Annotated in this window: 14 protein-coding genes and 4 pseudogenes (2 of these 18 running past the window's edge); 7 read left to right on the top strand and 11 right to left on the bottom strand. The window is 73.2% G+C overall.

Annotated features, from left to right (window positions below):
- The 7 genes and pseudogenes from OG299_RS41090 to OG299_RS41060 form a co-directional block, all read left to right on the top strand.
- Window positions 1-30 (top strand): annotated as a pseudogene (locus OG299_RS41090) (SDR family oxidoreductase); it begins 1,292 nt to the left of the window's first position.
- A 173-nt stretch (window positions 31-203) separates the two neighbouring features.
- Complete coding sequence (locus tag OG299_RS41085; protein WP_327364793.1) at window positions 204-1,409, top strand: cytochrome P450; 1,206 nt, start codon at window positions 204-206, stop codon at window positions 1,407-1,409.
- 35 nt (window positions 1,410-1,444) lie between these two features.
- Window positions 1,445-2,464 carry a 3-oxoacyl-ACP synthase III family protein gene (locus OG299_RS41080; RefSeq protein ID WP_327364792.1) on the top strand — a complete coding sequence of 340 codons (1,020 nt, stop codon included), beginning with the start codon at window positions 1,445-1,447 and terminating at the stop codon, window positions 2,462-2,464.
- A gap of 104 nt (window positions 2,465-2,568) precedes the next feature.
- A complete protein-coding gene (locus tag OG299_RS41075; protein ID WP_327364791.1) occupies window positions 2,569-4,077 on the top strand; it encodes an MFS transporter in 1,509 nt (502 codons plus the stop codon).
- Window positions 4,078-4,171: 94 nt separating this feature from the next.
- The gene (locus OG299_RS41070; RefSeq protein WP_327364790.1) at window positions 4,172-4,354 is read left to right on the top strand and encodes a DUF5302 domain-containing protein; all 183 of its coding nucleotides are present in this window, start codon (window positions 4,172-4,174) and stop codon (window positions 4,352-4,354) included.
- Between the two features lie 76 nt (window positions 4,355-4,430).
- A pseudogene (locus OG299_RS41065) lies at window positions 4,431-4,871 on the top strand (IS110 family transposase); the annotation flags it as partial.
- Between the two features lie 599 nt (window positions 4,872-5,470).
- Window positions 5,471-5,755, top strand: a pseudogene (locus OG299_RS41060) (NF041680 family putative transposase); the annotation flags it as partial.
- Window positions 5,756-5,881: 126 nt separating this feature from the next.
- On the opposite strand, the gene OG299_RS41055 reads toward OG299_RS41060, so the two are convergent.
- The 11 genes and pseudogenes from OG299_RS41055 to OG299_RS41005 form a co-directional block, all read right to left on the bottom strand.
- Entirely contained in the window at window positions 5,882-6,070 is a 189-nt protein-coding gene (locus tag OG299_RS41055; RefSeq protein WP_327364789.1) for an acyl-CoA carboxylase subunit epsilon, read from the bottom strand.
- A gap of 542 nt (window positions 6,071-6,612) precedes the next feature.
- Window positions 6,613-18,411, bottom strand: a pseudogene (locus OG299_RS41050) (SDR family NAD(P)-dependent oxidoreductase); the annotation flags it as partial.
- Between the two features lie 110 nt (window positions 18,412-18,521).
- Window positions 18,522-29,360, bottom strand: coding sequence for a type I polyketide synthase (locus OG299_RS41045; RefSeq protein ID WP_327364787.1), 10,839 nt, complete (start codon window positions 29,358-29,360; stop codon window positions 18,522-18,524).
- A gap of 125 nt (window positions 29,361-29,485) precedes the next feature.
- A complete protein-coding gene (locus OG299_RS41040) occupies window positions 29,486-41,152 on the bottom strand; it encodes an SDR family NAD(P)-dependent oxidoreductase (RefSeq protein WP_327364786.1) in 11,667 nt (3,888 codons plus the stop codon).
- Between the two features lie 145 nt (window positions 41,153-41,297).
- A complete protein-coding gene (locus OG299_RS41035; RefSeq protein WP_327364785.1) occupies window positions 41,298-42,926 on the bottom strand; it encodes a glycoside hydrolase family 1 protein in 1,629 nt (542 codons plus the stop codon).
- Window positions 42,927-43,131: 205 nt separating this feature from the next.
- On the bottom strand, window positions 43,132-44,313 hold the full coding sequence (locus OG299_RS41030; RefSeq protein WP_327364999.1) for a macrolide family glycosyltransferase: 1,182 nt from the start codon (window positions 44,311-44,313) through the stop codon (window positions 43,132-43,134).
- 133 nt (window positions 44,314-44,446) lie between these two features.
- Entirely contained in the window at window positions 44,447-44,959 is a 513-nt protein-coding gene (locus tag OG299_RS41025; RefSeq protein WP_327364784.1) for a DinB family protein, read from the bottom strand.
- A gap of 88 nt (window positions 44,960-45,047) precedes the next feature.
- Window positions 45,048-45,590, bottom strand: a complete 543-nt coding sequence (locus OG299_RS41020; protein WP_327364783.1) for an antibiotic biosynthesis monooxygenase family protein — start codon at window positions 45,588-45,590, stop codon at window positions 45,048-45,050.
- 7 nt (window positions 45,591-45,597) lie between these two features.
- On the bottom strand, window positions 45,598-46,890 hold the full coding sequence (locus tag OG299_RS41015) for a cytochrome P450 (RefSeq protein WP_327364782.1): 1,293 nt from the start codon (window positions 46,888-46,890) through the stop codon (window positions 45,598-45,600).
- A 14-nt stretch (window positions 46,891-46,904) separates the two neighbouring features.
- The gene (locus OG299_RS41010; RefSeq protein WP_327364781.1) at window positions 46,905-47,762 is read right to left on the bottom strand and encodes an alpha/beta hydrolase; all 858 of its coding nucleotides are present in this window, start codon (window positions 47,760-47,762) and stop codon (window positions 46,905-46,907) included.
- Window positions 47,755-57,671, bottom strand: partial view of a non-ribosomal peptide synthetase/type I polyketide synthase gene (locus tag OG299_RS41005; RefSeq protein WP_327364780.1) — the 3' portion only. 1,870 nt of this gene lie beyond the right edge of the window; 9,917 of the gene's 11,787 nt are visible here — the last part of the coding sequence; its start codon lies beyond the right edge, outside the window; the stop codon is at window positions 47,755-47,757. The genes OG299_RS41010 and OG299_RS41005 overlap by 8 nt, the downstream gene beginning before the upstream one ends.

Below are 57,671 nucleotides of genomic sequence, written 5' to 3'. Positions count from 1 at the left end.
GCGAGGCGCTCCAGGCCGCCGGGGAACTGACGGCCGAGGAGATGGACAAGGCGCTCGACGCCGTACTGGGGGGACTGTGACCGGGCCGGGCCGGGCGCGGCCCGGCGGCCCAGCGGCGCCGCTCGAGGTCGGCTCGAGCGCGTGTCCAGGGCTCGTCGCGAAGCTGGAGAGGCCTCCGAGATGCCAGAGAGATGGAGTAGGACGTGCCCAACACCCTGTGCCAGCCGGTCAAGCTGCCCACGGAGCGGCCGTCAGCCCTCGACCCACCCCTCGAACTGAGAGTGTTCCGGGACCGGGAGCCCGTCACCCCGATGCTGTTCCCGGACGGGCACAGGGGCTGGCTGGTCACCAGCCACTCCCTGGTGCGGTCCGTCCTCGCCGACCAGCGGTTCAGCGCACGGCAGGAACTGCACCATCACGCCGCCTTCGACCATCCGTTCGGCACGGAGAGGATCACACCCGCGGAGCCCGGCCAGTTCATCGGTATGGACGCACCGGAGCACACCCGCTACCGCAAGCCCCTCACCAAGCACTTCACGGCGCGACGGATCAGGGAACTGGCGCCCCGGATCGAGGAGATCGTCGAGCAGCGGCTGGACGCGCTGGAGGCCGCGGGGCGCGGAGCCGACCTCGTCGCCGAGTTCGCCATCCCGATCCCGACCCTGCTGATCTGCGAGATCCTCGGCGTGCCGTACGCCGAGCAGGACATGTTCCGTCACGACGTGGCCACCTTCTTCAGGCTGGACTCCACGCAGGAGGAGACCCACGGCGCGTACGCTGACATGGTCGCCTACCTCGGCGGGCTCGTGCCGCGCAAACGCGCGGAGCCCGGGGCGGACCTGATCAGCAGCCTGATCGAAGGGGGCGAGCTTTCCGACCAGGAGATCGCGACCGTGGCGCTGGTCGTACTGATCGCCGGCCACGAGACCACGGCGAGCATGCTCGGACTCGGCGTCTACACCCTGCTGAGCCATCCGGACCAGTGGGCCGGGCTGAGGGCCGACCCGGACCTCCTCGACGGCGCCGTCGAGGAACTGCTGCGGTACCTCCCGCTCTTCCGGGCGGGGCTGATGCGGACCGCGCTGACCGACGTGGACCTCGGCGGCCACCGGATCGCGGCCGGTGAGTGCCTCGTGCTCTCCCTGTCGGCCGCGAACCGCGATCCGCGGCGCTTCGACGCGGACCCGGAGCGGTTCGACACCGCGCGGAGGCCGGGCGGCCAACTGTCGTTCGGGCACGGTGTGCACCAGTGCCTCGGACACCATCTCGCACGGGTCGAGCTGCGGATCGCGTACGCCGGCCTGCTGCGCCGGTTCCCTCGCCTGCGGATGGCGGTTCCGGCCGAGGAGATACCCCTGTGCACCGACATGGCCATCTACGGCGTACACCGGCTGCCGGTCACCTGGTAGCCACGGCCCGGAGGGGCCCCAGACAAGGAGATCACATGAGTTTCGGCCTGATGTCACTCGGCTACGAACTCGGCGACGAGGTGCCGGTGCTGGACGTCGCCGCCGAGTACACCGAGGACATCGAGCGGGTCCGCACCTACGCGAGCCGCTACATGCACCGGTGCCCCGAAGGGGTTGGCCTGACGGACCTGTCGTACCAGGCCGTACGGAAGGCGCTGGACGCCGCCGGCACGGACGCCGGCGACATCGACCTGCTGGTCCTCGCGGTCACCGACATCACCGAGTACCTGTACTGGGACGCGGCGGCGAGCCTCCTGCACCGGCTCGGCGCCGACGGCGCGGAGGCGGTCCTGCTGACCCAGGCGTGCTCGTCGGGCGTCGCCGCGTTCGACCTGGTGGCCGGGAAGTTCGCCACCCATCCCGAGTACCGGACGGCCGTGGTGGTCGCGGCCAGCCGCGTCGCCGAGCCCTACTGGAACCGGCTGGAGACGGGGGCGGGCTGCTTCTCGGACGGTGCCGTCGCGGCGGTCGCCCGCCGCGGTCACGACCGGCTGCGCTGGCGCGCGAGCGACATCACCACGGACGGCACCTACGTCGACTTCTTCCGCCTCGACGTGGGAGGCGCGGCGGCCCCCTTCGGCACGCCCGGCGCGGCGGGCAGCGCACCGAGGGTACGGGGCATCGCCGAGGTGAAGGAGTACTTCGGCGACGACCACGAGAAGATCTCCGCGTTCGGCACCCACGCCCGCAACCAGTACCGGCTCGTCGTGGAACGCGCCTGCAAGCGCGCCGGTGTCGATTTCACCGACCTGGCCCGGCTCAACCTGCCCTTCGACAACCAGCCGGCCATGGCGGGACTCGTCGCGGCCCTGGACTTCCCCGCGGAGCGCACCAACCTGTCGCTCGCCGAGGACTACGGGCACCTCGGTGCCGCCGACCCCCTGTTCGCCCTCGCCCGGGACGTCGAGCAAGACGTCCTCCGGCAGGGCGACCACGTCGCCCTGGCCGCCGTCGGACGCGGCATGAGCTGGGCGAGCGCCGTCTTCGAGGTGTGAACCCGGCCTGCCGCCGCCCCCCGGGCGACGGCAGGGCGGCAGCGCCGCGCGGCAGGTCCGGCGGGACGGCCCCACCCCCCACCCTTCTCCCAGGAGCTGATCACGTGACAGACACAGCACAGTCCGGACGCGCGCGATGGGTCGCCCTGGGCGTACTTGGCACCGCCTCCTTCCTCGACGGCCTCGACGCCAACATCGTCACCGTCGCCCTGCCCAGCATCCAGCGGGACATGGAGATCGGCTTCGCCTCCGCTCAGTGGACCATGGCCGGCTACGCCCTCGCCTTCGCCATGTTCCTGATCACCGGCGGGCGACTCGGTGACATCTTCGGGGCCAAGCGGGTCTTCATGACCGGTGTCGCCCTGTTCACCGTGGCGTCCGCCCTGAGCGGTCTGGCCGTCTCCCCGGGCATGCTGGTCGCCGGCCGCTTCATGCAGGGGTTCATGGCCGCCCTCATGCTTCCCCAGGTCATGGCCGTCATCGTCCGGACCTTCGACCGCAAGGAGTGGGCCCTGGCCGCCGGTCTGGTGGGCGGTCTGCTCAGCCTCGGCAGCATCGGGGGACCGCTGCTGGGCGGTCTGCTCACCGACCTCGACCTGATGGGCCTCGGCTGGCGTACGGTGTTCTTCGTCAACGTCCCGATCGGGATTCTCGCGCTGATCCTCGGAGCCCGGTCGCTGCCCTCCTTCCGCGCCGACGAGCGCCCGCAGCTCGACATGCCCGGCGTGGTCCTGCTGACCGCGGCCTCCCTGGGCGTGATGTTCCCGCTCGTCCAGGGCCGCGAACAGGGCTGGCCCGCCTGGATGTTCGTGCTGATGGCCGCCTCGGTGCCACTGTTCCTCGCGTTCGTGGTCCACGAGCGCAGGAGGCAGGCGAAGAACGGATCCGCTCTCGTGGACCCGGCCCTGTTCCGCCACCGCTCCTTCTCCGCCGGCCTGGTCGTGACCCTGCTCGCGTTCACCGGCATCAGCTCGTTCTCCTTCGTGCTCACCTACCACCTCCAGTTCGGTCTGGGCTGGTCGGTGGGCGACACGGCACTCGCCATCGCGGCGTGGCCGCTGGGCATCGTCGCCACGTTCCAGCTCGGCTGGCGCTTCGGGGCCACCCGGGGACGCCTGTTCGTGGCGGCGGGCGCCCTCATCATGGCGCTGAGCTCCCTGGCCGCGATCGGCGTCGTGCACACCCAGGGCGCCGCACTGACCATGCCGTACGTGGCCGGCGCGGCCTTCCTCATGGGCCTGGGCATGGGGTTGAGCACGCCCATCCTCGCCACGGCCGTGCTCGGTGACCTGCCCCCCAAGGACGCGGGCGCCGGATCCGGCGTGGTCAACGCCGCCACACAGTTCGGTGCCGCGATCGGCATCGCGGTCGTCGGGGCCGTCCTCTTCGGGCTTGTGGGCCCGGACACCGCGGGGACGGCCGCGGCGCGAGCCGCCGACTTCAGCTCCGCCGTCTCCGTCACCCTCTGGTACAACGTCGCCGCCTTCCTGCTGACCGCCGCCCTCGCCCCGCTGCTGCCCCGCAGCAAGCCGGCGGACACGGAGGCCGGGCCCGCCGGGAAGGCCGAGCGGACGGACCTCACCGCCCGCGGTCTCGTGCCCGACCCGGCATAGGCCGAATTCCTTTCCCCCAACAAAAGGATGGCTCGCCAGTCCCGGACGTCCCTGTCAGGCTGGCCGTGCTGCACATCGCGTCCAGGAGGTACGTATGACCGATACGCCGCAGAGCAATGTCGAGGAGAACGACGCCCGCCGGAAATTCCGTGATGCCCTCGAGCGCAAGGGCAACGCCAGCCGGGCGCGGCAGGCGCACGAGGACGGCCGTCTGAGCGTCAAGGGCATGAGCGGCCCGGCCGGGCAGAAGCGGTACTTCCGGCGCAAGACCGGGTGACACGCGGCTTTCCCGCCGCGCAGACGGAAAAGGCTGCCGCGGACCTCCCCAGGAGGACCGCGGCAGCCTTTTCCGTATCTACTGCGGTGTCGACTGGGCTGAGAAGACGCACGACGTCGCCCTGGTCGACGACACTGGCCAGCTGCCGGCCAAGCGGCACATCACGGACGACGCCGGCGGATACAAGCTCTTGCTGGAACTGCTTGCTGAGTACGGCGACACCGACGAAGATCCGATCCCGATTGCGATCGAGACGTCCCGCGGCCTGCTCGTCGCCGTCCTGCGGACGGGCAATCGACGGATCTTCGCCATCAACCCGATGGCCGCCGCCCGATACCGTGACCGGCACGCAGTCTCCCGCAAGAAGTCCGACCCCGGTGACGCCTTGGTCCTGGCGAACATCCTCCGGACCGACATGCACGCCCACCGGCCGCTGCCGAGAGACAGCGACCTGGCCCGCGCCATCGCCGTTCTCGCGCGCGCTCAGCAGGACGCGACCTGGAAAACCGAACGGCTCACCGGGAGCCAAAGCCCACTACCGCCGCCGCCGCGACGAACACGGAGACTGGCACGCGGCCGCCCTGCGACACCTCTTCAACCGCATGATCGGCCAGCTCTACCACTGCCTGCAGCAGCACAAGCTGTTCGACGAACAGATGGCGTTCCCAGCACCACCTGAGCTCGCAGTCAGCGCGGCTTGACCGGTAGCAGCTCGCTCATCCAGCCTGGCAGCTCAGGGTCCTCACGCCAGGACGCGGCGGTCGAGATCAGGGCCGCCCATGACGCATCCGCGACGGGCCCGGGGCGACCCGCCGCGAGCTCGGCATGCAAACGACGGCACAGGTGAGACGTGACCTCGTACAAGGCTCCGTTGACCTCCGCAACACGCGCCAGATCGGACCCTGGGGCGTGGGGCGGCGCTCCGTCGAGGCGGATGGTCGGAGCCGCGGCAGCATATGTCCGTCCATGGATGAAGTCCCGCACAGTGGCTACCTGGGACCACGTCGGCAAGGGGTGCTGGGGAGAGTCCGACTCGCTCACGCCGCGAGGCTACCCCGAGGCCATTGTTCGAGGACGCGGTCCGACTGATTTGACGGCGGAGGAACGTGAGGTGTCTGGCTGGTCATCGCCGCCCACACCCAACTCCGCCTCCCCCGCAAGACCGCCCCCGATCTCCGCCACCCCTGGGAACGGCCCGTCTCCCACGGTCGGCTGACCCCGGCCCGCGTCCGCCAGGGATTCAGGAACCTCCGCCCGAACCCGGCCTGCCCGGCCCAGACACCGAAACCATCCCGGCCAGGACCTGGCCGCCCTCCCGGCCCCAAGAACCGACACCCTGCCAACCGCCACGACGTCGGCAAGACCGTCAAACGGCCCGAGAGCATCAAAGAACGCACACGGGCCGGGAGACCAACCACAAACGAAAAAGCGGCTCCCGGAGTGACGGCGGTCGATAAAACAGGAACGCAGAGTGGTGCCGCGTAGCGGTGCCTGCCGGAATCACCGGCGTTCACCCTGGTGAACATCTCAAGAGGCCCAGGCGCCCGGCGCGCGGAACGGCTGAAAGGACAGGGACGGCAGCTTGCGGGCCCGCGCGGTGACGGGTGCAGGCCGCTGGGCCTCGTGGCGCTTGCCCAGGCGGGCCGTGAGGAGGACGGCGAGCGCGGCGATCTCCTCGGCGGTGGGGTTGCCCCTGGAAATACGGACCGAGGCCATGGCGAGGGTCAGCGAGGTGCCTCGACGGCAGCCGCGCCCATGCGGTCCGCGCCGGCCTCGCCCGCCACTCCGCGCGTTCGCTCCGCCCGGCCCGCGTCCGCGGGCGGGGCGGCCGGGGTGCTCCCACGCGGGGGTGACACGCACCGCAGCAGCGGTCAGCAGCGGACGTTCAGTCGATATTGAGGGATTGCCAAAAAGGCCGTCGTGGCCCATTCCAGAAGAATGGGCTACGGCGGCCTTCGGGGGATGAATCGAGTCGGATCAGCCGGTCTTCCTGCGGAAATACCGCTTCCGGCCAGCCAAACCGCTCATTTCCTTCACCTTCATGCGACCCTCTTCGGCGAGCGCCACCCACCGGCGCCGGGACCCGGCCGTGGGGGGCGCGGCCGTGGCGTCGGCCACGGGCTCCGGCGAGGAGGACGATGACACATGATCAACTCCTGGGAACGGGGGTCATGGGGGATTTTCAGAGGGGTCGTCGGTCGGGTTCGCGGCAGGGACCGCGGTGGGGGAGGGACCCGGGGGCCGCCGGGCCCTGGGGGTCAGATGCCGCCGAGTACGGCGTCCAGGGCCGCGTCCATCTCGTCGTCGGTCAGTTCCTGGGCGGTCTGCAAGGCGTCGGCCGGGGCCTCGGCCTTGGCGGCGGCGGGTGCGGCGAGTTCCAGCAGCCGGTCCAGCAGGCCGCTCTGGCGCAGCCGTTCGACGCCGATCCGGGTCACGGCCCACTGGGCGGCCCGGGCCGGGTCCTGCGGCGGGGTGTCGGCGGCGGCCTGCGGTGCGCCGTCGAAGGAGAGCCTGCCGAGCAGGTACCCGGCGATGGCGCGTGGCGTGGGGTAGTCGAAGGCGAGCGTGCCGGGCACGGCCACCTGCGTGTACTTGGTGATGCGGTTGCCCAGTTCGACGGCCATCAGGGAGTCCCAGCCCAGTTCGCGCATCGGCTTGTCGAGCGGGACTCCGCCGGACAGGCCGAGGACCGCGGTGACCTCCTGCTGGACGAACTTGCTCAGCTCCGTCTCGCGTTCCGCGGTGGACAGGCCGGCCAGTCGCTCCCGGAAGGCGGAGCCGGCCGCGGCGGACTCCTTGGCCTTCCTGGGCTGCGTACGGACCAGGGCCCGCAGCAGCGCGGGGGCGAAGTCGCCGCCGAGCCGCGTGGTGTCGAGCTTGAGCGGCACCAGGTGCGGTTCGGGGCGGGCCAGGGCGGTGTCGAACAGGGCGAGGCCCTCGGCCGCGGTCAGGGGCTGGGCGCCCTGGCGGCGCATCCGGGCGAGTTCCGCCTCGCCGAGCTGGGCGGTCAGGCCGGAGCCGCCCTGGGCCCACAGGCCCCAGGCGAGGCTGGTGGCGGGCAGGCCGCGGCGCAGGCGGTGGGTGGCGAGCGCGTCCAGGAAGGCGTTGGCGGCGCCGTAGTTGGACTGGCCCGGCGATCCGAGGGTGCCGGCGACCGAGGAGAACAGGACGAAGGCGGCCAGGTCCAGCTCGCGGGTCAGTTCGTGCAGGTGCCAGGCGCCGGCCAGCTTGGGGGCGAGGACCCGGGTGAACCGCTCGGGCGTCTGGTTGCGCACGACGCCGTCGTCGATGACCGCCGCCAGGTGCACCACGCCGGTCAGCGGGCGTTCCCGGGCGGCCTCGGCCAGCAGGGCGGCGACCGCGTCGCGGTCCGAGACGTCGCAGGCCACGATGCGCACGCTGGCCGCGCCGGTCTCTTCGAGGTCGGCCACGAGCTCGTCCGCCCCGGGCGCCGCCATGCCCTGCCGGGAGGTCAGGACGAGGTGGCGCACACCGTGTTCGGCTACGAGGTGCCCGGCCAGGTTGCGGCCGAGCTCGCCGGTGCCTCCGGTGAGCAGGACCACGCCCTGCGGGTCGAGCGCCCGGCCGACGGTGAGGACCAGCTTGCCGGTGTGGCGGCCCTGCGCCATGTAGCGGAAGGCCGCGGGGGCCTCCCGTACGTCGTACGCGAGGTACGGGAGCGGGGTGATGACCCGGTCGGTGAGCAGGGCGGACAGCTCGGTGAGCATCCGGTGCAGGTGGCGGGGGTCCAGCGACATCAGGTCGAAGGCGCTGTAGGCGACGCCGGGGTGGGCGGCGGCGACCTCGTCCGCGTCGCGGATGTCGGTCTTGCCCATCTCCAGGAAGCGCCCGCCGCGCGGCAGCAGGCGCAGCGAGGCGTCGGTGAACTCGCCGGCGAGGGAGTTCAGCACGGCGTCGAAGCCGGCTCCGCCGGTGGCCGTCAGCCACCGCTCCTCGAACGTGGTGTCGCGGGAGGAGGCGATGCGCTCGTCGGGCAGTCCGAGGGCGCGCAGCGCGTCCCACTTGCCGTGGCTGGCGGTGCCGTACACCTCGGCGCCCAGGTGGCGGGCGAGCTGGACGGCGGCCATGCCGACGCCGCCGGCCGCCGCGTGGACGAGGAGCTTCTCGCCCGGGAGCAGCGCCCCGAGGTCGGTGAGGGCGTAGTGGGCGGTGAGGAACGCGAGCGGGATCGTCGCGCCCTCTTCAAAGGTGAGGGTGTCGGGCAGTTTCGCCATCAGGTGGCCGTCGCCGCGCACTTCGGTGCCGAAGGCGCCGAGCGCGAGGCCCATGGCCCGGTCGCCCGGGCGCAGGTGGGTGACGGCGGATCCGGTCTCCAGGACCGTGCCCGCGAACTCCAGGCCCAGCTTGGGCGTGGCGACCATGCCGAGCGTGTTGAGGACGTCGCGGAAGTTCATGCCCGCGGCGCGGACCGCGACGCGGACCTCGTCGGGGCCGAGCGGGCCGCCGTCCGGGACGGGGACCAGCTCGAGGCTGTCGATGCTGCCCTTCTCCCGGATGTCGAGGTGCCAGGGGCCGGCCTCGGCGGGCGGGGTGAGGGCCGCGCCGCCCTGGGCCGCCCCGGTGCGCGTGCCGTGCGCGGTGCGCACGAGGCGGGGGGCGAGCAGGGTGGCGCCGCGCAGGGCCAGTTCGGGCTCGTCGGCGGCGGCGAGGGCGGCGGTGAGGGCCGCCGGGTCGGGGGCGGCGGTGTCCAGGTCGAGCAGGCGCAGGGTGCGGTCGGGGACCTCGCCGCGCACGGCCCGTACGAGGCCCCACAGGGGGGCGTGGGCGAGTGCGGCGGCGGTGTCCTCGGGGCGGGCCGCGACGGCGTCCCGGGTGATCCAGACCAGCTCGGCCGCCGCGTACTCCTCGGTGAGCAGGTGCTGTACGAGGTCCAGGGCGGCCAGGGTGGCGGCCTGGGCCCCCTCGGCGGTATCGCCCGTGACAGCGCCGGTGGCGTCGACGACGATACGGTCCGGGACCGGCGCGCCGGCGGGCAGCGGCTCGGGGCCGGCGGCCCAGGCGGCGCCGAGGGCTTCGGCGAGGGCTCCGGTGCCGCCGATCACCAGGGTGGTGGCCGGGGCGGCGCCGGCGGGCTCGGCGACCGGCTGGAACTCGACGCGGTAGAGGTGGTCGGCGTCGGAGGGCCGGGTGACCCGCAGCTGGTCGGCGGAGGCCCGGCGGACCTGGAGCACGCCCGACAGGACGGGTTCGCCGGAGGGGTCGGTGACCAGGACGGCGGCGCCGAATCCGGCGGCCGCGGCCTCGGGGTCCGCGCCGCCCGCCTCCGGGGCGACACGGACGCGCAGTTCGGTGCTGTCGGTGGCGTACAGGGTCACGTCGGTCCAGGCGAAGGGCAGCAGCACGGTGCCCTCGGGCTGCTCGCCGGGGGTGACGCCGGCCAGGACGTGCAGGGCGGCGTCGAGGAGGGCGGGGTGCACGCCGTGGCCCTCGATGGTCGGGCGCAGCGGCTCGGGCAGGACGACCCGGCCGTAGGCGGTGCCGTCGCGGCGGGAGAGTTCGGTCAGGCCGCGGAAGGCCGGGCCGTACTCGAGGCCGTCGCCGCCGAGCTGCTCGTGGAAGCCGTCGAGACCGATGGCCTCGGCTCCCGGAACCGGCCACGCGGCGAGGTCGGCGAGCCCGTCCGGAGCGTCCCGGGCGGGGTCGTCGGCAAGTTCGCCGGAGGCGTGCAGGGTCCAGGAGGACGGGTCGGCGGAGGTCTCCGGCTGGCTGTGGACGGCGATCTTGCGCCGGCCGTCCTCATCCGGGGTGTCCACCTTCACCTGGAGGCGCAGCGCCTCTCCGGCGGTGAGGACGAGCGGCTGGGCCAGGGTGAGTTCGGCGACCCGTGCGGAGCCGGCGGCCCGGGCAGCGGCCAGGGCGAGGTCGAGCAGGCCGGTGCCGGGCACGAGGACGCTGCCGAAGACGGCGTGGTCGGCGAGCCAGGGGTGGTCGGCGAGCGAGAGCCGGCCGGAGAGCAGCTGGCCCTCGCCGCCGGCGAGCGTGAGGACGGCGCCGAGCCAGGGGTGCCCGGCGGGTACGAGACCGGTGTCGCGGGCACCGCGCCCGGTGTTGCGGGCGGGCTCGAGCCAGTACCGCTCGCGCTGGAAGGCGTACGTGGGCAGCTCGGCGGCGAGGCCGGCGACCGGGGCGGCGTTCGGGCCGGCGTTCGGGCCGGTCCGGCCGGTGAACACCGCGTCCCAGAGCGGCTCCTGGCCGCTGACGTGGAGCGCGCCGAGGGCCTCGACGAGCACGCGGACCTCGTCCGGGGCCCGGTCGGCGTCCTTGGGGGCGCGCTGGGAGGCGACGAACGCGGCGGTGCCGGTGACACAGCCGGCGCCCATGGCGGCCAGGACGGCGGCGGGACCGCATTCGAGGTAGCGGCCGATGCCGTCCGCCTCGAGGGTCCGCACGGCGTCGAGGAAGCGCACGGCGTCGCGGACCTGGCGCACCCAGTACTCGGCGGAGCGCAGGCCTTCGCCGGGGGCGAGGTCCTGGCCCATGCGGGTCCCGGTCACCGTGGAGACGACGGGGATCTGCGGTGCGGCGAAGGCGACGTCCTCGGCGACGAGGCGGTACGCGTCGAGCATGGCCTCCATGTGCGGCGAGTGGAAGGCGTGCGAGACGGTCAGCCGGCGGGTGCGGCGGCCGAGTTCGGCGAACCTGGCGGTGGCGGCGGCGACGGCGTTCTCGTCACCGCTGACGACGGTCTGCACGGGGCCGTTGAGGCCGGCGACGCAGATGCGTCCGGCGACTCCCGCGAGGACCTCCAGGACCTCGGACTCCGAGGCCTCGACGGAGGCCATCGCGCCACCGCGCTCGCAGGCCTGCATCAGGCGGCCGCGGGCGGCCACCAGACGGGCCGCGTCGTCCAGGGTGAGGACTCCGGCGACGTGGGCGGCGGCGAGTTCGCCGATGGAGTGGCCCGCGACGGCGGCGGGCCGCACGCCCCAGGCCTCCCACTGGCGGAACAGCGCGGTCTCGACGGCGAACAGGGCGGGCTGGGCGTACTCGGTCTCGTGGACGAGTTCCGAGCCGCCGAGGACGAGCTCGGCCAGCGGCTGGTTCAGGTGCGGGTCGAGCGCGGCGCAGGCCGCGTCGAACGCCTCCCGGAAGGCCGGGAGGGCGGCGTACAGGGCGCGGCCCATGCCGGGCCGCTGGCTGCCCTGGCCGGTGAACAGCACCGCGAGGGGGCTGTCGACGGCCGTGCCTTCGGCCGCCCCGGCCGGGGTGCGGCCGTCGGCGAGGGTGCGCAGCGCGGCGACGGCTTCGGCGGTGGTGGTCACCGTGAGGGCGGCGCGGTGCTCGAAGTGCGTGCGGTGGCGGGCTGCCGTGTGCGCGAGGTCGGCCACCGGCACGTCGGGGCGGCCCTCGAGCCAGTCGGCCCAGCGGGCGGCCTGGGTGTGCAGGGCGCTCTCGTCGCGGCCGGAGAGGACGAGGGCGTACGGGACGGGGTACGGGGCGGCCGACGCGGGGGCCGGGGCCGGGGTCAGCACCTCGGTCTCCGTCTCGGCCGGGGCCGGGTCCGGGGCCGGGGGCTCCTCGAGGACGATGTGGGCGTTGGTGCCGCTGAGCCCGAAGGAGGAGACACCGGCGCGGCGGGTGCGCGCGCCCTCCCGCGCCCAGGGCCGGGCCTCGCGCAGGAGTTCCAGTCCGCTGCCGTCCCACTCGATGTGGGGGCTCGGCTCGTCGGCGTACAGGGTCTTGGGCAGGGTCTCGTGCTGGAGCGCGAGGACCATCTTCATGACGCCGGCGACGCCGGCGGCGGCCTGGGCGTGGCCGATGTTCGACTTGGAGGAGCCCAGGTAGAGCGGGCGGTCCCCGGCCCGTCGGGGGCCGAACACCTCGGCCAGCGCGCCGGCCTCGATGGGGTCGCCGAGCGGGGTGCCGGTGCCGTGGGCCTCGACCGCGTCGATGTCGGCGGGGGTGAGGCGGGCGGCCTCCAGGGCGTCGTGGATGACGCGCTGCTGCGCGGGGCCGTTGGGGGCGGTCAGGCCCTGGCTGCGCCCGTCCTGGTTGACGGCGGACCCGCTGATGACGGCGAGGACGCGGTCCCCGTCGCGTTCGGCGGCCGACAGCCGCTTCAGGACGAGGATGCCGACGCCGTCCGACCAGCCCGCGCCGTCGGCGAGGGCGGAGAAGGACTTGCAGCGGCCGTCGGGGGCCATGCCCTTGAGGCGGGAGAACTCCACGAAGAGCCGCGGTGTGCTCATGACGGTGACGCCGCCGACGAGGGCGAGTTCGCACTCGCCCTGGCGCAGGGCAGTGGCGGCGAGGTGGATGGAGACGAGGGAGGAGGAGCAGGCGGTGTCCACGGTGACGGCCGGGCCCTGCAGGCCCAGCGCGTACGAGACGCGGCCGGAGACGACGCTGGAGGCGTTGCCGGTGCTCACGTACCCGTCGAAGGCGTCGAGTTCGCGGCCCTGCTCGCCGTAGTCGGAGCTCATGGCGCCGAGGTAGACGCCGGTACGGCTCTCGCTGAGCGTCTCGGGGCGGATGCCGGCGCGCTCCAGCGCCTCCCAGGCGGTTTCGAGGACGAGGCGCTGCTGCGGATCCATGGAGAGCGCCTCGCGCTGCGAGATGCCGAAGAACGCGGCGTCGAAGTCGGCGGCGACGTCGATGAAGCCGCCCTCGCGGGCGTAGCTCTTGCCGACGGCCTCCGGGTCCGGGTCGTAGACGTCGAGGCTGTCCCAGCGCGGGGGCAGGCCGCTGATCGCGTCGCCGCCCGTGGCCAGGAGGTTCCAGTAGGCCTCGGGGGTGTCGATGCCGCCGGGCAGGCGGCAGGCCATCGACACCACCGCGATCGGATCGTCGGCCGCCGGGGCGGCAGCGGTGTGGGAGGCGCTCTTGCGGTGCTTCGGCTTCGCCTTCTCGGTGAGCGCCAGCTTGCCGAGGAGGAGTCCGGCGATGGCGGTGGGCGTGGGGTAGTCGAAGGCGAGGGTGGAGGGCAGGGCGACCCCGGTCTCGGACGAGAGCCGGCGGCGCAGCTCGACCGCCATGAGGGAGTCGATGCCGAGTTCCTTCAGGACCTGCTGGGCCCCGATGCCCTCGGCGGAGGAGATGCCGAGCACTTCGGCCGCCTCGCGCTGCACCAGCCGGACCAGGGCCGGCAGCCGCTCGGCCTCGGGCAGTGCAGCGAGCTGGTCGCGCAGACCGGAGAGCGCCGTGCCCGCCTCGCCCACGCGCTTCTTCGGGGCGCGGACGAGGGCGCGCAGCAGGGCGGGCACCTCGTCGGGGCTCCGCTGCAGGGTGACCAGGTCGAGCTTGACCGGGACGAGGTGGGGGCTCGCGGAGCCGAGGGCGTCATCGAGGGCGGTGAGGCCCTGCTGCTTGGTGAGCGCGGCGATGCCCATGCGGCGCATGCGGGCGAGTTCGGCCTGGCCGAGGGTGGCGGTCAGACCGTGGCCGGCCTGCTGCCACAAGCCCCACGACACGCTCGTCGCGGGCAGACCCGAGCCACGCCGGTGCGCAGCCAGCGCATCCAGGAAGGTGTTCGCCGCAGCGTAATTGCTCTGCCCGGCGCCGCCCAGAACACCGGCGGCGGAGGAGAACAGGACGAAGGCGGCTAGGTCCAGGGTCTGGGTCAGCTCGTGCAGGTGCCAGGCCGCCTCGGCCTTCGGACCCCAGACACGGGCCAGACGCTCGGCATCCTGGGACACCAGCAGACCATCGTCCAGGACCGCGGCCAGGTGGAAGACGCCCGTCCACGGACGGCCTCCGGTGTCCGCGAGCAGCGCCGCCGTCTGCGTACGGTCGGAGACGTCCGCCGCGACGATCCGCACGCTCTGCGCACCCGCCGCCTCCAGCTCGGACGCCAGCTCGGCCGCGCCGGGGGCGTCCGGGCCACGGCGGGACGTCAGCACCAGGTGACGCACACCGTGTACGGCGACCAGGTGACGGGCCACCGACCGGCCCAGCTCACCCGTACCGCCCGTGACCAGGACGGATCCCTCGGGGTTCAGCTGCGGGGCGTCGGAGGCCTTGGCCGCGCGGACGAGGCGGGCCGTACGGATCTCCCCGTCGCGGAGGGCGATCTCGGGCTCTTCGGTGAGGGTGAGGGCCTGGGCGAGCGCGGTGTCGTCGCCCGGGCCGTCGACGCCGAGGTCGATGAGGCGGACCACCCGGTCGGCGTGCTCGGCGCGCGCCGCCCGGACCAGGCCCCACAGGGGGGCGTGGGCGATGTCGGTGACACCGTCGCCCGCGTCGACGGCCGAGCGGGTCAGCCAGACGAGCTCGGTCTGTTCGATGCCGGGTGCGGCCAGCAGCCCCTGGATCAGCTCCAGCGCTGCGGTGGCCTCGTCGAGGGCCGGTGCCGCGGCGGGCCGGGTCGCATCGACGAGGATGCGGGCCGGAGCGTCGGCCGCTGCGGAGAGGTGGGTGAGGAGCGCGTCGAGGTCCGGGAACACCTGGGCGCCGAGAGCGGCGGCCAGGACCGTGTCACCCGCGAGTGCCCACGTCTCCCCGGCCGGCTCGGCGTCGCCGCCCGGTGTCCGGGTGGGGCGGAACTCGACCTGGTAGAGGTGCTCGGCGCGCTCGCCCGCCCGGATCTGCTCGGCGCTCGCCTCGCGGATGGCGAGACCGCGCGCCCGTACGACGGGGTGGCCGGTGCCGTCGGCAACGGTGAGGGTGAGGTGCTCGTCGGTGCCCGACGCGACGTCGATGCGTACGCGGAGCTCGGTGGCACCCGCGGCGAGGAGTTCGACACCGGTCCACTCGAACGGCATGAAGACGCGCTGCCGGGCTTCTTCGTCGCGTACGCCCATGAGGGTGTGCAGGGCGGCGTCGAGGAGGGCGGGGTGAACACCGAAGTCGTCGGTCTTGAGACCTTCGGGGAGGCGGACCAGACCGTACGCGGTGTCGCCGTCACGCCAGAGCTCGGTCAGGCCCTGGAAAGCCGGACCGTAATCCAGACCACGCGCCCGGAAACCCTCATAGAAACCATCGAGATCGATGCGCTCGGCACCCGGGACCGGCCACTGCGCCAGGGCGGCGAACGGGTCGTCGTCAGCCGTCGATGCGTCGGCGGTCTCCGTCAGCTCACCGGTGGCATGGCGCCGCCAGTCGGCGTCGCTTCCTTCCGGCCGGCTGTAGACGTTGACCGGACGACGGCCCGCGCCGTCCGGGGCACCCACCGCGACCTGGAGGCGAAGAACAGAGTCCTCGGAGAGCGTCAACGGCTCCAGGAGCGTGAGTTCCTCGACCGACTCGGCACCGACGTGATGCGCGGCCGTGAGCGCCAGCTCCAGCAGACCCGTACCGGGAACGAGGACGGTACCGAAGGCGGCGTGCCCGGCCAGCCAGGAGTGTTCGGTGAGGGAGATCCGGCCGGTGAACAGGTACCCCTCGCCGTCGGCGAGCGCGGTGACGGCACCGAGCCACGGGTGCTCGGACACGTCGAGCCCGACTCCGCGGACATCGCCCGAGGACTTCGGGGTGTCCATCCAGAAGTGCTCGCGCTGGAAGGCGTACGAGGGCAGCGGCACGAGGTGTCCGGCGCCGAGGACGCGGTCCCAGTCGAGGTCGTGGCCCTGGACGTGGAGCAGACCGAGGTTGCGCAGGAGCTGGGACGGCTCGCCGTGCTCACGGGCCAGGGACCCGACCACGATGCCGCCGTGGTCGGCGCTGCCGTCGGTCAGCGGCATGGAGAGGACGGGGTGGGCGGAGATTTCGACGAAGACACCGTGACCGTCATCGAGGAGCCGGTTCAGGGCACGGTCGAAACGGACCGGCTCACGCAGGTTGCGGCACCAGTACGCACCGTCCAGCTCCGTGCCCTCCGCGACCTGACCGGTCACCGTCGAGTAGAACGCGATGTCCGCGGACTGCGGAACGATCCCCTCGAAGCCTGACCCGAGAGCGGGCAGCAGGGGGTCCATCTGGGCGTTGTGGGACGCGTAATCCACATTGATCTTGCGGGCATAGATGTTCTGCTCGGACAGCTCCGCGACGATCTTCACGATCGCCTCGGCCTGACCCGAGATGACGGTGGAGCCGGCCGTGTTGACCGCCGCGACCGACAGGGCGTCGCCGTACGGGGCCACGAACCCTTCGACCTCGCCGACCGGACGCTCGATCAGCGCCATACCGCCCTGGCCCGCGCAGGCGAGGACCGCCTGGGAACGCTGCGCCACGATCTGAGAACCCTGCTCCAAAGTGAGAGCACCGCTCACCACCGCGGCAACCACCTCACCCTGCGAGTGACCGACCACGGCCGAAGGCTCGACCCCGAGCGAACGCCACACCGCGGAGAGACCCACACCCATCGCGAACAGCGCGGGCTGGACCACGTCCACCCGCTCGAACGGCGGGTGATCACCCTCCTCACCCGCCAACACCTCACGCACCGACCAGCCCGTGAACGGACGCAGCGCCACATCACACGCATCAATGGTCTGACGGAACGTCTCGTTCTCCGCAAGGAGCGCGCGGCCCATGCCGACCCACTGCGAACCCTGGCCGGGATACACGAACACGACCTTGCCGCGCTCCAGCGCAGCCCCGGTCACGACCGCATCGTGCGAGCGGCCGTCAGACAGCGCACGCAGCGCGTCCACCAGACCCGCCGAGTCCGCAGCAACGACACTTGCCCGCGACTCGAAGTGCGAACGGTGCCGGGCAGCCGTCACCGCCACATCCGCCACCGGAACCTCGGAACGGCCCCCGAGCCAGTCCGCCCAACGACCGGCCTGCTCACGCAGCGCCGCCTCGTCACGGCCCGAGACCACCACCGGAACCGGCAGCGGCCGTACCTCGTCGGCGACCGGCTGCGCGGTGGCGGCAGGCGCCTCCTCAAGGACGACGTGCGCGTTCGTACCGCTCAGGCCGAACGAGGAGATGCCCGCGCGGCGCGTGCGCTCCGCGCCCCGCTCCCACGGCCGCGCCTCGTTCAGGAGCTGGAGCCCGCTGCCGTCCCACTCGATGTGCGGGCTCGGCTCGTCGGCGTGCAGGGTCTTCGGGAGCACCCCGTGCTCCAGCGCGAGGACCATCTTGATCACGCCGATGACACCGGCGGCCGCCTGCGCGTGCCCGATGTTCGACTTCGAGGAGCCGAGGTAGACGGGGTTCTTGTCGTTGCGGTGGGGCCCGAAGACCTCGGCGAGCGCACCAGCTTCGATGGGGTCGCCCAGCGGGGTGCCCGTGCCGTGCGCCTCGACGGCGTCGACGTCCGCCGGGGTCAGGCGGGCGGCCTCCAGCGCGTCCTGGATCACCCGCTGCTGCGACGGCCCGTTCGGGGCCGTCAGACCCTGGCTGCGACCGTCCTGGTTGACCGCCGAACCACGGATCACGGCCAGGACCGGGTCACCGTCACGCTGCGCGGCCGACAGCCGCTTCAGCACGATCACGCCCGCGCCCTCGGCCCAGCCCGCACCGTCGGCCTGCGCCGAGAACGACTTGCAGCGACCGTCCGCCGCCATGCCCTTCAGACGGGAGAACTCCACGAACAGGGCCGGGGTGCTCATCACCGTCACACCGCCGGCGAGGGCGAGTTCGCACTCGCCCTGCCGCAGTGCCTGCACCGCGAGGTGGATCGAGACGAGGGACGAGGAGCAGGCGGTGTCCACGGTCACCGCCGGGCCCTGCAGGCCCAGGGTGTAGGAGACGCGGCCCGAGACGACGCTGCTCGCGTTGCCGGTGCTGACGTACCCGTCGAGGGCGTTGAGGTCGTGGCCCTGCTGGTTGCCGTAGTCAGAGCTCATGGTGCCGAGGTAGACGCCCGTACGGCTCTCGGCCAGCGTGTCCGGGCGGATGCCGGCGCGCTCCAGCGCCTCCCAGGAGGCTTCGAGGACGAGGCGCTGCTGCGGGTCCATCGAGAGCGCCTCGCGCGGCGAGATCCCGAAGAAGCCGGAGTCGAAGCCCTCGGCTCCCTCGATGAAGCCGCCTTCGCGGGCGTAGCTCTTGCCGACGGCCTCCGGGTCCGGGTCGTAGACGCCCAGGCTGTCCCAGCGCGACGGCAGGCCGCCGACGGCGTCGCCGCCCGAGGCCAGCAGCTCCCAGAAGCCCTCCGGGGTGTCGATGCCGCCGGGCAGGCGGCAGGCCATGGACACGACCGCGATCGGCTCCGTGCGTGTGGCCCGCTCTGCGTTGAGTTCCTTCTCGGTCTCGACGAGCGCGTTCGCCGTACGCCGCAGGTACGCCTCGAGCTTTTCCAGCTTCTCGACTTCAGACGCGCTCATTCACTCACTCCAAGCTTGCGATCCAGGAACTGCAAGAGGTCATCGGTGCTGTCGCCGCCGAGCTCGGTTTCGGGCTCGGCTTCGGCCACGCCGGACGCGGCGGCGGCCTTGGCCAGGCCGTCCCGCAGGGCCACGAGCGCTGCGGCCAGGCCCTGCTCCTCGAGTTGCTTCGGTGCCGCGGAACGCAGGAGTTCCACGAGGTTGTCGATCTGGTTCTTCGTCACGCGCTGTCCGGTCCGTGCCGCTCCCCCGGACCCGACGGCCAGCCGGTCCAGGAGGAGGCCGGCGATGGCCGTGGGGGTGGGGTAGTCGAAGGCGAGCGTGGACGGCAGTGAGACCCCGGTCTCGGCCGACAGGCGACGCCGCAGCTCGACCGCCATGAGCGAGTCCATGCCGAGCTCCTTCAGGACCTGCTGGGCCCCGATGCCCGCCGCGCCGGAGGCGCCGAGCACCACGGCCGCCTCGCGCTGCACCAGCTGGGTGAGGGAGGGCAGCCGCTCGGCTTCCGGCAGTGCGGTCAGCTGCTCGCGCAGCCCGCCCGCACCGGTCGACGCCTCGCTGCCCGCCCGCTTGCGCGGTGCGCGCAGCAGCCCGCGCAGCAGGGCCGGGACGTCGGCCCCGTTGTCCAGCTCGCGTTGCAGCGGCGTGAGTTCGAGGCGTACGGGCACCAGGTGCGGCCGTGCGGAGGCAAGGGCGGTGTCCAGGGCGGCCAGGGCCTGCTTCTCGCTGAGGGCGGCGATGCCGCGCCGGCGCATGCGGGCGAGTTCGGCCTGGCCGAGGGTGGCGGTCAGACCGTGGCCGGCCTGCTGCCACAGACCCCACGACACGCTCGTCGCGGGCAGACCCGAGCCACGCCGGTGCGTAGCCAGGGCATCCAGGTACGTGTTCGCCGCAGCGTAGTTGCTCTGCCCGGCGCCGCCCAGAACACCGGCGGCGGAAGAGAACAGAACGAACGCGGCCAGGTCCAGGCCCTGCGTCAGCTCGTGCAGGTGCCAGGCCGCCTCGGCCTTCGGACCCCAGACACGGGCCAGACGCCCGGCATCCTGGGACACCAGCAGACCGTCGTCCAGGATCGCAGCCAGGTGGAAGACGCCCGTCCACGGACGGTCCGTGTCCGCGAGCAGACCCATGACCTGAGCACGGTCGGAGACGTCCGCCGCGACGATCCGCACGCTCTGCGCACCCGCCGCCTCCAGCTCGGACGCGAGCCCGGCCGCACCCGGCGCGTCCGGGCCCTGCCGCGAAGTCAGCACCAGGTGACGCACACCGTGTACGGCGACCAGGTGACGGGCCACCGACCGGCCCAGCTCACCCGTACCACCTGTGACCAGCACCGACCCGTCAGCCGCGAACTCCGGCAGCGTGCCACCAGCCTCCGCACGCACCAGACGCGCCACCAGCAGCTCACCACCCCGTACGGCGACCTCCGGCTCACCGGTGGCGGACACGGCCCGCGCCAGCAGGACGCCGTCTCCCATGCCGTCGGCGCTGAGGTCGACGAGGCGGATCACCCGGTCGGCGTGCTCGGCGCGCGCCGCCCTGACCAGACCCCACAGCGGGGCCTGAGCCAGGTCGGTCACGCCGTCGCCCGCGTCCACGGCCGAGCGGGTCACCCAGACGAGCTCGGTCGATTCCAGCCGGTGCTCCGCCAGCAGGCGCTGCAGGGTTTCCAGGGCAGAAGCGGTCAGCTGCTGCGCGCCGTGCGCAGAGCCTTCGCCTGCGGTCGGACCACCCTGTGACGCTGCTCGTGTGGCATCGACGACCAGGCGAAGGGGAGCCTCCCCCTGCTTGTCGATTTGGGCCAGGAGCACATCCACATCAGCCACATGTTGGGCCTCCAGTGATTCGGACATCCCGGCGTTGTCGCCGAGAAGCCATGTGCCGCCCGCCGCGGCGTCCTCGTACTGGAGCGCACGGGGTGCGGCGAATTCGACGCGGTAGAGGTGCTCGGCGCGCTCGCCGGCCCGGATCTGCTCGGCGCCGGCCTCGCGGATCGCGAGACCGCGGGCCCGTACGACGGGCTGTCCGGCCGGGTCGGCTGCCCAGATGCGGGTGTTGGTGCGGCTGTCGTCGAGGTCGATGCGTACGCGCAGTCCGGTGCTTCCGGCTGCCAGCAGTTCGACGCCCGTCCACTCGAACGGGAGCAGCACCTTCTGGTCGCTCGCGTCCTGGCCGCGTACGCCCATGAGGGTGTGCAGGGCGGCGTCGAGGAGGGCAGGGTGAACACCGAAGTCGTCGGCCTTGAGACCTTCGGGCAGACGGATCAGCCCGTACGCGGTGTCGCCCTGCCTCCAGAGCTCCGTCAGGCCCTGGAACGCCGGACCGTAGTCCAGGCCACGGGCGCGGAAACCCTCGTAGAAACCGTCGAGGTCGACGCGCTCGGCACCGGGAACCGGCCACTGGGCCAGCTCCGCAAAGACCTCTGAGTCGGGGTCGGCCGTCGTCGCATCAGCGGTCTCGGCGAGCTCACCGGTGGCATGGCGCCGCCAGTCGGCGTCGCTTCCTTCCGGCCGGCTGTAGACGTTGACCGGACGACGGCCCGCGCTGTCCGGGGCACCCACCGCGACCTGGAGGCGAAGAACAGAGTCCTCGGAGAGCGTCATCGGCTCCAGGAGCGTGAGTTCCTCGACCGACTCGGCACCGACGTGATGCGCGGCGGTAAGCGCCAGCTCCAGCAGACCCGTACCGGGGACGAGCACGGTGCCGAAGGCGGCGTGCTCCTTGAGCCACGGGTGCTGAGCTGCGGAGAGGCGGCCGGTGAAGACGTGCCCCTCGCCGTCGGCGAGCGCCGTGACGGCACCCAGCCACGGGTGCTCGGACACGTCGAGCCCGACTCCGCGGACATCGCCCGAGGACTTCGGGGTGTCCATCCAGAAGTGCTCGCGCTGGAACGCGTACGAGGGCAGCGGCACGAGATTCCCGGCGCCGAGGACACGGTCCCAGTCGAGGTCGTGGCCCTGGACGTGGAGCAGACCGAGGTTACGGAGGAGCTGGGACGGCTCGCCGTGCTCACGGGCCAGGGACCCGACCACGATGCCGCCGTGGTCGGCGCTGCCGTCGGTCAGCGGCATGGAGAGGACGGGGTGGGCGGAGATTTCGACGAAGACACCGTGGCCGTCGTCGAGGAGCTGGTTCAGGGCCCGGTCGAAGCGGACCGGCTCACGCAGGTTGCGGCACCAGTACGCGCCGTCCAGTTCCGTACCGCCTGCGACCTTGCCGGTCACCGTCGAGTAGAACGCGATGTCCGTCCCGGTCGGGACCACGCTTTCGAAGCCGGACGCAAGTGCCGGGAGGAGCGGGTCCATCTGCGCGTTGTGGGAGGCGTAATCCACATTGATCTTGCGGGCATAGATGTTCTGCTCGGACAGCTCCGCGACGATCTTCACGATCGCCTCGGCCTGACCCGAGATGACGGTGGAGCCGGCCGTGTTGACCGCCGCGACCGACAGGGCGTCGCCGTACGGGGCCACGAACCCTTCGACCTCGCCGACCGGACGCTCGATCAGCGCCATACCGCCCTGGCCCGCGCAGGCGAGGACCGCCTGGGAACGCTGCGCCACGATCTGAGAACCCTGCTCCAAAGTGAGAGCACCGCTCACCACCGCGGCAACCACCTCACCCTGCGAGTGACCGACCACGGCCGAAGGCTCGACCCCGAGCGAACGCCACACCGCGGAGAGACCCACACCCATCGCGAACAGCGCGGGCTGGACCACGTCCACCCGCTCGAACGGCGGGTGATCACCCTCCTCACCCGCCAACACCTCACGCACCGACCAGCCCGTGAACGGACGCAGCGCCACATCACACGCATCAATGGTCTGACGGAACGTCTCGTTCTCCGCCAGCAGCGCGCGGCCCATGCCCACCCACTGCGAACCCTGGCCGGGATACACGAACACGACCTTGCCGCGCTCCAGCGCAGCCCCGGTCACGACCGCATCGTGCGAGCGGCCGTCAGACAGCGCACGCAGCGCGTCCACCAGACCCGCCGAGTCCGCAGCAACGACACTTGCCCGCGACTCGAAGTGCGAACGGTGCCGGGCAGCCGTCACCGCCACATCCGCCACCGGAACCTCGGAACGGCCCCCGAGCCAGTCCGCCCAACGACCGGCCTGCTCACGCAGCGCCGCCTCGTCACGACCCGACACCACCACCGGAACCGGCAGCCCGGACGGCTGCTCGGCGGCCTGGACGGACGCCGCCTTCGGGGCCTCCTCCAGCACCACGTGCGCGTTCGTACCGCTCAGGCCGAACGAGGACACACCCGCGCGGCGCAGGCGCGCGCCCTCCCGTTCCCACGGGCGGGCTTCGTTGAGGAGTTCCAGTCCGCTGCCGTCCCACTCGATGTGGGGGCTCGGCTCGTCGGCGTACAGGGTCTTGGGCAGGGTCTCGTGCTGGAGCGCGAGGACCATCTTCATGACACCGGTGACACCCGCCGCGGCCTGGGCGTGGCCGATGTTGGACTTCGAGGAGCCGAGGTAGACCGGGCGCTGTGCGTCACGGTCCGGGCCGAAGACCTCGGCCAGGGCTCCGGCCTCGATGGGGTCGCCGAGCGGGGTGCCGGTGCCGTGCGCCTCGATAGCGTCGATGTCGGCCGGGGTGAGGCGGGCGGCCTCCAGCGCATCCTGGATCACCCGCTGCTGCGACGGCCCGTTCGGGGCCGTCAGACCCTGGCTGCGACCGTCCTGGTTCACCGCCGAACCACGGATCACGGCCAGGACCGGGTCACCGTCGCGCTGCGCGGCCGACAGCCGCTTCAGGACGAGGATGCCGACACCGTCCGACCAGCCCGCGCCGTCGGCGAGGGCGGAGAAGGACTTGCAGCGGCCGTCGGGGGCCATGCCCTTCAGACGGGAGAACTCCACGAACAGGCGGGGCGTGCTCATCACCGTCACACCGCCGGCGAGGGCGAGTTCGCACTCGCCCTGACGCAGGGCGGTGGCGGCGAGGTGGATGGAGACGAGGGAAGAGGAGCAGGCGGTATCCACGGTGACGGCCGGGCCCTGCAGGCCCAGCGCGTACGAGACGCGGCCGGACACGACACTGCTCGCGTAACCGGTGCTGGTGTAGCCGTCGAGGGCGTCCAGATCGCGGCCCTGGTGGCCGTAGTCGGAGGTCATCGTGCCGAGGTAGACGCCCGTGCGGCTCTCCGTCAGGCCGTCCGGGCGGATGCCCGCCCGTTCGAGGGCCTCCCACGAGGCCTCCAGGACCATCCGCTGCTGCGGGTCCATCGAGACGGCCTCGCGCCGCGAGATGCCGAAGAACGAGGCGTCGAAGCGCTCGATGTCCTCGATGAAGCCGCCTTCTCGGGAGTAGCTCTTGCCGACCGCGTCCGGGTCGGGGTCGTACAGGTCGAGTCCGGTCCACCGGTCCGGCAGGCCGCCGACCGCGTCACCGCCGGAGGCGAGGAGGTCCCAGAAGGCCTCCGGGGTGTCGATGCCGCCGGGCAGGCGGCAGGCCATCGACACGACGGCGATCGCCTCGTCGGCAGCGGAGGAACGCCGTGCGGGCGCCGCCTTCTGCTTCGGCTGGTCGCCCGGCGCCAGCTTGTCCAGGAGCAGTCCGGCGATGGCGGTGGGCGTGGGGTAGTCGAAGGCGAGGGTCGACGGGAGGGAGATGCCCGTCTCGGACGACAGGCGGCGGCGCAGCTCGACCGCCATCAGGGAGTCGATGCCCAGTTCCTTCAGGACCTGCTGGGCTCCGATGCCCTCGGCGCCGGAGACTCCGAGGACCACGGCCGCCTCGCGCTGGACGAGCCGGACCAGCGACGGCAGCCGCTCGGCCTCCGCCAGCGCGGCCAGCTGATCGAGCAGTCCGCCCGGCGTGGCGCCGGCCTGGCCGGCCCGCTGGCGGCGGGCGCGCAGCAGACTCCGGAAGAGCGCGGGGACGGCCCCTCCCCCATCCAGTTCGCGCTGGAGCGAGGCGAGTTCGAGGCGTACGGGAACCAGGTGCGGCTGTGCGGAGGCAAGGGCCGCGTCCAGGGCGGCCAGGCCCTGCGGTGCGCTGAGGGCGGCGACGCCCTGGCGGCGGAGCCGGGCGAGTTCGGCCTGGCCGAGGGTGGCGGTCAGACCGTGGCCGGCCTGCTGCCACAGACCCCACGACACGCTCGTCGCGGGCAGACCCGAGCCACGCCGGTGCGTAGCCAGGGCATCCAGGTACGTGTTCGCCGCAGCGTAGTTGCTCTGCCCGGCGCCGCCCAGAACACCGGCGGCGGAAGAGAACAGAACGAACGCGGCCAGGTCCAGGCCCTGCGTCAGCTCGTGCAGGTGCCAGGCCGCCTCGGCCTTCGGACCCCAGACACGGGCCAGACGCCCGGCATCCTGGGACACCAGCAGACCGTCGTCCAGGATCGCAGCCAGGTGGAAGACGCCCGTCCACGGACGGTCCGTGTCCGCGAGCAGACCCATGACCTGAGCACGGTCGGAGACGTCCGCCGCGACGATCCGCACGCTCTGCGCACCCGCCGCCTCCAGCTCGGACGCGAGCCCGGCCGCACCCGGCGCGTCCGGGCCCTGCCGCGAAGTCAGCACCAGGTGACGCACACCGTGTACGGCGACCAGGTGACGGGCCACCGACCGGCCCAGCTCACCCGTACCACCTGTGACCAGCACCGACCCGTCAGCCGCGAACTCCGGCAGCGTGCCACCAGCCTCCGCACGCACCAGACGCGCCACCAGCAGCTCACCACCCCGTACGGCGACCTCCGGCTCACCGGAGACCAGCAGGGCACGTGCCACGTCCGCCGCGACGGCGCCCGGATCGGCATCGATGTCGATGAGCCGGACCGTGCGCTCGGTGTGCTCCCCGCGGGCCGCGCGCAGCAGTCCCCAGAGTCCCGCGCGGGCGAGGTCGCTCACAGGGCCGCCGGCGGCCACCGCGCCTCGGGTCAGCCAGATCAACTCGATCTGTTCCAGGCGGGGTTCGGTCAGCAGCTGCTGCGCCAGTTCCAGCGCTGCGGTGGCCTCGTCGAGGGCCGTTGCCCCAACGGGGCGGGTCGCGTCGACGAGGATGCGGGCGGGGGTGTCCCCGTCCGTGTCAAGGGCGCCGAGCAGCGTGTCCGTGTCGGAGTGGGCGGCCGAGAAGCCGAACGCGTCGTCGCCGAGGACCCAGGTCAGTCCGTCCGGCGCGTCCTCCCGTACGGGCAGGGCCTGGAAGGCGACCTGGTAGAGGTGGTCGACGGTCTCGGTGACCCGAAGCTGTTCGGCGCCGGCGGCACGCAGCTGGAGTCCGTCGGCGTGCGCGACGGGCCGACCGGACGGGTCGGTCGCGGTGACGCGCACGCTGTTCTGCCGGGTGTCGAGTGCGACGCGTACGCGGAGCTCGGTGGCACCTGCGGCGAGGAGCTCGACGCCGGTCCACTCGAACGGCAGCAGGACCTGCGAACCGTCGCCGCCCGTGGCGGTGTCCTGGACGCCGACCAGCGCGTGCAGGGCGGCGTCGAGGAGGGCGGGGTGAACGCCGAAGTCGTCGGCCTTGAGGCCGTCGGGGAGACGGACCAGACCGTACGCGGTGTCGCCGTCACGCCAGAGCTCGGTCAGACCCTGGAACGCAGGCCCGTAGTCCAGGCCGCGCGCCCGGAGGCGGTCGTAGAAGCCGTCGAGGTCGACGCGCTCGGTGCCGGGGACCGGCCACTGGGCCAGCTCGGCGAAGGTGTCGGGGTCGGCGGCCGGGGCGTGGGCCAGGGCGCCGGCCGCGTGCTGGCGCCACGGTGCGTCGTCGGGCGCGTTCTCGGGGAGGCTGTAGACCGCGACGGGGCGGTGGCCGGCGCTGTCCGGGGCGCCGACGGCGACCTGGAGGCGGACGGCTCCTTCCGCGCCGAGCAGCAGCGGCTCGGTGAGGGCGAGTTCGGCGACCCCGGGCGCACCGACGTGGTGGGCGGCGGTCAGCACGAGTTCGAGGAGTCCGGTGCCGGGCACGAGGGCCGTGCCGAAGGCGGCGTGCTCCCTGAGCCACGGGTGCTGAGCTGTGGAAAGACGCCCGGTGAACAGGTACCCCTCGCCGTCGGCGAGCGCGGTGGCGGCGCCGAGCCACGGGTGCGCCGAGGCGGTCAGTCCGAGCGAGCCTGCATCGCCTGCGCGCTGGTCGGACTCGAGCCAGTGGCGCTCGCGCTGGAAGGCGTACGTCGGGAGGTGGACGAGGTTCTCGGCGCCGGTGCCGGCGCCGGCGCCGGTGCCGAGGACGCGGGTCCAGTCGAGGGTGTGCCCCTGGACGTGGAGGAGGCCGAGGTTGCGGAGCAACTGGGACGGCTCACCGTGCTCACGGGCCAGCGAACCCACGACAATGCCACCGCGCTCAGCACTGCCGTCGGTCAGCGGCATGGAGAGGACGGGATGCGCGGAGATCTCCACGAAGACGCCGTGACCGTCGTCGAGGAGCTGGTTGAGCGCACGGTCGAAACGGACCGGCTCCCGCAGGTTGCGGCACCAGTACCCGCCATCGAGCTCGGCACCCTCGGCGACCTTGCCGGTCACCGTCGAGTAGAACGCGATGTCCGTCCCGGTCGGAACCAGCCCCTCGAAGCCCGCCGCAAGACCGGGCAGCAGCGGGTCCATCTGCGCGTTGTGGGACGCGTAATCCACATTGATCTTGCGGGCGTAGATGTTCTGCTCCGACAGCTCCGCGACGATGCTCACGATCGCATCCGCCTGACCGGAAATCACGGTCGAGCCCGCCGTGTTCACGGCCGCGACCGAGAGAGCCTGCCCGTAAGGCGCGATGAACTCCTCGACCTCGGCGACCGGACGCTCGATCAGAGCCATACCGCCCTGACCCGCACACGCCAGAACCGCCTGGGAACGCTGCGCCACGATCTGAGAACCCTGCTCCAAAGTGAGAGCACCGCTCACCACCGCGGCCACCACCTCACCCTGCGAGTGACCGACCACGGCCGAAGGCTCGACCCCGAGCGAACGCCAGACAGCGGAGAGACCCACGCCCATCGCGAACAGCGCGGGCTGGACCACGTCCACCCGCTCGAACGGCGGGTGATCACCCTCCTCACCCGCCAACACCTCACGCACCGACCAGCCCGTGAACGGACGCAGCGCCACATCACACGCATCAATGGTCTGACGGAACGTCTCGTTCTCCGCAAGGAGCGCGCGGCCCATGCCAACCCACTGCGAACCCTGGCCCGGATAGACGAACACGACCTTGCCGCGGCGCGCAGCCGAACCCGTGACCACCGCATCGTGCGAGCGGCCCTCGGACAGCGCACGCAACGCATCCACCAGCCCCGCCGAATCGGCGGCGAGCACGCTCGCCCGCGACTCGAAGTGCGAACGATGCCGCGCAGCCGTCACCGCCACATCCGCCACCGGAACCTCGGAACGGCCCCCGAGCCAGTCCGCCCAACGACCGGCCTGCTCACGCAGCGCCGCCTCGTCACGACCCGACACCACCACCGGAACCGGCCCGGACGGCCGCTCCACCGACGGGTCGGCGGCCGCCTTCGCCTGCGGGGCCTCCTCCAGCACCACGTGCGCGTTCGTACCGCTCAGACCGAACGACGACACACCCGCGCGGCGCTTGCGCTCCGCGCCCTGCTCCCACGGCTGTGCCTCGTTCAGCAGCTCGAGGCCGCTGCGCTCCCACTCGATGAGCGGAGTCGGGTCTTCGGCGTGCAGGGTCTTCGGGAGCAGCCCGTGTTCCAGCGCGAGGACCATCTTGATCACGCCTATGACACCGGCGGCCGCCTGCGCGTGCCCGATGTTCGACTTGGACGAACCGAGGTAGACGGGACGGCCGGGTTCGCGTCCCGGGCCGAAGACCTCGGCGAGCGCGCCCGCCTCGATCGGGTCGCCCAGTGAGGTGCCGGTGCCGTGCGCCTCGACCGCGTCGATGTCGGCCGGGGTCAGGCGGGCGGCCTCCAGCGCGTCCTGGATCACCCGCTGCTGGGACGGGCCGTTCGGGGCGGTCAGACCCTGGCTGCGACCGTCCTGGTTGACCGCCGAACCGCGGATCACGGCCAGGACGCGGTCGCCGTCCCGCTGGGCGGCCGACAGGCGCTTCAGTGCGATGACGCCCACGCCCTCGGCCCAGCCCGCGCCGTCGGCCTGCGCCGAGAACGACTTGCAGCGGCCGTCCGCCGCCATGCCCTTCAGACGGGAGAACTCCACGAAGAGGGAAGGGGCGCTCATGATCGTGACGCCGCCCGCGAGGGCGAGTTCGCACTCGCCCTGCCGCAGGGCCTGCACCGCCAGGTGCAGGGCGACCAGCGAGGAGGAGCAGGCGGTGTCCACGGTCACCGCCGGGCCCTGAAGACCCAGGGTGTAGGAGACGCGGCCCGAAACCACGCTCGATGCCTTGCCCGTGCTCACGTACCCGTCGAGGGCGTCCAGGTCACGGCCCAGGTGGCCGTAGTCGGAGCTCATGGTGCCGAGGTAGACGCCCGTACGGCTCTCCACCAGCGAGTCGGGCCGGATGCCCGCCCGCTCCAGCGCCTCCCAGGACGCTTCGAGCACCAGACGCTGCTGGGGATCCATCGAGACGGCCTCGCGCGGCGAGATGCCGAAGAACGGGGCGTCGAAGTCCTCGACGCGGTCGAGGAACCCGCCGTCCTGGGAGTACGTCTTGCCGACGGCCTCCGGGTCGGGGTCGTACAGGTCGAGCCCGCTCCAGCGGTCCGGCAGGCCGCCCACCGCGTCACCGCCCGAGGCGAGCAGCTCCCAGAAGCCCTCGGGGGTGTCGATGCCTCCAGGGAGACGGCAGGCCATCGACACGACCGCGATCGGCTCGGACTGCTTCGCCTCGAGGTCCGCCGCACGCTTCTGCAGCGCGCGAATCGCTGGCAGGGCGGCCTGCATCCGGTCCTGGTTTGTATTCGACACCATCGAGCCTCTCTGCGCGGCCACCGCGAGCTTTCAGGTCCCCGTGAACACAACACGGGGACCCGATCAGCCAATCGGTGGCCGCTCGAGCCCCGGTCAACGTGACCTGGTGTCCCGAGCAGCCTCGGCTAGTCCAGGCCGAAGCCCTCCGCCGCGAACAGGGCGTCGAGCTCGGCGTTGATGTCGTCCACCGACCGCTCGTCGACCCCCTCGGCGCCGAAATCTCCGGTCTCGAGGGCGTCCAGTCCGGCCGTGTCGGGTACCGCTGCGGCGCTGTCGGCCCCGGTTCCCGCCGGCGCCGGCGCGGGCAGGTCCAGCCGGCTCAGGATCAGCCGGGTGATGTGCTCGGGCGTCGGGTGGTCGAAGGCGAGGGTCGCGGGCAGCGGGACCCCGCTCTCGGTCCCCAGCCGCCGGCGCAGCTCGACCGCCATCAGCGAGTCGAGCCCGAGGCCCTTGAGGACCTCCTGCGGGGAGAGGGATGCCGTCGAGTTCAGGCCCAGTACGGCGGCCACCTCGCGCAGCACCAGCTCCGTGACGAAGTCGGCCCGCTGGTCGTCGGCCACGGCCAGCATCCGCTCGCGCAGCCCTGCCGGCCCGCCGGCGGCGGCCGCGGCCGCAGGTTCGGCGCGGCGCAGCCGGGCCCGTACGAGGGACCGGAACAGGGCGGGCGCGGCCTTGCCCTGGTCCACCTCGCTCTGCGCGGCCCGCAGGTCGAGGTTGACGGGTACGAAGTTGCCCGCCGGGTGGGCGAGCGCCGCGTCCAGCAGGCCCAGACCGTGGGCGAAGGAGAGCGGGGCGATGCCCTGGCGGCGCATCCGCTCCAGTTCGGTCCTGCCGAGGTGCGAGGTCATGCCGACGCCGGCCTGGTGCCACAGGCCCCAGGCGAGGCTGGTGACCGGCCGTCCCTCGGCGCGGCGGCGGGCCGCGTACGCGTCGAGGCCGACGTTGGCCGCGCCGTAGATGCTCTGTCCTGCCGTGCCGATGGTGCCGGCCGCGGAGGAGAAGAACACGAGGGCTGCGAGGTCGAGGCCTGCGGTCAGCTCGTCGAGGTGGACGGCGCCGGTGATCTTGGGTTCCATCACACGGGCGAGCCGCTCCGCGTCCTGCCCGAGGAGGACACCGTCGTCCAGGACGCCCGCGAGATGGAGGACCGCCGTCCAGGGCCGAGCCTCCTCAGCAAGACCGAGCACCTTCGCCACGTCATCCCGACGACCGACATCACAGGCCTCCACGCGTACGCATTCCGCGCCTTCTTCCTTCAGCTGACGTATGAGTTCCGCGGCTCCGGGCGCCTCGGCGCCACGCCGCGAGGTGAGGACGAGGTGCCGGACGCCGTGCCTGCGGACCAGGTGGCGGGCGACTTCGCGGCCGAGTTCGCCGGCACCGCCCGTGATGAGCACGGTGCCCTGCGGGTCCAGCCGGCGGACCTCGCCGGCGCCGGCGGTCCGATCGGCCTTGACCAGGCGGGCGGCCAGCAGCTGCCCGCCGCGCAGGGCGAGTTCCGGTTCGTCGGTGCGGGCCAGGGCGGCTTCGAGCGCAACCTTGGCACCGGCGGGCCCGGCATCGGCTTCCCGGCCGAGGTCGACCAGGCGCAGTGTCCGCTCGGGGTGTTCGGCGCGTGCAGTCCTGACCAGGCCCCACAGGGGTGCGTACGCGAGCCCGTCGAGCGGGTCCCCGTCCGCGGCGCCGATGCTGCCGCGGGTGACGAAGACGAGCTCGGTGGCGGACAGCCGCTCGTCGGCCAGCAGGGCCTGGAGCAGGCCGAGTACGTACTCGCCGCCGCGGAACACGGCCTCGGACGCGCTCATGGCGGAGGTCCGGCCGGTCGTGTCCACGACGATGCGGGCGGGTGCCGGGCCCGTCGCCAGGCGGGCGGCCAGGGTATCGGCGCCGGACACCGCCTCGACGCCGAGCAGGGAGGCGAGTTCGCCGGAGCCGCCGAGGACGAGACCGGCCGTACGGGTGCCGCCGTCGGCCTGGGCGGCCGGTACGGGCTGGAACGCGAGCCGGTGCAGGTCCTCGGCGCCGGAGGTGCGGGCGGCGCGCAGCTGGTCGGCGGTGGCCCGGCGCAGGTGGAGCGCGCCGACGCGGGCGACGGGCGAGCCCGTCGCGTCGGCGGCCCAGACCTTGATCGACTGGCCCGAGGCGGACTGCTCGACGTCGATGCGGACGCGGAGTTCGCCGCTGCCGGCCGCGAACAGCTCGACGTCGGTCCATTCGAACGGCAGGAGTGCTCCCTCGGGCTCCTCCTGTCCGTCCGTCGCGCCCTTCATCACGTGCAGGGCGGTGTCGAGGAGGGCCGGGTGCACGTTGTATTCGGCGCCCGCCGCCAGGTCGGGCAGGCGGACGAGGCCGTACGCGGTGCTGCCCTTGCGCCACAGCTCCGTCAGGCCCCTGAAGGCGGGGCCGTAGTCGATGCCCTGAGCGCCGAAGCGGTCGTAGAAGCCGTCGAGTGCGAGCTGCTCGGCTCCGTCCACCGGCCAGCCGCGGAGCTCGGTGAACCCGTCGCGGGCAGGATCGGCGCCGCCGTCGGGGACGGGGGCGGGGTCGAGCAGCAGCTCGCCGGTCGCGTGCCGGGTCCAGGGGCGGTCGGAGCCGTCGGGGCGGCTGTGGAGGGTGATGGGGCGGCGGCCGTGCTGCGGGGCGCCCACGGTGATCTGGAGGCGTACGGCGTCCTCGATCACCAGCGGCTCGGCGAGGGTGAGCTCGGCGATGCCGACGGCTCCGGCTTCGTGGGCGGCGGCGGTGGCCAGTTCGAGCAGGCCGGTGCCGGGGACGATGACGGATCCGAAGACGGTGTGGTCACGCAGCCAGGGGTGGTCGGCGAGGGACAGGCGCCCGGTGAAGACGTGGGTGTCGCCGTCGGCCAGTTCGATGGCCGCGCCGAGCCAGGGGTGCCGGGAGGCCTCGAGGCCGAGGGAGCCGGCGTCGCCGGACGCCTTCGGGACGGGGAGCCAGAACCGTTCACGCTGGAAGGCGTACGAGGGCAGCGGTACGAGATGTCCGGCGCCGAGGACGCGGTCCCAGTCGAGGTCGTGGCCCTGGACGTGGAGCAGTCCGAGGTTGCGCAGCAGCTGGGCCGGGGTCCCGTCACGGCGGCTGAGTGAGCCGACGACGATGCCGCCGCGCTCCGCGCTGCCGTCGGTCAGCGGCATGGAGAGGACGGGGTGGGCGGAGATTTCGACGAAGACACCGTGACCGTCATCGAGGAGCCGGTTCAGGGCACGGTCGAAACGGACCGGCTCACGCAGGTTGCGGCACCAGTACGCACCGTCCAGCTCCGTGCCCTCCGCGACCTGACCGGTCACCGTCGAGTAGAACGCGATGTCCGCGGACTGCGGAACGATCCCCTCGAAGCCTGACCCGAGAGCGGGCAGCAGGGGGTCCATCTGGGCGTTGTGGGACGCGTAATCCACATTGATCTTGCGGGCATAGATGTTCTGCTCGGACAGCTCCGCGACGATCTTCACGATCGCCTCGGCCTGACCCGAGATGACGGTGGAGCCGGCCGTGTTGACCGCCGCGACCGACAGGGCGTCGCCGTACGGGGCCACGAACCCTTCGACCTCGCCGACCGGACGCTCGATCAGCGCCATACCGCCCTGGCCCGCGCAGGCGAGGACCGCCTGGGAACGCTGCGCCACGATCTGAGAACCCTGCTCCAAAGTGAGAGCACCGCTCACCACCGCGGCAACCACCTCACCCTGCGAGTGACCGACCACGGCCGAAGGCTCGACCCCGAGCGAACGCCACACCGCGGAGAGACCCACACCCATCGCGAACAGCGCGGGCTGGACCACGTCCACCCGCTCGAACGGCGGGTGATCACCCTCCTCACCCGCCAACACCTCACGCACCGACCAGCCCGTGAACGGACGCAGCGCCACATCACACGCATCAATGGTCTGACGGAACGTCTCGTTCTCCGCCAGCAGCGCGCGGCCCATGCCCACCCACTGACTGCCCTGGCCCGGGTACACGAACACGACCTTGCCGCGGCGCGCAGCCGAACCCGTGACCACCGCATCGTGCGAGCGGCCCTCGGACAGCGCACGCAACGCATCCGCCAGACCCGGCGAGTCCGCAGCAACCACGCTCGCCCGCGACTCGAAGTGCGAACGGTGCCGCGCAGCCGTCACCGCCACATCGGCCACCGGAAGCTCGGTCCGACCCCCGAGCCAGTCGGCCCAACGGCCGGCCTGCTCACGCAGCGCCGCCTCGTCCCGGCCCGACACCACCACCGGGTACGGGGTGGTCTCGTCGGCCGGCGGCGTCTGGGCCGGGGTGGCCACGGTCGGCGGCTCTTCGAGGACCACGTGGGCGTTCGTACCGCTCAGGCCGAACGAGGACACGCCCGCCCGTCGCGGACGCGATGCGTCCCGCTCCCAGGCCGTGAGCGAGTCGACGACCCGGACCGGGAGTTCGTCCCAGGCGATGTTCGGGTTGCGCGGGGAGCTGTTGAGGGTGGCCGGAAGGGCGTCCTGCCGGAAGGAGGCGAGCACCTTGCAGACGCCCGCGACACCGGCCGCCGACTCCAGGTGGCCGATGACGCTCTTGGCGGTGCCGAGCCCCAGCTCCTGCCCGGGCGTACGGCCCTGTCCGTAGACGGCGGCCAGCGCCTGCACCTCGATCGGGTCGCCCAGCGAGGTGCCCGTGCCGTGGCATTCGACGTAGTCGACGTCGGCGGGCGCGAGGCCGGCCGAGTCGAGGGCCGCGCGGACGACCTTCTGCTGGGAGGTGCCGTTGGGGGCGGTGATGCCGCTGCTGGCGCCGTCGTGGTTGACGGCGGTGGCGCGGACGACGCCGAGGACCGTGCGGTTCTGCGCCTGCGCGTCCGAGAGCCGCATGAGGGCGAGGACGCCGACGCCCTCGCCGCGGCCGTAGCCGTCGGCGTCGGCGGAGAAGGTCTTGCTGCGGCCGTCGGGGGCCAGGGCGTGCGAGCGGCTGAGCGCGATGAAGGAGCCCGGGTCGGCGAGGACCTGGACGCCGCCGGCCAGGGCGAGTTCGCACTCGTCGCTGCGCAGCGCCTCGCAGGCCAGGTGCAGGGCGACGAGGGAGGAGGAGCAGGCGGTGTCCACGGACAGCGCCGGGCCCTGGAGGCCGAGGTGGTAGGAGAGGCGGCCCGCGTTGAAGCTGGGCAGGGTGCCGGTCAGCGTGTAGGTGTCGGGGGCGCCGCTCTGGCGGTACTTGCCGTACTCGCCGACGCCCGCGCCGACGAACACGCCCGTACGGGAGTCGCGCAGTTCGCGGGGCCGGATCCCGGCGTCCTCGAGGGAGTTCCAGGCCGCTTCGAGGAGGAGTCGGTGCTGGGGGTCCATCGGCTCGGCCTCGCGCGGGCTGATGCCGAAGAAGGCCGCGTCGAAGTGGGAGACGTCTCCGAGGAAGGAGGCGTGGCGGGTGTACGTGTGGCCTTCCGCGTCGGGGTCGGCGTCGTAGAAGGCGTCGATGTCGAAGCGGTCCGCGGGCACGGTGGAGACGGTGTCGCGGCCTTCGGCGAGGACGGTCCAGAGGCTGTCGAGGTCGTGGGCGCCGCCGGGCATGCGCAGGCCGACGCCGACGATGGCGAGCGGCTCGTCGGCGCGGCCGGCGGGCCGGGGCTCGTGCCGGCCGGCGGCGGGGGCGGCCGTGGCGGGGGCGAGCCTCGCGAGCAGCCACTGGGTGGCGGTGTGGAGGTTGGGGCAGTCGAAGACGAGCGTCTTGGGAGTGGTGACGGCGGTGCGCCGCTGGACCCGGCCGGCGAAGGCGATGGACATCATCGAGTCGAAGCCGAGGTCCTTGAACCCGCGTTCCGGGTCGAGGGAGTCGGGGTTCTTGACGCCGAGGACGGCGGCCGCCTCGGCGGCGAGCACGCCACGTACGTGGGCTTCGCGCTGCTCCTCGGGCAGGTCCGCGACGGTGCTCAGGAACGGATTCGTGTCGTCGCCGGCGGCGGCGGCCGGGCCTGTGCGGGCCTCCAGGGCGGCGCGGGCCTCGGGGATCTCGTCGAGGAAGGGGCGCGGGCGGGATTCGGTGTAGCCGGCGGCGGCCCGCTGCCAGTCGATGTCGGCGACGACGAGGGAGCGGCCGCAGGCGAGTGCGGCGTCGAGTGCGGTCAGGGCGCGGGCGACGCCCATGGGGGCGAGGCCGGCGCTGCGCAGCTGAGTTTCGGCGGCTCCGTGGGTCATGCCGCCGTCGGCCCAGGGGCCCCAGGCCAGGCTGAGGGCGGGCACGCCGTCGGCGCGCAGGGTGGCGGCGTAGGCGTCGAGGGCGGCGTTGGCCATGGCGTAGTTGGCCTGGCCGAGGTTGCCGAGGACGCCGACGACGGAGGAGTAGAGGACGAAGGCGTCCAGCTCGTGTCCGCGGGTGAGTTCGGCGAGCAGGCGGGCCGCGCCGAGTTTGGGGGCCGCGGAGGCGGCGAGGGCCCCGGTGTCGATGCGGTCGATGAGCCGGTCGTCGAGGATGCCGGCGGTGTGGAAGACGGCACGCAGCGGCGGCTGCCCGGCGTCGATGCCGGCCAGGAGGCGGCGGGTCTGCTCCCGGTCGGTGAGGTCGCAGGCGGCGAGGGTGACGCGGGCGCCGGCGGCTTCGAGGCGGGCGGTGAGCTCGGCGGCGCCTTCGGCGGCGGGGCCGCGGCGGGAGACGAGGACGAGGTGTTCGGCGCCGCGTTCGGCGAGCCGCTGGGCGAGGTGCCCGGCGAGGGCTCCGCTGCCGCCGGTGATCAGGACGGTGCCGCGGGGGGTGAAGGGGGCGGCGGCCGGCACGGTGGCGCGGCGCAGCCTGCGGACGTAGCGGGCGCCGGGGCGCAGGGCGAGGTGTTCCTCGGCTGAGGCGGTGGTGACGGCGGCGGCGAGCTGCGGGGCGGTGGCCAGCGCCCGGGCGGGGTCGGCGGGCAGGTCGGCGAGACCGCCCCAGCGGGCGCCGTGCTCAAGGGCGATGACGTGGCCCAGGCCCCAGGCGAGGGCCTGTTCGGGGCTGGGGGCGGGATCGGCCGGTTCGGCGTGGACCGCGCCCTGGGTGACGATCCAGAGCGGGGCGCGGACGGCGGTGTCGCCGAGGGCCTGGACGAGGGCGAGCGTCTGGGCGGCGCCGGTGGTGGTGGCCGGGTGGGCGGGGTGCGCGGTGGTGTCGGCCGGGGTGAGGGCGAGCACGCCGCTGAGCGGCCGGTCGCCGAGCTCGGCCAGCGCGGCCGCGTACGCGGTGCGGTCCTCGTGAGCCGGGAGCCGGTGCACGGTCGCGCCGCTGTCGGTGAGGGCTCCCCCGACGGCGTCCGCAAGCTCCTGTGCGGCGAACGGCGCAACCACCAGCCAGTGCCCACCGGAGGCACCCGGGGCCTCGGCGGGGGTGGGGGTGGTGGGGTGCCAGGTTTCCTCGTAGAGCCAGTCGGCGATGGTGTCCGCGTGGTCCTGGCGTTCGCGCCAGGCGGCGAGGTGGGGCAACAGGGCGGCGACTGCGGAGCTGTCGGTGACGCTGTCGGAGAGGCCGAGGACCTCGGCGACGCGTTCGGCCTCGCCGGCGGCGACGGCCTGCCACAGGGCGTCGTCTGCGGCGGGGCGGGTGCGCCGGGCCCGGTCGGGGGCGTCGATCCAGTGCCGCTCGCGCTGGAAGGCATACGGGGGCAGGTCGGTGACGGCGGCGCCGGTTCCGGTGAACACCTTGCACCAGTCGACGGGTTCGCCGCTGACGTGGAGCGCGCCCAGTGCCTGGACGAGGGTGCGGGCCGGGTCGGTGTCGTCGGCGCGCTGGGAGGCGATGAACGGCGTCTCGGCCTCGACGCAGCCGGCGCCCATCGCCGAGAGCACGGCGGCGGGGCCGCATTCGAGGTAGCGGGCGATGCCGGCCTGCTCCAGGGTGGCCATCGCGTCGACGAAGCGGACGGCTTCGCGGACCTGGCGGACCCAGTACCCGGCGTCGCGCAGGCCCTCGCCGGGGGCGAGTTCGGGGCCCATCCAGGTGCCGGTGACGGTGGAGACGAGGGGGATCTGCGGGGCGTGGAAGGCGCAGTTCTCGGCGATGTCCCGGTAGGCGTCGAGCATCGCGTCCATGTGCGGGCTGTGGAAGGCGTGGGAGACCTCCAGCCGGCGGGTGCGGCGGCCCTGGTCGCGGAAGCGGGCGACGACGGCTTCGACGGCGGCGGCGTCGCCGCTGACCACGGTCTGGCGGGGGCCGTTGAGCCCGGCGACCGAGATCCGGCCGTCCGCGGCCGCCGCGGTGAGGGCGTCCAGCACCTCGGCTTCGGAGGCCTCGACGGAGGCCATGGCTCCGCCGCGTTCGCAGGCCTGCATCAGGCGGCCGCGGGCGGCGACGAGGCGGGCTGCGTCGGGGAGGCCGATCACTCCGGCCACGTGGGCGGCGGCGAGTTCGCCGACGGAGTGCCCGGCCAGGACGCGCGGGGTGACGCCCCAGGCCTGCCACTGCCGGAACAGGGCGACCTCGACGGCGAACAGGGCGGGCTGGGTGAACTCGGTCTCGTGGACGAGGGCCGCGTCAACGCCCTTGGGGTCGGCGAACAGTACGGCCACGAGCGGCATCCGCAGGTGCCGGTCGAGCTCCGCGCACACCTCGTCGAAGGCCTGGCGGAACACGTCGAACGCGGAGTAGAGGGCGCGGCCCATGCCGAGCCGCTGGCTGCCCTGGCCGGTGAACAGCATCGCCAGGTCGCCCGGGCGGGCGGTGCCCTCGGCCAGGGCGGGGTGCGGGGCCCCCGCGGCCAGGGCGCGCAGGGCCTCGGCGGCCTCGGGGGCGGAGGCGGCGACGGCGACGGCCCGGTGTTCGAGGTGGGAGCGGCGGCCGGCGGCGGTGTACGCGGTGTCCAGCAGGGTGATGGTGGTGACGTCGGCCAGCCGGTCCGCTAGGCGGGCGGCGTTCGCGGCGAGGGCCCGGGGGCTCTTGCCGGAGACGGTCACGGCGACGGGAGCGGCGGCGGCGGGCTGTCGGCGGCGGCCGGTGACGGCGCCCCAGTCGACGTCGTAGCCCGCGCACCACAGCCGGGCGGCGACGTCCTCGAGGGAGCGGCGGGCGGGGCGGTCGCGGCGGCTGGTGGCCAGCACGCAGGAGGGGCCCGGGATCGGGGTACCCTCGCCGCCCGCGCCGGATCCGGCTTCGGCGAGTGCGGTCAGGGTGCTCTTGAGGGAGTGCCGGGCGACGGGGTGCGGGGCGATCTCGACGACGGCGAGGCCTCGTTCGTCGGCGATGGCGGCGAGGGCGGTGACGGCTTCGGCGATCAGCATGGGCGCGCACATGTTGCGGGCCCAGTAGGCGGCGTCGAGGCCGGTGCCGTCGGTGAAGCCGTTGGTGACGGTCGACCAGAACGGGATGGCGGCGGCGCGGGTGCGCAGGGTGCCCAGGCGGCGTTCCAGTTCGGGGGCGAGGTCGGTGAGCTGCTCGCTGTGGGAGGCGTAGTCGATGTGCACGCGCTGGCTGCGCACACCCGACTCGGCGAGCTCGCGCTCCAGGGCGGCGACGGCGTCCAGCGGGCCGGACAGGGCGCTCTGCCCGGGGGCGAGGTGGCCGGCGAGGGAGATCGCGCCGTGGCGGGCGGCGGTCTCCCGGGCCTGCTCCAGCGGGAGTTCGCAGACGAGGAGGGCCCCGTGGCCGGCGGCGCGTTCGGCGATCAGCTGTGACCAGGTGCCGATGAGGCGGGCGCCCTCGTCGAGGGGCAGGGCGCCGGCGACGACGGCGGCGGCGACCTCACCGATGCTCTGGCCGAAGACAGTGCAGGGCTCCAGACCCCAGGCCTCCAGGGTGCGGGCGAGGGCGACCTGGACGGCGAACAGGACCGGCTGCACCACGTCGGTGCGCTCCAGCCGGGAGGCGTCGGGCCCGGCGAGCAGCTCCTCGACGACGGACCAGCCGGTGACGTCGTGGATCGCGCTGTCGCAGGCGTCGAGGGCGGTCCGGAAGACGGGTTCGGCGAGCAGGTCGCGGCCCATGCCGAGCCACTGGGAGCCGTGGCCGGAGAAGAAGAAGGCGAGCGCGGGGCGGCTGCCGGCCCTGCGCGGGGTGCGGGCGGCGAGGGCGTCGAGGCGCTCGTGCAGGGCATCGGGGAGCTCGTCGGGGTGGTTGACGGCGGCGACGACGCGCCGGGTGCCGGTGGCGCGGGCGAGGAGTTCGGGGGCGTACCAGCCGTGGCTGCCGGCGGCGCGGGTGGTGAGGGCTTCGGCGGCCTCGCGCAGGTCCTCGTCGGTGTCGGCGGCGAGCGGTACGAGCATCCGCCGCCGGTACGGGGCCTCTTCGAGGGCGATGTGGGCGTTGGTGCCGCCGAAGCCGAAGCCGCTGACGCCGGCGTAGCGGCGGCCTCCGTGCGGCCAGGGGCGGCGGGCGGCGACGACTTCGAGGCGGTTGGCGTCGAAGTCGATGTGCGGGTTGGGGGTCTCGAAGTGGAGGCTGGCGGGGAGTTCGCCGTGGTGCAGGGCGAGGGCGGTCTTCATCAGGCCGACGACGCCCGCCGCGGGCTCCAGGTGCCCGAAGTTGGTCTTGGCCGAGCCGATCCGCAGAGGCTCCTCACGGCCCGGGGCGAAGACGGTGCCCAGGGCCTCGGCTTCGATGGGGTCGCCGAGGAGGGTGCCGGTGCCGTGGGCCTCGACGTACGAGACGTGCCGGGGGGCGACGGAGGCGTCGTCCCAGGCGGCGCGCAGGACGTCTGCCTGGGCCTGCGGGTTGGGCGCGGTGAGCCCGTTGGAGGCGCCGTCGTTGTTGACGGCGCTGCCGCGGATGACCGCGTAGACGCGGTCGCCCGCGGCGAGCGCGTCGGACAGGCGGCGCAGGACGACGATGCCGCAGCCCTCGCCGCGTACGTAGCCGCCGGCGTCGGCGTCGAAGGCGCGGCACTGGCCGTCGGGGTTCATGCCGCCGAACTTCGTCATGGCGACGGTGGTGTGCGGGCTGAGCATGACGTTGACGCCACCCGCCAGTGCGAGGTCGGACTCGCCGGAGCGCAGGCTCTGGACGGCGAGGTGGGTGGCGGTCAGCGAGGAGCTGCAGGCGGTGGCGACGGCGAGGGCGGGGCCGTGCAGGCCGAGGGTGTAGGCGACGCGGGCCGGGATGATCGAGTTGTCCCAGCCGACGGCGGAGTGGGTCGCGATGTCCTGCGGGTCGGCGCCGGTGGCCAGGTGGTACTCCTGCGCCATCGTGCCGATGAACACGCCGGTGCGGCTGCCCGCGAGGTCGCCGTGGACGATCTGGGCGTCCTCGATCGCGGCCCAGGCGGTCTCGAGGATCATCCGCTGCTGCGGGTCCATCTGGCGGGCCTCGGCGGGCGAGATGCGGAACAGTTCGGCGTCGAAGCCGGCGACGTCGTCGAGGAAGCCGCCCCAGCGGGTGGTCATCCGGCCGGGGGCGTCGGGGTCCGTGGCGAGCCAGTCGTCGGCGTTCCAGCGGTCGCCGGGCACTTCGCGTACGGCGTCCATGCCGTCGAGGAGGCTCTGCCACAGCTCCTGTGGGGTCTCGATCCCGCCGGGCAGCCGGCAGCCGAGGCCGACGACGGCGATCGGCTCGTGCGTGTGGGTGCGCACGCGGGCGGGCGCGACGGCGGCCGCCGCGGGCCGTTCGTCGCCCGCGAGGTGGCCGGCGAGGGCGGCCACGGTGGGGTACTGCCACACGACCCAGGCGGGGACGGGTCGTCCCAGCCATTCGGCGACGCTGCTCAGCATCGCCATGATCGTGAGCGAGGTCATGCCCAGGTCGCGCAGGGAGCGGTGCTCGTCCACCTTTTCGGGTCCGGTCTCGAGGAGTCCGGCGATCGTCTCCCGCAGCCGGGCGGCAATGTCCGCGGCGGGCACGCGTGCGGCGGCGCCGCTGTTCACCTGGGCGTTGCTCATCTGGGCATCCTTGAAACTCGTTGAACCGAAATGCCGGCATAAGACAAGGGGGCCGCCCGCGGCGGCGGACGGCCCCTGCCAGCCTCGGGTGCGGGGCTGGAAACCGGCTTGAGCCGGAGTCGGTACGGGCCACCGGCCCGGGTCGTCAGTCCTTGCGGTTGGTGACGGCCGGGTCGCCGGTGGCGGGTGCGGGCGTGCTGCCCGGCTCCGGGGTCAGGGGGCCGCTGCCGCCGTACTCGGCGCGCACGCCGCGGCTGAGGGTGCGGGACCCGGCGATGGACGCGTACACGCCGGCCGCCTCGGTCGGGGTGCGCTTCATGGTGGTGCGGTCGACGGCGTAGAGGCCGAAGCGGGGCTTGTAGCCGCCGAGCCACTCGAAGTTGTCGAGCAGGCTCCAGTGGTAGTAGCCGCGGACGTCGACGCCCTCGGTTCGGGCGCGCTGGATCTGCTCCAGGGCGCGGACGACGAACTCGGCGCGGCGCTTGCCCGAGCCGGTGGCGATGCCGGACTCGGAGACCATCAGGGGCAGGCCCTGGTAGCGGCGGCTGAAGTCCTTGAGGACCGGGTAGAGGCCCTGCGGGTCGGACTCGTAGCCCATGTCGGGCACGAAGTACGTCGGGTCCTTGAGCGGGAAGCAGGGCGGGGCGCCGCAGACGTCGACGTTGATGACGGGCAGGGTGGTCGGCCCGGGGGTGGTCGGGTCGGTGACGCCGGTGCGGTCGTAGAGCTGGACGCCGAGCCAGTCGAGGGTGTTCTTCCACTCCGGGTGCTGCTCGTCGGGCTTGCCGTCGTAGTTCGCGTCGAAGGTGCCGTTGCGCAGCGAGTCGAGGAAGTTCAGCTCGAAGAAGCGGCGGAAGCGGTCGCGGGCGGCGATGTCGCGCGGCTCGGTGCTGATCTTGCCGTCGCGGACGGCCTCGTACTGCTTGACGCTGGCGGTCAGGCCGACGCTGGCGCGCGGGTCGACCTGCTTGATCGCCTTGTACATGGCGGCGTGGGCGTCGATGTAGGTGCGCACGGCGGGCACGTACTTCGTGGCGAAGTTGGTGGGCAGGTCGGCCTTGCCGGGCGGGCCGGCGCCGAAGGCGTGCGAGAACAGCATGTACACGCCGGGCTCGTTGAGGGTCACCCACTCGTGGACCCGGTCGCCGAACCGCTCGGCCAGCAGCTTGGCGTAGCCGGCCATGGCCTGGACGACGAGCGGGCCGCCCTGGGGGTGGTCGAGGCCGCACAGGTTGGTGTCGGAGGGGCCGTGGGCGCAGGCGATGTCGTCGGGGTCGTCCACCCAGACCGGGTTGGCGAAGTGGTGGATGGTGACGACGGGGCGGATGCCACGGGCGACGAGGGCGTCGATGACCTCGTTGTAGTGGGCGATCGCCTTCTCGTCGATCTGGCCGCGCTTGGGTTCGATGCGCGCCCACTCGATGCCGAAGCGGTACGAGTCGACCTTCAGGTCGGCGATGAGGTCGATGTCCTTGACGGCGAGGGTGTAGCCGTCGACGCCCTCGCCGACGAAGGGGCTCTTGCCCATGCCGCCGTCGGCGACGGGCTGGGTCCACTTGTACCAGTCGGTGTTGGTGTTCTGGTCCTCGATCTGGGTGGCGGAGCTCGAGACGCCGAAGCGGAAGCTGCCCTTTCCGGACGGCGCGGAGGGCGAGCCCGGGAGGGCGAACCGCAGGGGCCGGTCGGCGGCGGAGGAGGCTTCCTCGGCCACCGCCGTGGGGGCGAGGAGTCCTGCAATCAGGATCACCGCCGCGGTCTGCAACAGTCGTTTCACGATGCCTTCCAGAAAAGTTGTCGAGGCTCATACGCGCGGCAGTGCCCCAAGGGCCGACTCGTCCGCATCCACCCTGGTCAACCGGTCTAGAAGCGCTCTGGAGGTTGTGTCCAGCCGCGCTCGCGCGGGACGGCGGGCCGCGACGCGCAAAGACCCGTGCCCCGGCCGGGTGGCCGGGGCACGGGTCTTCGGAAGGCGGTGCCGGTCAGCCGGCCTGCTCCACGAGGTACTTCTCGATGGCGTCTGCGGCCAGGACGGGACCGTTCACCTGGCGCATGGCGGCGCCCATGTCCGCCACGCGGGTGGTGACGGCGCTGTCGCCGGCGACGGCCGCGACGGCCTCGCGCAGGCTGTCGACGGTGGTGTCGTCCTTGCTCAGGTGGCGGCCGAGGCCGAGCTCGTCGACGCGCAGGGCGTTGGCCTTCTGCTCGTTCATCTGCGGGATCACGACCATCGGGACACCGTGGTACAGGGACTCCATGACGCTGTTCATGCCGCCGTGGGTGACGAACAGCTTGGCCTGCTGCAGGACCTCCAGCTGCGGCACGTGGCGGCGCACCTCGAAGTTGGCCGGCAGCGGGCGCAGCTCGGCGGCGTCGATGTGGTCGCCGACGGCCATGACGACGTCCCACTCGCTGTCGCCGAACGCCTTGACGGCCGTACGGAAGAACTCGGCCCAGCCGGTGGCGGCGGTACCGAGGGAGATCAGCAGGACGGGGCGGTCCGAGGCGGGCTGCCAGGAGCCCTGGAAGGAGCGGTCGCCCATGCACGGGCCGACGAAGACGAAGCGGTCGTCGAAGGTGTCGCCGTCGTAGTGGAAGTCGCGCGGCAGGAAGATGAGGCCGAGCTTCTCGACGTACTGGAAGAAGGCCATGGGGTCGGCCGGGAGGTTGAACTCCGGCAGGAGCCGGGCCAGCTCGCCGATCATTTCGACGACCTGCGGGTCGGTGAACTCGGCCAGCGGGAACTTCTCCTGGATGGAGAAGTTCTCGTTGTTGCCGTAGCTCGGGAAGAGCCGGACGAGCGGGATGTCGTGCTTGCCGCCGTAGAAGCGGGCACCCCAGGACATGAAGTCGTGGACGATGACGTCGGGGCGGTTCTTCTCGTAGAAGGGGCCAGCCTGCTCGACGAGGGAGGTCGCGTCGTTGAGACAGCGCATTCCCTCGCCCGCATTCGCCTCATCCGTGTACGGAGAGCGGTAGAACTCACCGAATACGGATTCGTAGCGGACGGCCTCGGCGCCGATCGCCTCGATCGCGGGCACGAAATGGTCGGTCACCGTGCAGGTGACGCGATGCCCCCGCTTGACCAGTTCCTCGACGACTCCGAGCGTCGGATTCACATGGCCGATTGCCGGAAAATTGAAGAATGCAATGTGCGAAGGCATTTGAAACCCCTCTTCCTGGACCGCGGTACGGGCGAAGCCTTCTGACACGGTAGCAGCGACTCCGGCATCCCGTATCCGGGCAGATCGACCCGGATACGGGATGCGGGGATTTTCGGCCAGCCCGAAGGGCGGGTTAGAACGGCACGGACTTGCCGAGTGCGACGCGCAGGCAGCTGAGCTGTCCGCAGTGGAAGGCGTCGTGCATCTGAATGATCGAAAGCGCCTTTCCGAGGTTCTTCAGGCGGTCGTCGCCGAAGGGCTCGAGCGGGGACTCGCGGTCGAGGTCCGCGGGCTCTAGCTCGGCCACGAAGGCGCGCATCCGCTCGTGCACCTGCTGGTAGAGGGTGATCATCTCTTCCAGCGAAGGGCCCCACGACCAGTCGGAGTTGCCGTTCCCGGCGTAGTGCCGGGAGAACTCCTCGGTGACCAGGGACTCGGTGCCCTGGTGCAGGGTCGAGAAGTAGTCGGTCGCGCAGATCAGGTGCCCGAGGAACCAGACGAGCGGCTTGTGCGGGGCCGGGGCCAGGCGCGCGCTCTCCTCGTCGAAGTCCTCGGCGAGGTGGAGCACCATGCCGTAGGCCAGATCGAAGTGGTGCAGGAAATGGGTCGTCAGCGGCTGGGCCGGAGCCTCGGTGGTCGCGGTCATGAAACAACTCCTTGTCGTACTGTTCCCGAGTGACCCTCAAGCGTTCTTCGAGGAACTCTCGAGTGCTTCTCGAGCGGTCAAGTGAAATTCAGGCGGTCGCGGCGTCGTCGTACGACTCGAAATCGCTCGGGCCGGGCGGCCGGACGGCGTCGAGACGGGCCTTGGCCTCGTCGAAGGTCGGCAGTTCCGTCGTCTCCTCGGAGACCCAGTTGGCACCTTCCCAGTCGTACATGAGCTCCCTGACGCGGCGCGCGGCCACCATGTGCGGCTCGGATTTCAGGAATCCCTTGAGCGCCGCCTCGTTCTCCCAGATGCTGAGGCTGCGGGTGCTGCTGAAATTGTTCGCCGATATCGCGAGCGTGACGGCCAGCAGGCCGGGCCGCACGTAGAGCTCACCGAGGATCGCCTCGTTCAGCGCGATCGCGGCGTCCTCGTGCCCCGGCTTCGGCCAGCCGACCGATGTCGCGATCAGGTGCCGCCCGCGGATGGGCTCCTTCAGCAGCCCGGTCTCCGCGTCCACGGCGGGCCCCGTCCAGGGCGCCACCACGTTGAGGTCGGACTCGTCTCCGGCCGCGAACTCCCGGAGGGAGGCCGGTACCGGCCTCGGCTCCTGGGTCGAATTCTCCGTCATCGGTCTGTCACCGTTCCTTGCGTTGTACGACAAGCCGCTTGATTTCGGCGGCTTGGAGGTGGAGCACGCTGAAGTCGGGCTTGCGCACGAGCTCCAATTCGGGGAGCAGCGGGAGCACGGCCCGCAGGACGGCCCGCAGCTCCAGGCGGGCCAGGTGGGCGCCCAGGCAGATGTGCTCGCCGTGACCGCCGAAAGCGATCTGCGCAGTGGCGTCGCGGGTCACGTCGAAGCGGTACGGGTTCTCGAAGACCGCCTCGTCGCGGTTGCCCGCCGGGTACCACATGGCGACGGTCTGGCCCTTGCGGATGAGCCGGCCGCCGATCTCGGTGTCCTCGGTCGCGGTGCGCACGAAGTTCACGGCGATCGAGGTCCAGCGCAGGATCTCCTCGACGGCGCCGTCGACCAGCGACGGGTCCTCGATGAGCTTCTGCACCTGCTCGGGGTGTTCCAGGAGGGCCTGGATACCGCCGGTGGTCGCGTTGCGGGTGGTGCCGATGCCCGCGACCAGCAGGTTGAAGATGGTGTAGAGGATCTCGTGGAAGGCCAGCGGCTCGCCTTCGATCCGGGCGCGGGCCAGGCGGCTCAGCACGTCCGTGCCGGTGCCGTCGATGTCGGCCATGCGCTCCTGGACCAGGCCCGCGACGTAGCCGCTGAGTGCGCCCATGTTGCGGGCGAAGGTGGCTTCGGCGTCCTCGCCGTCGCGCTGGTTCTCCGGGTCGGCGGCCGCGGTGGTGCCCTCGGTCCACTCGAAGATGTCGTCCCAGTCCTTGAGGGGCGCGCCGACCAGTTCGCAGATCGCTGCGACCGGCAGCCGTGCGGACAGGCTCTTGGCGACGTCGGCGGTACCGTTCTCGTCGAGCAGGCGGGTGAACGCCGCCGCGTACTCGGCAGCCAGCTCGTGGAACCGCTCCTCCAGCTCCCTGATCGCCTTGGGCGTGAAGCAGGGCGCCATGACCTGGCGCAGGTGGCGGTGGCGCGGCGAGTCCATGTACGAGAGGGCCGGGGGCAGGTCCGGGGCGTGCCCGAACATCTCGGCCCGCGCCTCCAGCTGGGCTTCGAACATCTCCACGGCCTCGGGGGTGTCGAGGGTGACCCGCTGGGCGCTGGAGAAGAGCTTCGGGTTGCGCGAGACGTAGGCGATGTCCTCGTGCCGGGTCAGCACCCAGAACGGCTCGAAGCCGGGGCGCCGGTACCAGAACACGGGCTCCTCGCGGCGCAGCAGGTCCCACTCCGCGTACGGGTAGCCGGTCTCGGCGTACGCCGTCTCGTCGGTGATGTCGAGGTTGTCGAGCGTGATCATGACGGTCGTCTCCTTCAGCGTGCGGTGGTCTCGAGGAGGAAGGAGACGACCTGGTCGACGGTCTCCGTCCCGCGGTCGGGGGTGCCCGGGCCGCTCTGCGCGATACGGGCGCCGGGCACCTCCGCGGCGAGCCGCTTGGCCAGGCCCTCGGGGGCCAGGGCGCTTGCGCCGGGCAGCACGAGCAGGGGCGCGGGGAACGACGCGAGCCACTCCTCGGGTACGGAGAAGAAGGCCGATCCCTGCGGCCAGAGCCCGTCGCGGAACCGGACGAGGCCCACGATGTAGCGCTCGCGGCGCAGGGCGAGGATCTCCTCGCGGAAGGAGGAGACCTCCTCGAAGCGCCGGGCGTACGGGCCGGCGCCGGGCCGGGCCGCGAAGCCGCCGCCCAGGGCGGCCTCCGCGATCACGCCCTCGACGCCCTCGGCGCGGGCCAGCCGCATGGCCTCGTCGAAGGTGCCCAGGAAGTCGCCGAGGGTGTTGCTCCCGTCGATGCCGACGGGTGCGTGGGCGACGACGGCGGCGATCCGCTCCGGGGCGTCCTGGACCAGGCGCCAGGCCTGGGGGGTGCCGGCGCCGGAGGCCACGACGTGGGCGCGCTCGATGCCGAGCTCGTCCAGGACGGCCAGCTGGTCGGCCGCGGTGCGTCCGTAGCAGAACGGCTCGGCGGGGCCGGTGCTGCGACCCTGGTGGCGGGCGTCGACCGTGACGACCCGGAACTGCGCGGCGAGCGCGGTGGCGAGTTCCGCGAACGCGGCTCGCGCACCGTCGCACTGGCCCGGTACCTCGCCGGGGCCGAGGAGCAGGACGGGGAAGCCGGTGCCGTACACCTCGTAGTGGATCCGCGCCCCGTCCGGGCGCACGGTCTCAGGCATGGTTGTCCTCCAGGCTGGTGGCGATCGTGGTGATCGCGTTCATGAGTTCGGCCGCCATGGCCTCGGGGTTGGTGATCGGCGCCGCGTGGGAGCCCTCGATCTCGCGGGGGACGAAGGCGGCGCCGGTCAGCTCGCGCCACACCTCCATCGCCCCTTCGGGAAGCACCGGGTCGCTACTGCCGGACACGGCGAACAGCGGGATGTCCAGGGCCGCCCGGGTGGTGCCGCGCAGCACCGTGCGGTGGTTCTCGGCGAGCACGGTGTCCGTGCGCAGCCGCTGGACGTACTCGGCGAGCAGTTCCTCGCTGGCGAGGACTTCCTCGGGGAGCAGCCCGGCCAGCAGGGCCGCGAGCTCGGCGGGGTCGGCCGTGTCCAGGTCGCCGGTCAGCTCGCCGAGCCGGTCGAGGCCGGGGGTGAGGGGGGCCAGCGGCGGGAGCGCACAGGCCGCGACGAGCGCCAGGGGCGGTACGCCGGGCCGGTGGGCGAGCCGGTGGGCCACCTCCCAGGCCAGCCAGGAGCCCTGGCTGTGGCCGTACAGGACGACGGGGGCGGCGGGGACCACAGGGGCGCCGGCCTCTGCGGGTGCGCCGCCGGCCGGGGCGAGCCGGCCGGCGAGGGCGGCGACGACCTGGTCGGCGAGGAACATCATGTCGGTGACGGGTGCCTCGCCGCTGCGGCCGTCGCGGCCCGGCAGCTGGACGCCGAGGAGTTCGACGTCGTCGGGCAGGTGGCGCACCAGCGGGACGTGTCCGCCGGTGGTGCCGCCCATGCCGGCGACGCAGACGATCCGGGCGCGCGGGTCCGCGGCCGGCTTGAGGACGCTCAGCCAGGGGCTGTCGCCGGCAGCGGGCGCAGGGGCCGCGGGGGCCGCGGGGGCGTGGCCCCCGGGCAGGAGCTCGCCGGCCAGGTGGGCGGCGATGCCCGCGCAGGTGGCGTGGCGCAGGATCGCCTCGGTGGTCACCGCGAGTCCGGTGCGGCGGGTGAGCTCGTTGCGGACCCGTACGGCCATCAGCGAGTCCAGGCCCAGCTGCTGGAGCGGCTGGTCCTCGGGTAGCTCGGCCCCGTCCAGGCCGAGGACGGGGGCGACCTCGGCCTTGACCAGGGTGGTGACGGTGTGCAGCCGGTCCTCGGGGGACTGCGCGGCCAGGGTCGTGCGCAGTTCCGCTCCCGCGGAGGCATCGGGCAGCTGCTCGGCTTCCGGTTCCCGGGCCTCCGGCAGGGAGTCGAGCAGCGGGCGGGGCCGGGCGGCCCGGTAGGCGGGGGCGAAGGCCGCCCAGTCGATGTCGGCGACGCCGAGGGCCACCATGCCGGAGCCGAGGGCCAGGTCGAGGGCGTCCAGGGCGAGCGCGGGAGCCACGGTGCGCAGGCCCCGGGAGCGGGCGGCCCGTTCGGCCTCGGCGGTGACCATGCCGCCGCCGGCCCAGCCGCCCCAGTGCACGACGGTGGCGGGCAGTCCGCGGGCCGTGCGGTGGCGGGCGAGCGCATCGAGCGCGGTGTTTGCGGCTCCGTACGCGGCCTGGCCGGCGCCGCCCCACAGGCTGGCGCCGCTGCCGTAGAGCACGAACGCGTCGAGTTCGCGGTCGGCGAGGAGCTCGTGCAGGTGCCAGGCGCCGTGGACCTTGGCCGCGTTCTCCTCGGCAGCCGCCCCGGGGGTGAGGCCGGTGAGGGCGGTGGGCCGGGACAGGCCCGCCAGGTGGGCCACGGTGCGCAGGGGGTGGCGTGCGTCGCCGGTGCGGGCGAGCAGGGCGGCCACCTGCTCGCGGTCGGCGAGGTCGGCTTGTTCCAGGGTCAGTTCCACGCCCAGGGCGGCGAGTTCGGTGCGCAGCTGGTCGGTCTCCGGGGAGGTGCCGGGGCGGCGGGAGGCCAGCACGACGTGCTCGGCGCCGCGTTCGGCGAGGTGCCGGGCCAGGTGCAGGCCGAGGGCGCCCCGGCCGCCGGTGATCAGTGCGGTGCCGCGGGTGGACCAGGTGCCGGTGGGGCGGGGCGCGGTACGCCGCAGGCGGCGTACGTGCCGGCCTCCGGCGCGCAGCGCCACCTGGTCCTCGTGGTCGCCGGCGGCGAGGCACGCGGCGAGCTGTCCGGCCCAGCCCGGGTGGGGCTGCCGGGGCAGGTCGACGGTGCCGCCCCAGCGCAGCGGGTCCTCGAGCGCGGCGACCCGGCCGAGACCGGTGACCAGGCCCTGGAGCGGTGCGGGGACGGGCCCGCTGCCGTCGGTGTCGACCGCGCCGCGGGTCAGGGCCCACAGCGGTGCGGTGAGGCCGAGGTCGCCGAGCGCCTGGAGCAACGCGAGGGTGCTCGCGAAGCCCGCGGTGGATCCGGAGCCGTCCGGGGTGTCGTCGAGGGAGCCCAGGGTGAGGACTCCGCGGGGCGGTTCGGGCAGGGCCGAGAGGGCGGCGCCGAGGACGGCCCGGTCGGGGCCGGACGGGATGCGGTACGGGGTGGCTCCCGCGGCCCGCAGCGCGTCCTCGACGGCGTCGGCGCTCTCGGCCTCGGCCTCGGTGGTCACCAGGGCCCAGGGGCCGGTCAGGGTGGTGGGGGACGGGGCCGGGGAGAGCTCCCAGGTGTCCTCGTACAGCCAGCCGGCGACGGTCTCGCGGGACTCCTGGCGCTGCCACCAGGAGTTCAGCAGCGGGAGCAGCTCGTCGATGCCCTGCTTCAGGTGGTCGGGGGCGTCGAGGAGCGCGGCGAGGCGCTCCGGGCCGCCGTCCTCGCCGACCGCGTCCCAGAAGGCCTGGTCGGCGGCGGCTCGGGGGGTGTCCTCGGGCTTCGGCGGGTCGATCCAGTAGGAGCGGCGCTGGAAGGCGTAGGTGGGCAGTTCGGCGACGCGCAGCGCGCGGGTGCCTTCGGCGGGGCCTGCGGGGGTGACGGCGTCCAGGATCTGTTCCCAGGGCACCCGGTGGCCGTGCGTGTGCAGTTCGCCGAGGGTGCGCAGGAGTTCGGAGCGTTCGCCGTGGCCCCGGCGCAGGGTGCCGGCGACGACGGCCTTGTCGCTGCCCTCGGTGAGCGGCATGGCGAGCACAGGGTGCGGGCTGACCTCGATGAACACGTCGTGTCCGGCGGCGATCAGTTCCTGCTGGGCCAGGTCCAGCCGGACGGGTTCGCGCAGGTTGCGGCACCAGTAGGCGGCGTCGAGGGCGCGGCCGTCGAGGAGGGCGCCGGTCACCGTGGAGTAGAAGGGCACGTGGCCGGCGGTGGGCGCGAGGTCCGCGAGGTCGGCCTCCAGGGCCGGGAGCAGTGCGTCCATCCAGTGGCTGTGCGAGGCGACGGGCGCCTCGAGCTTGCCGCAGACGATGTCGTCGTCGTCGAGGGTGAAGAGCAGGTCCTCGATCGCGTCGGCGTCGCCGGACAGGGCGACCGAGGTCGGGGTGTTGACGGCGGCGACGGACACCGCGTCCCCGTAGGGGGCGATCCGCTCGAGCACCTGCTCCACCGGGAGCTCGACGATGGCCATGGCGCCGACGCCGGCGACGGCCTGGAGTGCGCGGCTGCGCACGGCCATGATGCGGGCGCCCTCTTCGAGGGTGAGTGCGCCGGCCACGACTGCGGCGGCGACCTCGCCCTGGCTGTGGCCGGTCACGGCGTCGGGCTCGATGCCCAGTTCCCGCCAGGCGGCGGCGAGGCCGACGTACATCGTGAACATCACGGGCTGTACGACGTCGAGGGCGCGGGCCGAGAGTTCGGGGCCGCCGGTGCCGCGCAGCACGTCGGCGACCGACCAGCCGAGCTGGGGTGCGAGGACCGCGTCGCACTCGCGGACGGTCCGGGCGAAGGCGGGCGACTGCTCGAACAGGGTGCGGCCCATACCGTCCCACTGGCTGCCCTGGCCGGGGAAGACGAACACGGTGCGGCCGCGGCCGCGGGCGGCGGCCTGGGCCAGCAGGGTGTGTGAGTGGCCCTCGGCGAGGGCGCGCAGGGCGGCCGCGGCCTCGTCGGTGGTGGCGGCGGTGACCACGGCGCGGCGGCCGAAGTGGGTGCGGCGCACGGCCGCGGTGTACGCGACGTCGGCGAGCCGGAGCGTGCGGTCCTCCTCCAGCCGGTCGGCCCAGCGGCCGGCCTGCTCGCGCAGCGCCACGTCGGTGCGGGCGGACAGGACGACCGGCAGGGCCCCGGGCTCCGCCTCGGGGCGGGCGGCGGCCTGCGGCTCCCCGGGGGCCTGCTCCAGTACGACGTGGGCGTTGGTGCCGCCGATGCCGAAGGAGGAAACGCCGGCGCGGCGGGGGCCCTGGGGCTGCCACGGCTTGGTCTCGGTGTTGACGTAGAACAGGTTGGGGTCGAGGCCCATCTCGGGGTTGGGGTGCTCGTAGTTGAGGCTCGGCACCAGTTCCCCGTGGTGCACGGCGAGAGCCGCCTTGATGAGGCCGGCGATGCCGGCGGTCGCGTCCGCGTGCCCGATGTTGGTCTTGACGGAGCCGAGGGCGCAGGGCTCCTCGCGGTCGGCGGAGCCGAAGACCTGCTGGAGGGCCTGCACCTCGATGGGGTCGCCCAGTGAGGTGGCGGTGCCGTGCGCCTCGATGAAGCCGACGCTGTCCGGGGTGACGCCGGCCGCGGCCTGGGCCTCGGCGATGACGCAGGCCTGGCCCTGCACGCTCGGGGCGGTGAAGCCGGCCTTGGCGGCGCCGTCGTTGTTGACGGCGCTGCCGCGCAGAACGGCGTACACGGTGTCGCCGGCGGCTATCGCGTCGGAGAGGCGGCGCAGGACGAGCATGCCGACGCCGCTGCCGAAGACGGTGCCGGCGCCCTTCTCGTCGAAGGCGCGGCACTTGCCGTCCGGGGAGACGACCAGGCCCTCCTGGTGGACGAAGCCGCGCCGCAGCGGGATGGTCAGCGAGGAGGCGCCGACCAGGGCGACGTCGGACTCGCCGCGCAGCAGGCTCTCACGGGCCAGGTGCGCTGCGACGAGGCCGGTCGAGCAGGCGGTCTGGACGGAGAGTGCGGGGCCGCGCAGGTCGAGCTTGTGGGCGACGCGGGTGGCCAGGTAGTCGTTCTTGTTGCCGATCATCGAGCGGTAGAAGGAGGACAGGTCGCCGGTGGCGTCCTGGTGGTAGCCGCCGAAGCCGGTACCGCCGAAGACGGCCACGTTGCCGTCGTAGGTGGAGGGCACGATGCCGGAGTGCTCCAGCGCCTGCCAGGCGCATTCCAGGAACAACCGGTGCTGCGGGTCCATGACCTCGGCCTCGGCGGGCGAGTAGTCGAAGAACGCCGCGTCGAAGAGGTCGGCGCCGTCGATCAGGCCGCGGGCGCGGACGTAGGCGGGGTCGGCCAGTTCGTCCTCGGTGGCGCCGGCCGCGCGCAGTTCCTCGTCGCTGAAGTACGTGATCGACTCGATGCCGTCGCGCAGGTTGTGCCAGAAGGTGTCGAGGTCGGGCGCGCCCGGCAGCTTGCAGGCCATGCCGACGATGGCAACGGCGTCCTCGCCGGCGCTCTCGCGGCGGGCCGCCGACACCTGGCGGGCCAGCGTGGCGTGCGAGCCGTCCTGCAGGAACGCGGAGAGCTGGCGCACGGTCGGGTAGCGGAAGAGGGTGGAGAGCGGGAACTCCCGGCCCAGCCCCGCACAGATGATCTTGTGTGCCTCGAGGGCGGTCATGGAGTTGGCGCCGAGGTCGAAGATGCCCTTGTCGGGGTCGACGGAGGCCAGCCCCAGCACCTCGGCCCAGGCGTTGCTGACCAGGGACCCGATGCTGCCGTCGGCCTGTGCACGGGCCGACGCGGTGGCCGCCGCGGGGGCCGCCAGCCTCAGCAGGGCGCCCCGGTCGACTTTCTTGTTGGGGGTGTGCGGCAGTTCGGGGAGCCGGATGAGCCGGGACGGGACCATGGCGGCGGGAAGCCGCTCGGCCAGGGCCGCCAGCAGGTCCTCGTCGGCGGCGGCGCGGCCCGGCGCCAGGGTCACGTACAGGCACAGCCGAGGGTCGCCCGGCACGTCCTCGCGGACCACGGCGGCCGCTTCGGCGACGGCGGTGTGCTCGGCGGCGACCGCCTCGATCTCGCCGAGCTCGATGCGGTGGCCGCGGAGCTTGACCTGAGCGTCGGCGCGGCCGCAGAACTCCAGGCTGCCGTCGGCCCGGTGGCGTACGACGTCGCCGGTGCGGTACATGCGGGCGGCGCCGTCCGCGGCGAACGGGTCGGGTACGAAGCGTTCGGCGGTCAGCTCCGGGCGGTTCAGGTAGCCGCGGGCGACACCGAGTCCGCCGATGAAGAGCTCGCCGCGGGTGCCGCGCGGCACCCGCCGGCCGGCCGCGTCGAGGACGTACAGCCGGTTGCCGAGCAGGGGCGTGCCGAGCGAGACCTCGCCCGGCACCGCGTCCCAGGCCGCCGACCACACCGTGGTCTCGGTGGGCCCGTACATGTTCATCAGCCCGCCCGGGCACAGCCGGTCCAGCTTGCGGGCCAGTCCCCGGTCCAGGGCCTCGCCGCCGACGAGCATCCGGCGCAGGCCCTGGACGAGGGCGCGGCCGTCGCCGTCGGCCAGCAGCATGCGTGCCAGCGACGGGGTGCACTGCAGGTGGGTGGGGGCGTACGGGAGGTAGTCGGCCCAGCGGGCCGGACCGCCCTGCCCGACGACGACCCGGTAGCCCCGGGTCAGGGTCCACAGCAATTCGAGGGTGGAGATGTCGAAGGAGAGGCTGGTGACCGCGAGCCAGGTGTCCCCGGTGCCGCCGCCGACCCTCAGGTCCATCGCCGCGCAGAAGTTGGCGAACTGGGCGTGCTCGAGCTGGACGCCCTTGGGCAGGCCGGTGGACCCGGAGGTGTAGATGACGTACGCGAGCGAGGACAGGGCGGCCGCCGCGGCGGCCTCCTCCCCGGGGAGCTCGCCCTGCTCGGCGCTCTCGGGGAACGCATCGGCCAGCAGCACCTCGATGCGGTCGTCGGCGATGGCGGCCGCGCCCTCACGGGTGGAGATCACCAGCAGCAGGCCGCTGTCGCGGACCACGTGCTCCAGGCGGGCCTGGGGGTACTCCGGGTCCAGCGGGACGTAGGCGCTGCCCGCCAGCCACGTCGCGAGCACGGCGACCACGAGGTCGGCCGAGCGCGGCAGGTGGATGCCGACCAGGGTCCCGGGGCCGGCTCCGGCGGAGCGCAGGTGCCCGGCCATCGCCGCCGCCCGGGACACGACCCGGCGGTACGTCCAGTCACGGCCGGCGTCGACGAGCGCCACGGCGTCGGGCGTGCGGCGGGCCTGGGCCAGGATGCGCTCGAGGGCGGTGGGGCCGCTCACCTCGGCCGCGGCGTGGCCGCCCTGCTCCTCCAGCCAGGCCAGTTCGGCGGCGGAGATCAGCTCAAGGACGCCGACGGGCCGGGCCGCGTCGGTGGTGACCGCCTCCAGCAGGGCCGTGAAGTTGTCCGCCATGCGGGCGGCCGCGGACCGTCCGAGGAAGCCCGGCAGGAACTCCAGTTCGCCGCGCAGCCCCTCGCCGTCGGGGGCGAGGGTCAGGCCGACGGCCGACTTGGCGACGCCGCGCGGGCCTCCGCCGACGGCTCCGGCCGACGGCGTCCAGGCGCCAGGTCCCTCGCCGAGCGGGGGCAGCTCGCTCGCCCGGTAGTTGAAGACGGCGCCGAAGAGCGGGTTGTCCTCGCCGGTGCGCTCGCCGCCGACGGCCTTGACCAGCTCGGACAGCGGCAGGTCCTGGTGCTCCATCAGTTCCAGGACGCGGGGCGCGGTCGCCCCCAGCACCTGCTCGAAGTCGGGGTCGCCCGCCAGCTCGAAACGCAGGGGCAGGGTGGTGACGAGGAAACCGAGCAGGTTCTCGGTGCCGGCCAGCCGGCGGTTGGCCCACACCGTGCCGAGGGCGAAGTCCTCACTGCCGGTGGTACGGGCCAGCAGGACGGCGAATGCGCTCGCGTACACGGTGTACGGGGTGACCCCGGTCCGCGCGGCCAGCTCCTCGACGCGGGCGCGCAGGGCGGCGGGCAGGGTGAAGCCGGTGGTGCCGCCCTCCGCTTCCGCCCGTGCGTCCTCTCCGGTGCCCGAAGCGGCGTCCGCGGCGGGCAGTTCGAGCCGGCCGAGGCCTTCGAGACGGCCGCCGATCACCTGCAGGCCCTTCGCGAAGCGGCCCTCCCGGACGGCCCGCTGCTCCCAGGCCGCGTAGTCGCCCAGCTGGAAGGCGGGCTCGGCGGCCTCGGGCGTGCGGCCCTCGGCGCAGGCGGTGTAGGCGTCGAAGAGCTCGCGGGTGAAGACGGACAGGGACCAGCCGTCGATGACGGCGTGGTGCAGGAAGATGCCGATGAGGCTTCCGCCGTCACCGGTGTCGGCGAGCAGGCAGCGCAGCAGGCCGTCCCCGTCCAGGCGCAACGGGGCGCGCTCCTCGCGGCGGATGCGGGCGTCGAGCTCGTCCTCGCCGAGGTGGCTGAGGTCCTCGTGGGTGAACTGCGGCTCCCCCGCTTCCCGTACGACCTGCACGAGTTCGCCCTCACGCAGCTCCAGGGCGGTGCGCAGCGCCTCGTGACGGGCGCTCACCCAGGCCAGGGCCGCGCGCAGCGCGGCCGCGTCGAGGCGGTCCGCGGTGCGCAGCACCAGCGGGGTGTTGTACTCGGCGCTGGCCGGGCGCAGCTGCTCCAGGAACCAGAGCCGGCGCTGGCCGTCGGTCGCCGGGTGCGTCTCGCGCCGCGCGGCGCGTTCCAGCCCGGCCTCAGTGGCGCTCGGGGCGGCGTCGAGGGCGTGGGCGAGCAGGTACGCGGCGATGTCGTGCGCAGTGGGGTGCTGGAAGGCGAGGTTGACGGGGAGCGTGGCGTTCGTCAGCTCGGTGAGCCGGTTGCGTAGCTGGAGCCCCATGATCGAGTCGAGGCCGAGCTCCTGGAGCCGTTTGGCGGCCGGGACCGGGGCGGCGGCGCCGAGGACCGCGGCCGCCTCGCGGCGGACGAGTTCGGTGAGGTGTTCGTGGCGTTCGTCGTCGCCGAGGGCGGCGAGGGCGGCCCGCAGGGCGGCCGGGCCGTCGGCGGCGTCGGCCGGGGTGTCCTGGGTCCGGTCGGCGAGCGCGGCGATCTCGGCGGGGTCGAGCCGGCGGTATCCGGGCACGTCGGTCCAGTACGGCTTGCGCTGGAATGCGTAGGTGGGCAGGTCGGCGAGCCGGCTGCGGCCGTCCTCCGCGGCGCCGAAGACCCGGGTCCAGTCGCCCGGGTAGCCCATGGTGTGCAGGGAGCCGAACGAGCGCAGCAGTTCGTCGAGGCCGCCCTGGTCGCGGCGCAGGCTGCCCACGACGGCGCCGTGCCGCTCGGCGGTGGCGCTGGTCAGGGGCATTCCGAGGACGGGGTGCGGGGAGATCTCGACGAAGACGTCGTGGCCGTCGGCGGCGAGCCGTGCCAGGGCGAGGTCCATGCGGACCGTCTCGCGGACGTTGCGGCACCAGTAGCCGCCGTCGAGGGCGGCGCCCTCGAGCACGCCGCCCGTGACGGTGGAGTAGAACGGCACGGCCGTGGCGCCGGGGCGCAGGCCGGCGAGCTGCTCGGCGAGCCAGGGCAGCATGGAGTCGATGTGCGCGCTGTGCCCGGCGGTGTCCGACTGGATGCGGCGGCAGAAGACGTCGCCGCCTTCGAGTGCGGCGAGCAGGCGCTCTACGGCGTCCACGTCGCCGGAGACCACGGTCGAGCCGGCCGTGTTGACGACGGCCACCGACAGGGCGTCCCCGTACGGGGCGATGAGCTCGCGGGTGCGGTCCACGGGCAGTTCGACCAGGGCCATGGCGCCGCGGCCGCTGCACTCGCGCAGCTGGCCCTGGGAGCGCAGGGCGGTCAGCCGGGCGCCGTCGGCGAGGGAGAGCGCGCCGGAGACGACGGCGGCCGGGACCTCGCCCTGGCTTGAGCCGACGACGGCGGCCGGTTCCACACCGAGCGAGCGCCACAGTGCGACGAGGCCGATCATCACCGCGAAGAGGGCGGGCTGGAGTACATCGATCCGCTCGAGGGTGAGTTCGAGGT

It is taken from the genome of Streptomyces sp. NBC_01296, from assembly GCF_035984415.1.
In the GTDB taxonomy this organism is placed as follows: domain Bacteria; phylum Actinomycetota; class Actinomycetes; order Streptomycetales; family Streptomycetaceae; genus Streptomyces.
The sequence above is the reverse complement of the archived record's forward strand: the minus strand, read 5'-3'. Positions and strand labels throughout refer to the sequence as shown.

What these genes read in the sequence shown, in the direction of transcription:
- OG299_RS41015 (WP_327364782.1), bottom strand. Translation starts at nt 46,890, where the DNA reads ATGATCACGCTCGACAACCTCGACATCACCGACGAGACGGCGTACGCC.
- OG299_RS41030 (WP_327364999.1), bottom strand. Translation starts at nt 44,313, where the DNA reads ATGCCTTCGCACATTGCATTCTTCAATTTTCCGGCAATCGGCCATGTG.
- OG299_RS41020 (WP_327364783.1), bottom strand. Translation starts at nt 45,590, where the DNA reads ATGACGGAGAATTCGACCCAGGAGCCGAGGCCGGTACCGGCCTCCCTC.
- OG299_RS41080 (WP_327364792.1), top strand. Translation starts at nt 1,445, where the DNA reads ATGAGTTTCGGCCTGATGTCACTCGGCTACGAACTCGGCGACGAGGTG.
- OG299_RS41070 (WP_327364790.1), top strand. Translation starts at nt 4,172, where the DNA reads ATGACCGATACGCCGCAGAGCAATGTCGAGGAGAACGACGCCCGCCGG.
- OG299_RS41025 (WP_327364784.1), bottom strand. Translation starts at nt 44,959, where the DNA reads ATGACCGCGACCACCGAGGCTCCGGCCCAGCCGCTGACGACCCATTTC.
- OG299_RS41055 (WP_327364789.1), bottom strand. Translation starts at nt 6,070, where the DNA reads ATGGCCTCGGTCCGTATTTCCAGGGGCAACCCCACCGCCGAGGAGATC.
- OG299_RS41010 (WP_327364781.1), bottom strand. Translation starts at nt 47,762, where the DNA reads ATGCCTGAGACCGTGCGCCCGGACGGGGCGCGGATCCACTACGAGGTG.
- OG299_RS41045 (WP_327364787.1), bottom strand. Translation starts at nt 29,360, where the DNA reads ATGGTGTCGAATACAAACCAGGACCGGATGCAGGCCGCCCTGCCAGCG.
- OG299_RS41040 (WP_327364786.1), bottom strand. Translation starts at nt 41,152, where the DNA reads ATGAGCAACGCCCAGGTGAACAGCGGCGCCGCCGCACGCGTGCCCGCC.